Annotated in this window: 42 protein-coding genes and 1 tRNA gene; 27 read left to right on the top strand and 16 right to left on the bottom strand. The window is 42.7% G+C overall.

All coding sequences use genetic code 11. The annotated features are described in order from the left end of the window. The first annotated feature begins 141 nt into the window (after positions 1-141). From ACGHVY_RS24665 to ACGHVY_RS24630, 8 genes are all read left to right on the top strand, one after another. Positions 142-1,155, top strand: coding sequence for a fimbrillin family protein (locus tag ACGHVY_RS24665; protein ID WP_390602127.1), 1,014 nt, complete (start codon positions 142-144; stop codon positions 1,153-1,155). 55 nt (positions 1,156-1,210) lie between these two features. Then, the gene (locus ACGHVY_RS24660; protein WP_390602126.1) at positions 1,211-2,812 is read left to right on the top strand and encodes a fimbrillin family protein; all 1,602 of its coding nucleotides are present in this window, start codon (positions 1,211-1,213) and stop codon (positions 2,810-2,812) included. 60 nt (positions 2,813-2,872) lie between these two features. Then, positions 2,873-6,052 carry a SusC/RagA family TonB-linked outer membrane protein gene (locus ACGHVY_RS24655; protein ID WP_390602125.1) on the top strand — a complete coding sequence of 1,060 codons (3,180 nt, stop codon included), beginning with the start codon at positions 2,873-2,875 and terminating at the stop codon, positions 6,050-6,052. 21 nt (positions 6,053-6,073) lie between these two features. After that, positions 6,074-8,086 (top strand): RagB/SusD family nutrient uptake outer membrane protein, encoded by a 2,013-nt coding sequence (locus ACGHVY_RS24650; RefSeq protein WP_390602124.1) that lies wholly within the window; start codon positions 6,074-6,076, stop codon positions 8,084-8,086. Between the two features lie 47 nt (positions 8,087-8,133). After that, positions 8,134-11,184, top strand: coding sequence for a SusC/RagA family TonB-linked outer membrane protein (locus ACGHVY_RS24645; RefSeq protein ID WP_390602123.1), 3,051 nt, complete (start codon positions 8,134-8,136; stop codon positions 11,182-11,184). Positions 11,185-11,205: 21 nt separating this feature from the next. Then, complete coding sequence (locus ACGHVY_RS24640) at positions 11,206-12,927, top strand: RagB/SusD family nutrient uptake outer membrane protein (protein WP_390602122.1); 1,722 nt, start codon at positions 11,206-11,208, stop codon at positions 12,925-12,927. Between the two features lie 73 nt (positions 12,928-13,000). Then, positions 13,001-15,082 carry a hypothetical protein gene (locus ACGHVY_RS24635; RefSeq protein ID WP_390602121.1) on the top strand — a complete coding sequence of 694 codons (2,082 nt, stop codon included), beginning with the start codon at positions 13,001-13,003 and terminating at the stop codon, positions 15,080-15,082. A gap of 169 nt (positions 15,083-15,251) precedes the next feature. Then, positions 15,252-18,551, top strand: a complete 3,300-nt coding sequence (locus ACGHVY_RS24630; RefSeq protein WP_390602120.1) for a DUF6250 domain-containing protein — start codon at positions 15,252-15,254, stop codon at positions 18,549-18,551. Here ACGHVY_RS24630 and ACGHVY_RS24625 read toward each other — a convergent pair. The 3 genes from ACGHVY_RS24625 to ACGHVY_RS24615 all read right to left on the bottom strand — a co-directional run bounded on the left by ACGHVY_RS24625 (position 18,532) and on the right by ACGHVY_RS24615 (position 23,905). Beyond that, positions 18,532-20,292: an ATP-binding protein gene (locus ACGHVY_RS24625; protein ID WP_390602119.1), complete on the bottom strand. Its 1,761-nt coding sequence runs from the start codon at positions 20,290-20,292 to the stop codon at positions 18,532-18,534. The genes ACGHVY_RS24630 and ACGHVY_RS24625 overlap by 20 nt on opposite strands. Before the next feature lie 712 nt (positions 20,293-21,004). Beyond that, entirely contained in the window at positions 21,005-22,639 is a 1,635-nt protein-coding gene (locus ACGHVY_RS24620; protein ID WP_390602118.1) for a rhamnogalacturonan acetylesterase, read from the bottom strand. Between the two features lie 123 nt (positions 22,640-22,762). Continuing rightward, positions 22,763-23,905: a glycoside hydrolase family 88 protein gene (locus ACGHVY_RS24615; protein WP_390602117.1), complete on the bottom strand. Its 1,143-nt coding sequence runs from the start codon at positions 23,903-23,905 to the stop codon at positions 22,763-22,765. 244 nt (positions 23,906-24,149) lie between these two features. Between ACGHVY_RS24615 and ACGHVY_RS24610 the strand changes: the two genes are divergently transcribed. From ACGHVY_RS24610 to rhaM, 3 genes are read left to right on the top strand one after another with little or no spacing between them, the layout of a single operon-like run. Continuing rightward, positions 24,150-25,991 carry a rhamnogalacturonan lyase gene (locus ACGHVY_RS24610; RefSeq protein ID WP_390602116.1) on the top strand — a complete coding sequence of 614 codons (1,842 nt, stop codon included), beginning with the start codon at positions 24,150-24,152 and terminating at the stop codon, positions 25,989-25,991. Positions 25,992-25,994: 3 nt separating this feature from the next. Then, a complete protein-coding gene (locus tag ACGHVY_RS24605) occupies positions 25,995-27,401 on the top strand; it encodes a glycoside hydrolase family 105 protein (RefSeq protein WP_390602115.1) in 1,407 nt (468 codons plus the stop codon). A gap of 25 nt (positions 27,402-27,426) precedes the next feature. Further along, entirely contained in the window at positions 27,427-27,741 is a 315-nt protein-coding gene (rhaM, locus tag ACGHVY_RS24600; protein ID WP_390602114.1) for an L-rhamnose mutarotase, read from the top strand. 216 nt (positions 27,742-27,957) lie between these two features. On the opposite strand, the gene ACGHVY_RS24595 is transcribed toward rhaM, so the two are convergent. Then, positions 27,958-28,031, bottom strand: a tRNA-Thr gene (locus tag ACGHVY_RS24595). Between the two features lie 102 nt (positions 28,032-28,133). On the opposite strand from ACGHVY_RS24595, the gene ACGHVY_RS24590 reads away from it, so the two are divergent. Continuing rightward, positions 28,134-28,736 (top strand): TlpA family protein disulfide reductase, encoded by a 603-nt coding sequence (locus tag ACGHVY_RS24590; RefSeq protein ID WP_308745868.1) that lies wholly within the window; start codon positions 28,134-28,136, stop codon positions 28,734-28,736. A 132-nt stretch (positions 28,737-28,868) separates the two neighbouring features. Here ACGHVY_RS24590 and ACGHVY_RS24585 read toward each other — a convergent pair whose 3' ends face one another. After that, positions 28,869-29,600 (bottom strand): class I SAM-dependent methyltransferase, encoded by a 732-nt coding sequence (locus ACGHVY_RS24585; protein WP_390602113.1) that lies wholly within the window; start codon positions 29,598-29,600, stop codon positions 28,869-28,871. A gap of 98 nt (positions 29,601-29,698) precedes the next feature. Here ACGHVY_RS24585 and ACGHVY_RS24580 point away from each other — a divergent pair, with 98 nt between their 5' ends. After that, entirely contained in the window at positions 29,699-29,884 is a 186-nt protein-coding gene (locus ACGHVY_RS24580) for a hypothetical protein (RefSeq protein WP_022136515.1), read from the top strand. 5 nt (positions 29,885-29,889) lie between these two features. Continuing rightward, positions 29,890-30,369 carry a DUF3592 domain-containing protein gene (locus ACGHVY_RS24575; RefSeq protein ID WP_390602112.1) on the top strand — a complete coding sequence of 160 codons (480 nt, stop codon included), beginning with the start codon at positions 29,890-29,892 and terminating at the stop codon, positions 30,367-30,369. A gap of 101 nt (positions 30,370-30,470) precedes the next feature. On the opposite strand, the gene ACGHVY_RS24570 is transcribed toward ACGHVY_RS24575, so the two are convergent. The 6 genes from ACGHVY_RS24570 to ACGHVY_RS24545 all read right to left on the bottom strand — a co-directional run bounded on the left by ACGHVY_RS24570 (position 30,471) and on the right by ACGHVY_RS24545 (position 35,263). Continuing rightward, on the bottom strand, positions 30,471-30,848 hold the full coding sequence (locus ACGHVY_RS24570; RefSeq protein WP_390602111.1) for a VOC family protein: 378 nt from the start codon (positions 30,846-30,848) through the stop codon (positions 30,471-30,473). 14 nt (positions 30,849-30,862) lie between these two features. Beyond that, complete coding sequence (locus ACGHVY_RS24565) at positions 30,863-32,008, bottom strand: DUF4468 domain-containing protein (protein WP_308745864.1); 1,146 nt, start codon at positions 32,006-32,008, stop codon at positions 30,863-30,865. 13 nt (positions 32,009-32,021) lie between these two features. Continuing rightward, on the bottom strand, positions 32,022-32,753 hold the full coding sequence (locus ACGHVY_RS24560; RefSeq protein ID WP_308745863.1) for an MBL fold metallo-hydrolase: 732 nt from the start codon (positions 32,751-32,753) through the stop codon (positions 32,022-32,024). A 67-nt stretch (positions 32,754-32,820) separates the two neighbouring features. Further along, positions 32,821-33,465 carry a pyridoxamine 5'-phosphate oxidase gene (pdxH, locus tag ACGHVY_RS24555; protein ID WP_390602110.1) on the bottom strand — a complete coding sequence of 215 codons (645 nt, stop codon included), beginning with the start codon at positions 33,463-33,465 and terminating at the stop codon, positions 32,821-32,823. Between the two features lie 31 nt (positions 33,466-33,496). Beyond that, positions 33,497-34,201: a pirin family protein gene (locus tag ACGHVY_RS24550; RefSeq protein WP_390602109.1), complete on the bottom strand. Its 705-nt coding sequence runs from the start codon at positions 34,199-34,201 to the stop codon at positions 33,497-33,499. Between the two features lie 60 nt (positions 34,202-34,261). Continuing rightward, positions 34,262-35,263 carry a 2-hydroxyacid dehydrogenase gene (locus ACGHVY_RS24545; protein ID WP_390602108.1) on the bottom strand — a complete coding sequence of 334 codons (1,002 nt, stop codon included), beginning with the start codon at positions 35,261-35,263 and terminating at the stop codon, positions 34,262-34,264. 211 nt (positions 35,264-35,474) lie between these two features. On the opposite strand from ACGHVY_RS24545, the gene ACGHVY_RS24540 reads away from it, so the two are divergent. Next, entirely contained in the window at positions 35,475-36,812 is a 1,338-nt protein-coding gene (locus tag ACGHVY_RS24540; protein ID WP_308745859.1) for an outer membrane beta-barrel protein, read from the top strand. A gap of 85 nt (positions 36,813-36,897) precedes the next feature. On the opposite strand, the gene ACGHVY_RS24535 is transcribed toward ACGHVY_RS24540, so the two are convergent. Then, a complete protein-coding gene (locus ACGHVY_RS24535; protein ID WP_390602107.1) occupies positions 36,898-38,187 on the bottom strand; it encodes a DcaP family trimeric outer membrane transporter in 1,290 nt (429 codons plus the stop codon). Positions 38,188-38,350: 163 nt separating this feature from the next. Here ACGHVY_RS24535 and ACGHVY_RS24530 point away from each other — a divergent pair, with 163 nt between their 5' ends. From ACGHVY_RS24530 to ACGHVY_RS24510, 5 genes are all read left to right on the top strand, one after another. Next, a complete protein-coding gene (locus tag ACGHVY_RS24530) occupies positions 38,351-38,857 on the top strand; it encodes an RNA polymerase sigma factor (RefSeq protein ID WP_308745857.1) in 507 nt (168 codons plus the stop codon). A gap of 358 nt (positions 38,858-39,215) precedes the next feature. Then, positions 39,216-39,896: a queuosine precursor transporter gene (locus tag ACGHVY_RS24525; protein ID WP_308745856.1), complete on the top strand. Its 681-nt coding sequence runs from the start codon at positions 39,216-39,218 to the stop codon at positions 39,894-39,896. An 8-nt stretch (positions 39,897-39,904) separates the two neighbouring features. Then, on the top strand, positions 39,905-40,564 hold the full coding sequence (gene queC / locus ACGHVY_RS24520; RefSeq protein WP_390602106.1) for a 7-cyano-7-deazaguanine synthase QueC: 660 nt from the start codon (positions 39,905-39,907) through the stop codon (positions 40,562-40,564). A gap of 520 nt (positions 40,565-41,084) precedes the next feature. After that, positions 41,085-41,540: a preQ(1) synthase gene (gene queF / locus ACGHVY_RS24515; RefSeq protein ID WP_308745854.1), complete on the top strand. Its 456-nt coding sequence runs from the start codon at positions 41,085-41,087 to the stop codon at positions 41,538-41,540. A gap of 31 nt (positions 41,541-41,571) precedes the next feature. Further along, positions 41,572-42,213, top strand: a complete 642-nt coding sequence (locus tag ACGHVY_RS24510; protein ID WP_308745853.1) for an HD domain-containing protein — start codon at positions 41,572-41,574, stop codon at positions 42,211-42,213. A 33-nt stretch (positions 42,214-42,246) separates the two neighbouring features. Here the strand turns inward: ACGHVY_RS24510 and rlmH are convergent, their stop codons facing one another. Further along, positions 42,247-42,720: a 23S rRNA (pseudouridine(1915)-N(3))-methyltransferase RlmH gene (rlmH, locus tag ACGHVY_RS24505; protein ID WP_007765755.1), complete on the bottom strand. Its 474-nt coding sequence runs from the start codon at positions 42,718-42,720 to the stop codon at positions 42,247-42,249. Between the two features lie 127 nt (positions 42,721-42,847). Between rlmH and ACGHVY_RS24500 the strand changes: the two genes are divergently transcribed. From ACGHVY_RS24500 to ACGHVY_RS24470, 7 genes are all read left to right on the top strand, one after another. After that, positions 42,848-43,240 carry a DUF4783 domain-containing protein gene (locus ACGHVY_RS24500; RefSeq protein WP_390602105.1) on the top strand — a complete coding sequence of 131 codons (393 nt, stop codon included), beginning with the start codon at positions 42,848-42,850 and terminating at the stop codon, positions 43,238-43,240. Continuing rightward, entirely contained in the window at positions 43,233-44,081 is an 849-nt protein-coding gene (gene nadC / locus ACGHVY_RS24495) for a carboxylating nicotinate-nucleotide diphosphorylase (RefSeq protein ID WP_308745850.1), read from the top strand. The genes ACGHVY_RS24500 and nadC overlap by 8 nt, the downstream gene beginning before the upstream one ends. 256 nt (positions 44,082-44,337) lie before the next feature. Then, positions 44,338-44,889: an RNA polymerase sigma factor gene (locus ACGHVY_RS24490; protein ID WP_390602104.1), complete on the top strand. Its 552-nt coding sequence runs from the start codon at positions 44,338-44,340 to the stop codon at positions 44,887-44,889. Then, positions 44,873-45,922 carry a porin family protein gene (locus tag ACGHVY_RS24485; protein ID WP_390602103.1) on the top strand — a complete coding sequence of 350 codons (1,050 nt, stop codon included), beginning with the start codon at positions 44,873-44,875 and terminating at the stop codon, positions 45,920-45,922. Before ACGHVY_RS24490 ends, ACGHVY_RS24485 begins: the two co-directional genes overlap by 17 nt. 11 nt (positions 45,923-45,933) lie before the next feature. Then, positions 45,934-46,458, top strand: a complete 525-nt coding sequence (locus ACGHVY_RS24480; protein WP_308745847.1) for a DUF4943 family protein — start codon at positions 45,934-45,936, stop codon at positions 46,456-46,458. A gap of 184 nt (positions 46,459-46,642) precedes the next feature. Further along, positions 46,643-47,371: a DUF4858 domain-containing protein gene (locus tag ACGHVY_RS24475; RefSeq protein WP_390602102.1), complete on the top strand. Its 729-nt coding sequence runs from the start codon at positions 46,643-46,645 to the stop codon at positions 47,369-47,371. Between the two features lie 164 nt (positions 47,372-47,535). Continuing rightward, the gene (locus tag ACGHVY_RS24470) at positions 47,536-48,480 is read left to right on the top strand and encodes a nitronate monooxygenase (protein WP_308745845.1); all 945 of its coding nucleotides are present in this window, start codon (positions 47,536-47,538) and stop codon (positions 48,478-48,480) included. A gap of 154 nt (positions 48,481-48,634) precedes the next feature. Here the strand turns inward: ACGHVY_RS24470 and ald are convergent, their stop codons facing one another. The 3 genes from ald to ACGHVY_RS24455 all read right to left on the bottom strand — a co-directional run. After that, complete coding sequence (gene ald / locus ACGHVY_RS24465; protein WP_390602101.1) at positions 48,635-49,741, bottom strand: alanine dehydrogenase; 1,107 nt, start codon at positions 49,739-49,741, stop codon at positions 48,635-48,637. 126 nt (positions 49,742-49,867) lie between these two features. Next, on the bottom strand, positions 49,868-50,551 hold the full coding sequence (locus ACGHVY_RS24460) for a WG repeat-containing protein (protein WP_308745843.1): 684 nt from the start codon (positions 50,549-50,551) through the stop codon (positions 49,868-49,870). 1,101 nt (positions 50,552-51,652) lie between these two features. Further along, the coding region (locus ACGHVY_RS24455) for a transposase (protein ID WP_390602100.1) at positions 51,653-51,938 on the bottom strand (286 nt) is incomplete at its 5' end.

The raw sequence follows: 51,938 nt of genomic DNA, 5'->3' as shown, positions 1-51,938 counted from the left end.
GAGACTACTATATGAAAAACAACAAAAAAATAACTTCGCTTTCTTTACTTATTAGCTGGGAGAGGTCACAGCTATTACCTTTCTTTTTTTACGAAGATTTTACTAATCAACAAAAATATGTTTAACTTTAAAAAACATGGTATGAAAAAAAACTATGTCACAACTGCTGTTGCCTTACTACTTTTAGCAGGATGTAGCAACGATATTAAAGAAACTGATATTCAGTTTACCGGTGAATCGGGAGCAAAAGTTTCTTTTAGTGCAGTAATAAACGATCATGAAGCTAGCAATCTTGTTACAAGAGCTACAGAAACGAACTGGGAAGCCGGAGACTCGGTTGGAATCACTTGTGGTACTGAGCAAGTGAATGTTCATTACAAATATAAAGGTAATGGTCTTTTTGCTGCCAAAGGAGGAACTGCAGAGGAAATCTGGGTATTAGGCTCCGGAGAATATGATGTAGTGGCATATGCCCCATTTTCTGGTACATCAGGTGAAGAACAACCTATATTGGAAGTGACTACGGCCAGTGACAATCAAGCTACAGCAAAAGAACGTGCTAAGATAGACTTTCTTTTTGCTAAAGCGAAAGCGACTTCACAAAATCCGAATGTTACACTAGCATTCAATCATGTAATGAGCCGTATCAGATTGGAATTTCAAGCCGGCGAAGGGGTAGAACTTGCAGATATTACTTGTTATCTTATCGGACTTAAAAATAGTGGAACATTTAATCCGAAGACGGGAGAGACGACAGTTAGTGAAGCACCCGTTACGGAGGATGATGATATTTATTGGGATAAGGTAGGAGAGAAGGATAATTATACGGTACAAGCTATCTTACTGCCACAGAAGGTGCAAGGTAAAGTAACTATTCAAGCTAGGATGAATGGCTACCTATATGAAGCGGAGTTTGCAAACTTGACAGAATTGAAATCGGGATTTTCTTATAACTATATCATTAAAACAAATAAATACGAAGACAATAATTATGTACTGACAATTACGGAGCAAACGCAAATTATGGGATGGGAGGATGAGAACCACGATCCTATAACATCCGATCCGAGCATAGCTGAAACTGGAACAGAGATAACCAATCCTACTTGGAATATTACAGAAGAAACCGTAACTCCACAGCCTGTTGTAAAGTGATCTGTTTTCTTATATAATATAGACAAATAATGCTAAAAATATAAATATGAGATTTATGAAAGTATATAGTTATATATCAATGCTTTTTCTGGCTGGCGCAGCCATAGTTGCGTCTTGCTCGCAAAATGAAGAATTGGAAGGAGAAACCTCAGATTCTTTGCAGGGATTTCAGATTAGTGTGTCTGATGAAGGATTTATAGATGAAAGTGGTAAGACACGTGCTATAGAGAATGGATATACCACCCGATTTTCTAATGGAGATGCCATCGGTGTATTTGCGGTAAGAGGAGAAACGGTGGTAGAAGATATCAAGAATCGGAAATTCACACTGACAGATGGTTATTGGGAATTAACCGATGGAGGTGATCCTATTGAATATAAAGGTTCGCAATTCCAAAGAATGACTTTTTATGCTTATTATCCGTATAATGCAAATGTAACTTTTGATCCGACTAAGATAGATCCTTTTGAAACATATGTCAGCAATTGGAAGATTGGCGAGGAACAAAATGAGGGAAACTATACACAATATGATTTGATGACGAGTACAGGTAGTGTTCAAGGAGATCGTTTGAAAGGACAGATCGCTTTTACTATGCAACATCGGATGGCTCTTGCGGTAGTGAAAATGCCTAATTTGACATATAGCTTTACAAATGGCGGTATAGATGATTATTTTATACCATTAACAGCCGGTTCGTTTACAATGAACAATGTTCAAGCGACTCCTTATTATCAAGAAAGTACGGATACCTACCGTTTTTTGGTTAATCCGAATAAGGAGTTCTCAATTAAAGGTACTTATACAGGAGTAAGTGAAATGGAATATGAGGCCAAAGGTACTTTGGAAGGAGGAACTGCGAAAATGTATACAATCGAGGATAAAACTAAAATTAATCACACTTTGCAGGTAGGGGATTATTTCTGTGCAGATGGAAAAATTGTTTCTGTGGATGCGGAAACGGTGCCGGAAAATGTGATTGGTATTGTATGTTATGCAGGAAACCCACAACCTAGCGTAACACACTCTAGTCTTTATTCAGCAGAAGTTGATGCCTTGCGTCGTGACTTTCCTTCAAGTACGCATGGAGTAGTACTGTCTCTCAAGAATTCATTGGTAGAAGAGACTGCTCTACAAATGTTCCATACCAGTAAGTCCGGTTATTATTCAGACTGGTTCACTTCAGATGAGGATTGGGCTGATAAGTTTGTAGGTTGTAATACTGAGAGTGATGTCAATAAGAATGATGCTTCATTGGTTTTCCCTGCATTAATGGGATACAACAACACACAGCTACTTACTATGTGCTACGAAGGTAAGGGAAGTCCTTCTACTTGTGACTATGCTTATGAGTATATTAAAGCTTATCGTGAAACGGAAGCTGTTCCGGCAAATGTGACTCCTTGGTATCTGCCTTCTATCATGTGCTGGGATACAGTGTCTAAGAATTTGAGTGCTATTAATCGTAGTCTAAAGAATGTAAATGGTGATGAGATGACTTCTGTTGAGTCTGGAACTAATAGTGGGCATTATTGGAGTAGTACGCAACGTTCTGCTGCTAACCAATGGACGCATGGTATGGCTGGTGGAAGATATCACATTATTTGTGAACGTGGTTCACGTGCCGGCTATTTCCGTATGATGCTCGCATTCTAAAATAAACATGACGGTATATAAAGTCCGTCAACCATACTTATATCATGAACATATACATATATGAATAAGAAAAACTTTATAAAAGGGACAACCTTACCTGTCGCTCTGTTTTTCACTATAGCAACTTTTGCACCTGCATGGGGATTGCAAACAGCTTCGGCAGCCGTTGAGGTTGTACAGCAGCAAAGTACTATAAAAGGAACGGTAGTAGATAGCCAGGGTGAACCGATAATTGGGGCAAGTGTACTTGCAGAAGGAACCACTAACGGTACGATTACTGATATTGACGGTGTGTTTAGAATAAATGTGCGTCCCGGCACAAAACTGAAAATATCTTTTATAGGTTATACTGATAAAACCGTTGTAGCGAAGAATGACATGAAAGTCATTCTGGTAGAAGATGTGACTGCCCTTGAGGAGGTGGAAATTGTGGCTTATGGTACACAGAAGAAAGTGACCATGACGGGAGCTATCGCTAGTGTGAAAGGAGAAGAACTGACTCGTGTATCTGTAGGTTCTGTTTCTAATGTATTAGGAGGGCAGATGACAGGTTTGACTACCGTACAATATTCCGGTGAGCCGGGGGCGGACGCTGCTGAGATTTTGATTCGCGGTAAGGCTACCTGGGAAAATTCTTCACCATTGATTCAAGTAGATGGTGTAGATCGTGATAGTATGAATGATATCGACCCGAATGAAATTGAGTCCATTTCTATTTTGAAAGACGCTTCTGCAACAGCTGTATTTGGTATTCGTGGAGCTAATGGTGTTATATTGATTACAACCAAACGAGGTAAGGAAGGAAAAGCGAAGATTTCATTTACCACTTCTGCCTCTGTACTAATGCCTACAAAGATGGTGGAACAGGCTAATTCTTATGATTATGCTCGTTTTCATAACCAAATGATGACTGGTGATGGTAAATCACCTTTATTCAGTGAAACTGTAATTCAAAAATTTGCAGAGGGTTCTGATCCTATCCGTTTTCCTAATATACAATGGGCTGATTATATCATGAAGAGTGCGACACTTCAGAGCCAACACAATCTGAATATTTCGGGAGGAACAGATAAAGTGCGCTATTTTATTTCTGCAGGTGCTTATACACAAGGAGGGCTTTTTAGTGAATTTGATTTGCCGTATAATTTAAGCTACCAATATCGTCGATTTAATTATCGTACGAATTTGGATATGGATGTAACTAAGACTACTACCTTGTCATTTAACATCAGTGGTAACGTGAATAATTCAGATCAGCCGCGTACTAGTCAAGGGTCTTCCGGTTTGATTAAAAATATGTATTACGCTACCCCTTTCTCTAGTCCGGGAATTATAGACGGAAAATTGGTAAATGCAACTGATGAGACTTATTCCGACGGTTTGAAATTACCATTTACAGGAAGTACGGGTATGGGATATTACGGCAATGGATTCAGTCAAACTAATAATAATTCGCTGAATGTGGATGTTATTTTGGATCAGAAACTGGATTTTCTAACTAAAGGACTTTCTTTTAAAGTGAAAGGGTCTTACAATAGTTCGTTTACAGTCAATAAAGTAGGCTCAGGTGGCTCTGTTGCTACATATACTCCTGTATTGATGGAAGATGGCAGTATTGCTTATCGTAAGTTTGGCGAGAATACGGATGTGAAGTATTCATATACTACAGGCAAAGCACGTAATTGGTATATGGAAGCTAGTTTTAACTATAACCGTACTTTGGGAGACCATACAGTGACTGCTTTATTGTTGTATAATCAACAGAAAGAGTATTATCCAACGGAATATTCGGACATACCTCGTGGATATGTTGGGATAGTCGGACGTGTCACTTATGATTGGAAGAATCGTTATATGGCAGAACTTAATGTCGGTTATAATGGTTCGGAAAATTTTGCCTCCGATTTACGCTTTTCTTATTTTCCGGCAGGTTCTATCGGTTGGGTGGTGAGTGAAGAGAACTTTTTCCGCCCATTGAAGTCGGTTGTTAGTTTTTTGAAATTGCGTGCCAGTGTAGGTTTGGTAGGTAATGATAAGATTGGAGGTTCGCGGTTTATGTATATTGCAGACCCATATAATGTCGGGTTGGGTGATTTGGCAAACCGTGTGACGGCAAGCGGAGGAGCTACTAATGCTTGGGGTTACGGTTTTGGAATAGATAATGGCACTGTTAGTCTGGGTGCACGCGAAGTAGCCAAGAATAATGCCGCTGTGACATGGGAGAAAGCCCTGAAACGGAACTATGGTGTTGATATTAATTTCTTTGACGACCGTCTGAAAACAACTTTTGAATATTATAAAGAACGTCGTAATGATATCCTTTTGCGTGATGGTACAGCTCCGGGAATGTTAGGTTTTGTCACCCCATATTCTAATTTAGGAAGTGTAGACAGTTGGGGTTGGGAGCTTTCTTTAAAATGGAACGATAAGATTGGAGAAAACTTCCGTTATTGGGCGGGCATCAATTTATCTTATAACCAGAATAAGATTCTGGAAAAGAAGGAAGCCCCACAGAATAATGCATATCAATATCAGAAAGGTCACCGTATCGGTTCACGCAGCCAGTATGTGTTCTGGCGTTTTTATGATGAAAGTACTCCGGAATTATATGAACAGACATTTAACCGTCCGTTCCCGGCTCATGAAAGTATTCTTCAAAATGGAGATGCGGTATATGTCGATTTGAATGGTGACCGCAAGATTGATGCCAATGATGCAAGTTATGATTATGGCTTTACTGATGATCCGGAATATATGGCGGGTATTAATTTAGGATTCAGTTGGAAGAATCTGGAAGTAAGTACTCAATGGACAGGTGCATGGAATGTCAGTCGTATGATTTCAGACGTATTCCGTCAGCCGTTTTATTCATCTTCAAACAGTGAACAAGGAGGATTGTTAGCTTATCATCTAAACCATACATGGACACCGGAAAACCCGTCGCAAGCTTCGGAATACCCACGGGCTACCATTGATAATGCGAAGAATAACTATGCTACTTCTACTTTATACGAGAAAGATGCAAAATACTTGCGTTTGAAAACTCTTCAGGTGGCATATAATTTTCACTTCCCATTAATGAAGAAACTTGGATTGAATACATGCCAGTTAGCATTGGCGGGATATAATCTGTGGACTATTACTCCTTATTTGTGGGGAGATCCGGAAGCGAGAGCTACTAATGCACCTTCTTATCCATTGTCCAAGACTTATACGTTGAGCTTGAAATTAGGATTCTAAAATAGATAAAGGAAAGATACAATGAAATTACAAAATAAATGGTTCATCGGTGTGATGATGGGAGCAGCTGTTTGTATGGCTTCTACTTCATGTGTGGACGAAATTAAATTCGGAAATTCTTTTCTGGATAAGGCTCCGGGTGGAAACGCTACTATTGACACTGTGTTCAACAGCGCTGAATATGCACGCCAATTTTTAAATACCTGTTATAGTAGACAGTACTACGGATTACCTTATAATACAGATAGTAACGGTAATATTCCTGATTCTTCCAGTCCTTATTTGGGAAAGAAGGATGCGCTAACAGATTGCTGGTCACTTTATTTTAGTGATGCGACTGTATATCAGCAGTATTATTTGGGTTCTCTCAATGCCAACTATGGCACACGTGGTAATATTTTTCCATATACACGGGAAATGGTATGGGAAGTAGTGCGTTGGTGTTGGTTGTTAATGGAAAACATAGATAGAGTGCCGGGTATGGATAATGCTGAGAAAACTCAGTTGGTGGCAGAGGCTAAATGCCTGATTGCAGCGCGCTATTTTGATATGTTCCGTCATTATGGAGGTCTTCCGTTATTATACGCTTCATTCACCGGCACGGAATCAGGTTATGAAATACCTCGTGCTACGGTAGAGGAGACTGTTAATTATATGATAAAGATGCTGGATGATGCTATTAATTCCGGTGGATTGGTGTGGGCTTATACTGATGCCGATCTTGCCAGCAAGGCCGGACACTGGACAAAGGCCGGCGCTATGGCATTGAAATGTAAAATCTGGCAATTTGCCGCTTCTCCATTGTTTAATGATGTCAACGGGTATGCAGGAGGGAACTCTGAGGCTGAACAGCAACGCCTGGTATGGTACGGTGGCTATCATGCGGAACTTTGGGATAACTGTTTGAAGGCTTGTGAAGCATTCTTTAAAGAACTGGAGAATCAAGGCGGGTATAGCCTGAATAAGGCTTCGGAAGAAACACCGGAACAGTATCGTCAGGCATATCGTATGGGATATATTCGTCAGAACAGTAAGGAGATCTTGCATTCTGTCCGTACGAATATGTCCGATGCTTTCAACTCAAGTTCTTATATGTGGCATTCTTGGGCTGTTCCGTCACTTTGTCGTACTGAATATCCGCCTACACAGGAATATGTGGAGATGTTTCCATGGGCCGACGGTACTCCGTTTGACTGGGAAAAAACACAAACAGAAGGTAGGTTGGATGAAATGTTCTTGACCGGAACATTCAAAAACGGGGAACAGCTATTGTCGGAAATCGTATTAACCCGTGACCCTCGTCTGTATGAGCATTGCATGGTGAATGGACTACCGAAGATGTTAGACTGGAGTGCCGGAACAATGTCCGGTTTGCCTTATGAATTGTGGGTAGGAGGATACGATGAAGGACAAAATGCGGCACTTGAATCCGGTAACTATGCGACCGGTTATAAAAATATGAAATATTATTTGGGAACTGAATACCAACGTCAGTATACGCAGTGGGTTTATCTCCGCTTGTCTGATATTTATTTGACTTATGCGGAGGCCTTGCTTCAAGCTAAGAACGATCACCGGGGGGCTATTGACCAGATGAATATAGTACGTGCCCGCGTGGGAATGAAGAAAGATTTGGCAGAGTGTGTTACGGATAAGAATTTACTTTCCGATAAAGCTGCCTTATTGGAAGAATTGCTGTGTGAACGTGTTCGTGAATTGGGGCTTGAGGACAGTCGTTACTTTGATCTCATCCGCTACAAACGTGCCGATCGTTTCGAGAAGCGTTTGCATGGTTTGCTTGCTTATCGTTTGGATGATGCCGGTAACCGCATGACAGGTAATACAAAATGGAATGAAGGAGATAAGAATAAGGGAGCATTGCAACCTACTCGATTTGAATATGAAAGGTTTGAATTGTCTAAACCGGTTCGTCGTTGGTGGACATACGGATTTGATTCCAAATGGTATCTTTCTCCATTCCCACAAACGGAAATCAACAAAGGATATGGATTGATTCAGAATCCGGGTTGGTAATGTGAGACAACGAAACAGATTAAAACAATACTTGAATATTGATTTATATGAGAAAAAATAAGATTCTGATACTGGCTTTACTAGTTTGTTTGAGCATTCCGGTCAGAGCGCAGGATACAGACAACAACATTATAGGTATTGTTGTTGATAAATCGGGAAACCCAGTCTATGGAGCGTCCGTTAATGTGGAAGGTGGCGCAGTGGAGACCCGGGTTGAAACTGATAAAGATGGCAAATTTGAAATTGCGGTCGAGAAAGGACAACGCTTGAGTGTCGTTTCTGTTGACAAAGGTTCTACCACAGTTACGGTAAAGACTGGTGCTCCGATGACAATTGTGATGGGATATGCAGCACAGACAATTGATGTGGGAGCTAACCGGACATTCAATCGTCATGAATCGACGGCGGCTGTTTCTACCACATATAATGAAGAGTTTAATAAGCGGTCTTCCCAGAACATATCCAACTCTTTATATGGATATGGATTAGGTCTTACTACTTTGCAGAATGCGGCTAGTACTGGGCTGACGGCAGATCCTACGTTTTATGTGCGTGGTTTACAGAGCTTGTCAAGCAGCACGCCGCTTGTGCTGGTTGACGGTTTGGAACGAGACATGAGCCTGGTTAGTCCGGAAGAGGTGGAATCCGTGTCTATTTTGAAAGATGCCGCAGCCGTGGCATTGTACGGATACAAAGGAGTGAACGGTGCTATCCTGATTACGACGAAGCGGGGTAAATACAAAACCAAAGAGATAACGTTTACGTATGATCATATCATTAATACCCAGTCTCGTCGTCCGGAATTTGTAGATGCGGCTACGTATGCTTCTGCAGTGAATGAAGCGCGCGGATATGAAGGGTTGGGCAATCGGTATACTCCGGAAGAAATCGACGCTTTCCGTAATGGAGCAGGCAATGGTGGGGCTTCCCGTATGTACCCTTATCTATATCCTAATGTGAACTGGATTGATGAAACCTTTAAAGACAGAGGGGTTTCTAATAAATATACGATTGAGTTCCGTGGGGGAGGAACAAAGTTCCGCTACTATACTATGGCGAATTTATTAACAGATAAAGGGTTTATCAAAACCCCGAATGCAAATGACGGATATTCTACACAGAATATGTATTCACGTGCTAATTTGCGTACAAATCTGGATATTGATTTAACGGGAACTACCAAATTGAAGTTGAACCTTCTCGGTACATTATCCGAATCCCGGATTCCGGGGGCTTCGGCTAACTTATGGGATATGATTTATTCGATTCCTTCTGCCGCTTTCCCGGTTCGTACGGAAGATGGCAGTTGGGGAGGAAGTACTACTTGGGCAGGGACGTTGAATCCTGTCGCACAATCGCAGGGGGCTTCTTATTCAAAAGGACACTCTCGTAGTTTGTTTGCCGATCTTACTTTGTCACAAGATTTGTCTGGTTTACTGAAAGGATTGGGAGCTAATTTTCGTTTAGCTTATGACAACTATTCCAATATTTTGGAAGATCATAGCAAGACTTATACTTATGCCGGTTATGCAACAAGTTGGACAAATAACGGTCCGTTTTATACTGCCATTTCCGGTGGTGAATCCAGTGAAATGGGTTCGGGTGCGGGGATTGACAATTGGGCGCGTCAGTTTAACTTTGCAGGTAGTATTGATTACAATCGCTCGTTTCAGAAATGGGATGTGTATTCTCAATTGAAATGGGATTATGAATATCGTGATTCTTATGGCTTGAATACTACTATCTATCGACAAAATGTTTCTTGGTATAACCATGTAGGCTTTTCTAATCGCTATTATTTGGATTTGGCATTAGTGGGTTCGGCTTCCAGTTTATTGGCACCGGGGCATAAATGGGCTTTTTCTCCCACTGTTTCTGCTGCTTGGGTGCTTTCAGAAGAAAAATGGTTGAAAGACGTGTCTTGGGTGAACTTCCTGAAACTGCGGGCTTCGTTTGGTGTGATTAATGTTGATTATCTGCCTAAAGACGGAAGTACTACCGTATATGACTATTGGGACCAGATTTATACTACTACCGGTACACAATATAAGTTTAACAGTAGTTACGACTCTGAATTCGGAAGTACTATTATTGGTCGCTTGGCAACTGCTAATTCGACACATGAGAAAGCGTATAAATACAATGTTGGTATTGATGCTGTGTTGTTCAACGGATTGGACTTGACGGCAGAAGGCTATTATCAACGGAGAAAAGATATTTGGGTATCTTCCGAAGGTAAATATACTGATGTGTTGGGAGTAGACGCTCCATTCGAAAATGCCGGAATCGTTGATAGCTATGGTATGGAACTGGGACTTAACTATACGAAACGATTAGGAGATTTCGTGTTCAACCTTGGCGGTAATTTTGCTTGGAATAAGAATGAAATTAAGGAACAATTGGAAGAACCGCGTTTATATAATAATCTTGTGCAAACAGGAAATAGGTTGGGACAAGTGTATGGAATGATAGCTGAAGGTTTCTTCAAAGATAAAGAAGATATAGCAAACAGCCTTACACAAAACTTTAGTACGGTAGTGCCGGGAGACATAAAATATAAAGATGTGAATGGAGACAAAATCATTGATGCCAATGATAGAACTGCTATCGGTTATAGCACGATAGCTCCGGAGATTTATTATTCTTTCCATTTGGGAGCTGAATGGAAAGGGATTGGAGTGGATGTAATGTTCCAGGGAACAGGTAACTATTCTGCTGTACTGAATACGAAGAGTATGTTTTGGCCGTTGATAAATAACACGACACTTTCCACTCATTATTATGAGAATCGTTGGACACCGGAAAATCAAAATGCCAAATATCCTCGGTTGAGTTCACAGAGTAATGCTAATAATAACCAGACTAATACCGTTTGGTTGGCAGACCGGTCATTCTTGAAGTTACGTAATGCGGAGGTGTATTACAGATTTCCAAAAGAATTGATGAAGAAGACTAAGATACTGGGAAGTGCCAAGTTGTATGTCAGAGGAACGGACTTGTTCTGTTCAGATCATATTGATGTGGCAGATCCGGAATGTTATGGTGTAGCGACTCCGCTGAATAAGAGTGTGGTAGTCGGTGTTACGATTGGTTTTTAATCATAAAAACAAAGCGAAAGAATGAAACTGAAAAACATTATCTACGGAATGATGTGTGTAGCCACACTCGGTTCCTGCTCAGATAAGATGGAATATCATGAGTACAATAACTATGATGAGGATTTTGTAAAACTCAACTTCGGTAATGTAGGAGGGTTGATAACAAATATCTATTTGTCCATGGATGTGGACTTTGGAAATTATAGCGGGGCAATTCTTGGTTCTGCTACTGATGAGTCCGAATATGCTTATTCGGGAAATCAGATTGAAGACTTTTATAATGGTTCTTGGAGTCCGTCGAATGCTAAAAGTAGCATGTGGACGTCCTGTTATGAAGGGATAGCCAATTGTAATTTATATCTGGAGAAGTTTACCGGACTGACATTTCCCGAGTTGGCTTTGAACAGTGATTATGCACAACAGATGTTCCGTTATAATAATTATCAGTATGAAGTACGTTTCCTTCGGGCGTATTTTTACTTTAATTTGGTACGGCAATATGGGGATGTGCCTTTTAGCGACCATATGTTAACAGCCGAAGAATCGAACACGTTATCGCGCAGACCGGCACAGGAGATTTTTGATTATATCATAGCTGAATGTGATGATATAAAAGATAAGATTATTGTCGATTACAGTAAATTGGGAGATATGGCATTGCCCAGCAGTCCGGCGGAAACAGGACGTGCCAACCGTAAAACAGTATTAGCCTTGAAGGCTCGTGCAGCATTGTATGCGGCAAGTCCTTTGTTTAACCCGACTGATAATAAAGAGCTGTGGTATCGTGCAGCTAAAGCCAATAAGGAAATTTTGGATGACAGTAATGGATTTGCTGAAAAAGCTAAACTGTTGGTGGATGATTATTCATCACTTTGGAGTAAGGATAGTTATAATGATGCTACTAGTGAATTGATTTTTCTCCGTCGTGCCACTACTACCACTAATTCTTTTGAGGGATATAACTTCCCGGTAGGGTTGGAAAATTGTAAAGGTGGCAACTGTCCCACACAGACATTGGTAGATGCGTATGAGATGAAGGATACAGGGATGCGTCCGGATGAGTTGGATAACTACGATCCTGCTAATCCTTATTATACCAACCGCGACCCTCGTTTTTATCTGACTATTGCCAAGAATGGAGACGAAAAGTGGCCTAACTGGAATACTGTTCCTCTGCAAACCTATCAGGGTGGGTTAAATGCGGAACCTTTGAGTGGCGGTACTCCGACAGGCTATTATCTGAAAAAGTATTGTCAGACGGCAGTGGATTTACGTGCGGGCACAGCTTCAAAGACCTATCATTCATGGATTACGTTCCGTTTTGGAGAGTTCTACTTGAATTATGCAGAAGCTGTATATAAATATTTGGGTAGTCCGTATGCGACGGATAGTGAATTTACGACTTCGGCTGTGGATGCTATCAAAGTAGTTCGTACTCGTGCCGAAATGCCCGGATTCCCTACTAATATGAGTAATGACGCTTTTTGGAAAAAATACCAGAATGAGCGTATGGTAGAATTAGCCTTCGAAGGACATCGCTTTTGGGATGTACGGCGTTGGAAAGAAGGTGACAAGCATTTCAACAATATTGTTGAAATGAAAATTACAAAAAATGATGATGGTACTTACGCTTACGAACGTAAGACAAAGATGAGAATGTGGGATGATAAGATGTATTTCTTTCCCATTCCGCAGAGTGAACGTTCTAAGAATCCGAATTTGGAACAGAACCCGGGATGGTAAATCCCGGGTATCCGGAAAGAACGGAAACGGAAGAGGAGTTTTGAATTTATTATTAAAATAAAGATTTGGAAATATGAAAAAATATAATCTGTTATTATGGGTGTTTTGTCTGTTGATGGCAGGAGCTTGTTCAGATGATGAGGCGGTGGTTCCATCGGTGGGGGAAGAAGAAGAACTTCCGCCTTTGCCGCCGGTTGAGGTGGTTACAGGCAATCGTGCTATGTGGGTGAGTTATGATCCTATTTCAGGAGACGATGTAAATGCAACTACCGGCATATCATCTGCTTTGGTAAGCTGGCGGTTGCTAAAGACAGATCCGGCGAATGTAGCTTTTGATATATACAAGTCGGAAGATGGCGGAGCAGAACAAAAATTAAATGAGAGTCCTATTGTAAATGCAACTTGTTGGTCGGACGAGACGATTGACGTGAGCAAGAATAATACTTATCGTGTGACTTTGGCTGGAACTGCAGAAACACTTTGCGATTATCAGTTTACATCTGTTATGGCTGAAAAGTTTTATCATGAGATTCGGTTAAATATGAATGTGCCTGATGCTTCCTTGACTTATTCGCCGGATGATATTCAGGTGGGTGATTTGGATGGTGATGGTGAACTGGAGATTGTGGTAAAGAGAGAGCCTTATGATGGTGCGAACCAAGGTGAATGGAAGAATGGGACTACCTTGTTGGAGGCTTATAAAATGGATGGTTCGTTTTTATGGCAGATAGATATGGGTATTAATATCCGTTCTGGTTCTCACTATACCTCGTACGTTTTGTATGATTTTGATGGAGACGGCCGATGCGAGATTGCTTTCCGTTCGTCGGAAGGTACGAAGTTTGGTGATGGCAAAACGATTCTTGGGGCGAATGGATTTGTGAATGACTATCGTTGTCGTGAAGAAGGTGGTAAGGGATGGTTTTCCGGTGCTGCTTTACCTACTATTTGTGGGCTGGTGTTGGAAGGACCTGAATATATTTCTATTTGTAGGGGATTGGATGGGCGTGAAATAACCCGTGTAGATAATATTCCAAGAGGCGGTGAAGGTTCTAAAAAAAGTCGTGCTAAATATTGGTGCGATTATTGGGGGGATGATTATGGTAACCGTATGGACCGTTTCTTTATTGGTGTTGCCTATCTTGATGGTATTCCGGATGAAGCGACCGGAGTAAGAAAGAGTAATCCAAGTTTGATTATCAGTCGTGGTATTTATAAGAATTGGCAGGTATGGGCTCTCGACTTGAAAGGTAATAAATTGGAGACACGCTGGAAATTTGATACAGCCGAACATTCACCTAAATGGCTGGCAATGTGTTCACATGCTTTCCGTGTGGCAGATTTGGATGGGGATGGCAAGGATGAAATCTTATATGGTTCAGCGGCTATTGATGATGATGGTAGTGAATTATGGTGTTCAGGCAATGGCCATGGCGATATTCTGCATGTAGGCAAATTTATTCAAGACCGTCCGGGATTACAGATTGTAGCTTCGTTTGAAGAACAAGAAACGTATATGAATATAGGACATGGTTACGGATGTCAAGTGATTGATGCCAGAGACGGTTCATTAATAAATGGACATGCACCCGGAATGAGCGGGGATGTTGGACGTTGTATTGTGGCGGATGTTGATCCGGAAAATCCGGGTTTTGAGTACTGGTCGTCAGTACAATCCGGCATGTATTCTTGTAGCACAGGTCAGGTTGTTAACACAAATTATCCAACGGGCATAGGTGGCGGTGTGTGTTATAATGTAGCTATCTATTGGTCGGGAGAAGGGACGCGTGAAATGTTAGACCGTGCGTTGGTGTTGAGTTATAAGAATAATTCATTATTAAATCGTCAGCGTTTGGTGAATTTTAGTGTCGGCTATGGCAGTAGTCAAGGAAACCATGGTACAAAATACAATCCTTGTTACTATGGTGACTTCTTGGGAGATTATCGTGAAGAGGTGATTATGGGGTCGGAAGATGGCAAATCCATTTATATTTTCTCTACCAATCATCCCACTGCCCATCGTCTTCCGCATCTGATGACAGACCATACATACGATATGTCGCAAGCTATGCAAAATATGGGATATAATCAGGGTACTAATCTTGGTTATTATGTCGGTGCTGAAACTCTGAAAACATCTGAATCGAAAGAATAAGAGAAATCTTGTTTTATTTAATACCAGTTTATCAGGAAAGAACAATCCGATTATTGTATCGGGTTGTTTTTTTGTATCGTTGAACGAATAAACAGGAAAATGGATGATATTATATTTCTTAATTTGTCGGAGCTCTTTATTTTTGCAGTATAAGATAGCTGATTTACATATGAAAAAACTTTGTTCTCTTTTGTTCCTGTTTATAATTTGGGGAACGAATACAAAAGCCCAAGATAATCAAGTCTCCGGTCTTAACGCCCGCCAGTTTCATAAATATTGGAAGGTGGAATCGGAATCTCCTGATTATAAAGTCATATTCCTGGGTGATACTGCTGAAATTGTATCTCCCAAAGGACTGACTTTATGGCGGAAGGAAAAGATGAACGGACGGGTGACAATTGAATATGATGCGTGTGTAGTTGTAGAGAAAGAGGGAGACCGCCTGAGCGACCTGAATTGTTTTTGGATGGCTTCGGACCCGAAATCTCCTGATAATATTTGGAAACGTGAGAAATGGCGTAATGGAATCTTCTTGAATTGCTACTCTCTGAAACTCTATTATATGGGATACGGTGGAAATTATAACTCCACAACACGCTTTCGCCGTTACGATGGCAATGAGGCTGCGATTACAGAATCCGGACTTCGTCCGCCTATATTGAAAGAATATACGGATACCGGTCATTTGTTGAAAGCAAACCACTGGTATCATATCAAGATTACAAATGAAAATAATAGGGTTAGTTATTACATAGATGGTGAGCGACTAGTGGATTTCTGCGACGCCGAACCCTTGAAAGAAGGCTGGTTTGGTTTTCGCACCACCCTTTCACGTACCCGTATTACTAATTTCCGCTATGAATGTGTACCGCAGCAAACTTCCGTAGTGCCGTTACATTGGATTGGTGATGTTCCCGATCAGGATAAACCGGTAAGTTTCGGTGTACCTTTTGATGAAGGCGAAATCTTCCCGGAAACTTCATTGCAGTTAAAAACTGCTGATGACAAGGATATTCCGATTGATACCTGGACATTAGCTTATTGGGCTGACGGTTCTGTGAAATGGCAGGGAGTTGCCGGGGTAATCCCTGCCGGGACAGAAAAACTGATATTGGAGAAAGCTGTAAAAGCGAAAAAGGCAGAAAAAACAGCAAAGCCGAAGAGTTTGGATGACACCTGTCAGAGAACATCTTCTGTCTCAGTGACAGCAATGCCGGAAAATATCCGGATAGAAACAGGTGTACTTTCCGCATTTATTCCTCGAAGTGGAGAGTTCTTGATAGACAGCCTGCTATATAGAGGAATCAAAGTAGGTGAGAAAGCACGTCTTATATGTAGTACCCAAAACGAGCCGCTTCTTGATAACACATCTCAGTTATCTTTTGCTCATTATATAGGAGAAATTAAATCAGTCAGTGTCGAACGTCTCGGTTCTGTGCGTGCACTTGTCAAACTGGAAGGAGTACATAAAAGCCGGAATGGAGACAACCGGGAATGGCTGCCATTTGTAATCAGACTCTATTTTTATGGTGGAAGCGAGCAGATAAAAATGGTACACAGCTTTGTTTACGATGGAGAACAGAACAAGGACTTTATCCGTAGTCTGGGCATTCGTTTTGATATTCCCATGCGCGAAGCCCTATACAATCGGCATATTGCTTTTTCGTGTGCCGATGGGGGAGTGTGGAGTGAACCGATACAACCATTAATAGGTCGTCGTGTACTTACATCGGGGCTGCAACAGCAGCAAATGGAAGGTAAACGTGTTCCGCCTTATGAGTCTTTTGATGAAAGGGGACGTTCTCTGCTCGACAATTGGGCTTCATGGAATGATTACCGCCTGTCTCAACTTTCTGTTGACGCTTTCTCTATCCGCAAACGTGCCAACGACGATAATCCCTGGATAGGGACTTTTTCCGGCACACGCAGCAATGGATATACGTTTGTCGGAGATATTACCGGAGGATTAGGACTTTGTATGCACGATTTCTGGCAATCTTATCCTTCTTCCATTGAAATTTCAAATGCACGTACTCCGACAGCTACCCTTACTGCGTGGTTGTGGAGCCCGGATTCCGAACCTATGGATTTACGGCATTATGATAATGTAGCCCATGGCTTGAATGCCAGTTATGAAGATGTTCAGGAAGGTATGAGCACGCCATATGGCATTGCCCGTACAACTACCCTCACACTTATTCCACAAGGTGGCTATACCGGAAAAAGGACTTTTGCTGATTACGCCAAACAGTTTTCTAACCCTAGTCTACTAATGCCAACTCCCGATTATCTCCATGACCGCCAAGCTTTCGGTATATGGAGTCTTCCCGATCGTAGTACTCCATTCCGTACTCGCGTAGAAGACCGTTTGGATGCCTATATCGATTTCTATCGGAAAGCCATCGAACAAAATAAATGGTATGGTTTTTGGAATTACGGCGATGTGATGCATGCTTATGATCCCGTTCGGCATACTTGGCGTTATGATGTCGGTGGATTTGCTTGGGACAATACGGAACTGGCTTCTAATATGTGGCTATGGTATAATTTTCTGCGTACCGGACGTGCCGATATCTGGCGTATGGCAGAAGCCATGACCCGGCATACGGGTGAAGTGGATGTCTATCATATCGGTCCCAATGCCGGATTGGGTAGCCGTCATAACGTAAGTCATTGGGGATGCGGTGCAAAAGAAGCACGAATCAGTCAGGCTGCATGGAATCGTTTTTACTATTATCTTACTACGGATGAACGCTGCGGCGATTTAATGACCGAAGTAAAGGATGCCGACCATAAGCTTTATGAACTGGACCCCATGCGTCTGGCTCAACCTCGTAGTGAGTATCCTTGCACTTCCCCCGCCCGTCTGCGTATCGGTCCCGATTGGCTGGCTTATGCAGGTAACTGGATGACAGAATGGGAACGTACCGGCAATACAAAGTATCGTGATAAAATCATCGCAGGAATGAAAAGTATATCCGCTCTGCCCAATCGTCTTTTTACCGGACCGAAAGCACTCGGATTCGATCCGGCAACAGGTATTATCACTACCGAATGTGACCCTAAACTGGAAACGACCAATCATTTGATGACTATCATGGGCGGATTTGAAGTAATGAATGAAATGATGCGTATGATTGACTTGCCCGAATGGAAAGACGCATGGCTTGACCATGCGGTACGTTATAAGAAGAAGGCATGGGAATTGAGCCACAGCCGTTTTCGTGTATCCCGCCTGATGGCCTACGCTGCCTACTATACTCGCAATGTCCAAATGGCGGAAGAAGCATGGAAGGAGTTGTTCACCCGTTTGGAGCATACTCCTGCGCCGCCTTTCCGCATCACTACCATACTTCCACCGGAAGTTCCGGTTCCATTGGACGAATGTGACGGTATCAGTACGAATGATGCGGCTCTTTGGAGTCTCGACGCTATTTATATGCAGGAAGTTATTCCGAAGGATGAATAGCAGAAGCGTTTATTTCTTCACATTTCACCATATCCCAACCTTGGAACTGAATTAGCAAAAGGTGAAGTGTCGTTCCGGTTGCCAGTTTCTGTACAACTTTATCCTTACTGTATTGCAACAGTTGCAGCCTTCCTTCTTCTGCCTGAACTCCAAGTTCAGCATCGGTAGCCGTGCGTGTAGCGTATTTCAGTTCCAGAATATAGCTGTGTTCTATATCGGAATAACGTATTTTGTCCGGCAACAGGAAGAAGTCACAATAACCATAGTTCATTTCCAGTTCCGGCTGTACGAGATAATAGGAAGCAATGGCAAGATAGGCTTTCAGGAAACCTTGCAGGTTTCTTTCCCCTTCTATTGCGTCACGTATGGAAGAGTTCTCCCGATAGGCACGGGCGATGGTTTCGAAGAATGGTTTCCAATGACCGTCGAAGGCGAAATCATCTATCAAGTCTTTCAGATGTGAAAGATTCAAGGTATGAGCCTGTTGATAGTAGTCACGCAAGAATCCAAGGTACTGCTCGCGTACACAATTATTAGGTATGCACATTTTCAGACGGTCGCCACGAGTGCCGCACATGGTAAGTAAGCCATAATAATAGAGCAGGCTTCGGAAGTTCTCAATATCTGCTATTTTCTCTGACGGGAATGAGGTATGCAAGTCTACCAGTATTTCACCTTTTGCCGCTATTTCCTCGATAGTGCTCATGCGACTTCCCTCATGGGTGTTGTCGTGGTCAATGCGTGCCAGCATTTTCAGTTTACTGTAATCCGTACGGATATTCTTGTCTACCATGTTTTCGGGCGGACGGTGCTTTTGTACTTGGGAACTTAAGTAGTAGAGAGTCATATCACAGTTGAATATTCGGTCGTCGTTTAGACTCATTCGTGCAAAACAATAGTTATCGTACCATGGTTTCATCTCTGTTATCATTGCATCTATATTTCCTGTTAACATTTCGTGATTCTGATAATAACGGAACATTTCACGTACTTCAGATTCGCTGAATCCCATCATTGCATTAAATGTTTCGTCAGTCGATATATTCCAGTCAATATTATACCCGCTAGACAAATCGTCCAGTGTGATAGGGCTGACTCCCATTAGGAAAATTCGGTCAAACATACCTTTGAATTGCTTGAAGTATTCACGGTAGAAGCCGCTGGCATGAGTCAGGTCATGGAACATTTTCTGTCCGTGTTCACTCAATATGACGTTGGTAAAGTTGTCATATTCGTCGATTATCAGATAGAGTGGATATCCTTTTTCTTTAGCCTTTACTTCGATATACGATAATTTTGCTTTAGCGCTTTCAATGCTTTCTACTGTTAACTTGAAATCTTCATCATAATAAGATGCGTATTCATGGGCAAACTGGTTGATGATGATACTGCAATATTCATTAAAGCTACTCATCAAGTCTGCTCCCGGCAGTGAACAGCCTGCTTTTGAGAAGTCGAAGAAAAGGACCTGGAAACTGTTATGTCCTTTTGTTGGACGGCTTCCTATCCATAAGTCACCGAAATACTTGTCGAAGTTATCCTTCTGTATTATGTCGTAATAAGTACGCATCATGCTTATGAATAGGCTTTTTCCGAAACGTCTCGGACGAATGAGAAAAAGATAGCTGGGCATTTCCTCGATAAGAGGCAGATACATGGTCTTATCGACGAAATAGAAGTTTTCGTTCCGCATCCGGTTGAAGTCGGATATTCCGTATGGTATTCCTTTCACTTGACTCATATTGGCAGGCTTTTAATTTATACAGGCAAAGTTAATCTATTCCGTGGAATAAATCAATGATTTGCGATTGTATTATATCAGATACGGTCATTCATTTTCCCTTGAATAAAGGTGAATATATCCTATCCCGATGTTCCATTTTTAAGATTAGACCGTGAAATAGTCGTTGCGAAATTGACGAACTGGAAAGAAAAGTGCATAAATAAATGCAATAATATACGAGAATGTAGGCGAAAAGTGAATAATGTCAGGTAGAATATACATCTTTTCTAATGGAAAAAGGGTTCGTTGGGTTTAAACCAACGGGGTGTTCCTCACCGAGGAACGCTATCTTCCTCACCGAGGAACCTGTCCTTCATCGGTGAGGAACATAACGATGTGTTTTTTAAAGCTGATTTTCCCCTAATTGGCTCGGAAAAACAAAGTGATGACTGATGTTGTAATGAAAGATTTATTTTGAAATATATTCCAATTTGTAGCTATTATTAGACAAAATGAATCTTAATTGCTAGGTAAACTCCGTAAAGGATAGAAAGGTGAATTTGTACAAAGGCAAATGCCGGAGCTTTTGAGTTTTTCTTTATCAAGCATGTTGTTTTCTTCATTCAGCACTGTTTAAATATCCCTTTTTTAATATAGACTATCCGAAGCAGTCCGGATAGTCTATATTTCTCCTTTGTCCTTTGCTGTCTTTATTGGATTCTCTTTAGTATTATTTTAAATAGCTCTTTAGCGGACAATCGGTCTTTTTCAACCCTTCCGCAATACTTTTGGCATTCATATGCGCCCCTTTCAAAGAAGTATGCGTGTGGTCGTGATTGTAGTAAGCTGCCGCCTTCTTTACACCTTTCTTTTCAAGTTTATCAGCACTAATTTTGTTCAGGTCTATAAAGTAAGCTCCGGTGGCTTCGGCAGCTTCGCGTGTCCATTTGCCGAAAGATTCTGTGTTGCGTTCTATCTTTCCGTCTTTCCATTTGTTGCGTGGAGTATGGCTCAACACAATGGGAGTTGCCCCTTTTTCTTGAACGTCCCTGATAAACTTACGGAGATACCAGCCGAAAGTATAAACAACTTGGTATTTGCCTGTCTTTTCCATAAGGAAGACTTTACTTTCATCTCCCGATCCGGGTAATTCGGCACGGGCTTTTCCCGTATTTATAGCTCCAGCGTCGTTGTGACCGAACTGAATAAGTACGAAATCTCCCGGTTGCAGGGCATTATATACTTTATCCCAACGACCTTCATCCAGATAAGTACGTGCACTACGTCCTGCCATCGCACGATTTTCTACGGAAATCTTATCCAAGTTGAACTCGTCAGCTATTACGCTTCCCCAGCCCCACATACCGTTCTTGTCTTTATCTTCATTTCTGACCGTGCTGTCACCGATAGTGAACAATACCGGACGTCCTTCCTTGCGGCTGGAACCTGTCACGGTATCCTGTTCGACAGGTTTCAGATAATTGGCTAATTCCAGTCCTTTATACGTACGTATTCCTTCAGCAGCAGACTCGGCGTTTACTTTGGCGCCGAAAGCGCTGGTGTGAATTCGGTCGATATAGAACATATATTTCACCTTATCCTTGCCGAACTTCTCGAACTTGCGGGCAGTGATATCATTCAAATCTATGAAAGGGACATTCTGTTGTTCCGCCACCTGCTTCGCCCATAATCCGAAAGTCTTGTTGACACGTTTGACAATGGTGCTGTCCTTATCTTCCCAGGCATTGCGGGGAGTGAGAGAGAACAGGATAGGATGTGCGCCTTTCTCCTTTACGTCACGGATGAAACGGCGCATATATTCGCCGTAAGTATATACGGTTTCTTTGACTCCGGTTTCTTTGATTGTCACGTTCAGCGTATCGTTGCCGATTCCCGGAATAGAGGCACGGGCACGTCCGCTGTCATAAGGACCGTTGTCGTTGTGTCCCAGTTCGATGATTACCCAGTCACCGGGGCGCACACCCTTGATTACATCCGGCCAAAGACGGTTGTAGAAAGTGCGGCTGCTGGTTCCGCCCAACGCGTGATTCTCTACTGTAATCCGGTCGGAATCGAAAGATTCGCCTGCATAGTATCCCCAGCCCCATTGACCGTTGTTGCCGTTTCCCAAAGTTCCGGTGCGCATGGTGGAGTTTCCCACCAAGAACAATACAGGGTTATTGCCCTTACGGCTCGAACCCGCTTCCGGTCTTGACGTACGTGCTTTGTTCAGGCTATCCAGCGTATTGTCAATCACTTGGTTGACATCTTTCATAGGAGCAGCTACCTTATTCTGTGCCTGCATTTGCAGACTGCATGCGATGATTATCAGTCCGCATACATACTGAAACAACTTGTTTTTCATTTTCTGTTTTCTTTGAAATCCCTCACTGACCTGTCCGAAACCTGTCAGTGAGGGAGCTAACTACAAACTAACCTCTACTTAAACCTAATGGGTGATTATTCTTAACCTTATCGAAAACTATCTTTATTTTAATTTATAAATCTCCGTTCCGGCAAGCAGGAAGCAACCTACTCCGTAATCTTCAAAATCGGGAACACTCTTATAAGTAACCGGTTGGCCGTCTTTGGGCTCCTTACCCGTACCTTGTACATATCCCAGGAAACCGTTCGGATGAACAGCATCTTTCACCATTGCATTCCATGCCTTTAAAGCAATCGGGAGATATTCCTTGCGGTCGAGCAGTCCGTTGCGAACTCCCCAAACCATTCCGTACACAAACAGTGCCGTGCCGGAAGTCTCTTTCCCGCCAAAGTTCGTAGGGGCATGAAGGCTGACATTCCAGAAGCCGTCTTCGCGCTGGCACTTTTTCAATGCCTTGCTCATGGCCAGAAAGTCGTTGATATAGTCCTGACGGTGTTTCTCGTCAGCAGGAATTTCATCCAGTACACGTACTAAAGCGGCATATACCCAGCCGTTTCCACGGCTCCAGTAGCAATCTTCGCCGTTCGGTTCCTTATACGGCGGATTAAAATCCTGGTCGCGCCACCACAAACCGTCTTTCTGGTTGAACATACCCGTCTCGTCATGCTGGCTGCGTGTATAATAGTACATATCCCACATCTTGTCGTAGTACTTCTGCTCTCCGGTCATTTTGCCGAACTTGGCGAAGATAGGCATTGCCATTTGTACGGCGTCAATCCACCACCAGTCGTTTACTTGCGGAGTGTTCACCACCATGTCGATGCTCGCCTTGATATTCCGAATCATGTTCGGGTCGGACGGACATATATTATATAGGTCGATATAAGTTTGTCCGCAACAGTGGTCGTCGGCGTTGCGGGTGGTGTTGCCGTTGCGCATTCCCCATTTGTGGAAGTCCGCCCAGTCGTAGGCGTAGCGATAATAATCTTCGCGCGGGTAAATGCTATATAAAGACATCAGTCCTTCGTAATATACGCCGCGAGTCCATATGTTGCTGGGACGCACACGACCGTAAAAACTGGGAATGGTATAATCGGCGTACTTTTTCATAAAGTAGTCGTTTACCTTTATAATAGTCTCTAAAGTCTCCTTTTGTGCAGGCAGCTCTTGTGCTGCGGCTGGATTTACGGTCGTCAGGCAAAAAAGAAGTGTTACTGTAAAGAATGAGAATAGTGATTTCTTCATGGTGCAATAGTTCTGTTTTATTAGTTCACTGTTTATAATAATTTCTAATTGCAAAGGTAAGGGACGTGCTTCTTTTTTTCAATGGATTTTCGTGCATATGTCTTTAATTTTGTTCACAAGATAGGTAGAAATAGCCTCGAAAGTATACTTTATGATGATTTCTACATATTTCTGTACGATATTCTATTTTATCAATAGCCCGCTTCCCTTACATTTGTGGGGTAATTTGATAATCGATAAAACTATGAGGTACATAACCTGCTTTTTTTGCCTGTGTCTGACGGTTGCTTTTCTGGCAGCCCAGCCGGCCTACGACTTGACGAAGTTGAAACGTGAACATTTGGGACGTGGCGTCATTGCCATTCGTGAGAATCCTTCTACCGTAGCCGTTTCCTGGCGTTATCTCTCTTCCGACCCGATGAATGAATCATTTAATATATATAGAAATGGTGAAAAGATAAATAAACATCCGGTGAAGGAGGCTACTTTCTTCCAAGATACATATACAGGAACAGCCCCCGCCCTTTATACCGTCAAAGCTGTCAAAGGGAAGACTGAAAGCAGTTATCAACTGCCGGCGAGTGCTCCGGCAGGTTATCTGAATATCCCATTGAATCGCCCGGAAGGTGGGGCAACCCCGTCGGGACAAGGTTTCTTCTATGCCCCGAATGATGCAAGTATCGGTGATGTGGACGGTGACGGTGAATACGAGATTATTCTGAAATGGGATCCGAGCAATGCCCACGATAATTCGCATGACGGCTATACGGGAGCTGTGATTTTTGATTGTTATAAACTAAACGGGCAGCACTTGTGGCGTATCGACCTGGGAAAGAATGTACGTGCCGGAGCGCATTACACTCAATTTATGGTTTATGACTTGGATGGTGACGGTCGTGCGGAAGTCGTGATGAAAACCGCAGACGGAACTGTGGATGGAACAGGTAAAATGATTGGAGACGCCAATGCAGACTATCGGAACCCGCAGGGCCGTATCCTGACAGGACCTGAATATCTTACCGTCTTTAACGGACTGACTGGAGCAGCCATGAAAACGATTGATTATATTCCCGAACGCGGCAATTTAATGGACTGGGGGGATAACCGTGCAAACCGCAGTGACCGTTTTCTGGCTTGCGTGGCTTATCTTGACGGAGTTCATCCGAGTGTCGTGATGTGCCGCGGCTATTATACCCGTACTGTTCTGGCTGCTTTTGACTGGGACGGGAAAGAACTGAAACAGCGTTGGGTATTCGACAGTAATACCCTTGGATGCGAAGACTATGCCGGACAAGGAAACCATAACTTGCGGGTAGGCGACGTGGACGGTGACGGATGCGATGAGATAATTTATGGCTCATGTGCTATCGACCATGATGGTAAAGGGCTTTATTCTACCAAAATGGGACATGGAGACGCCATTCATCTGACTCATTTCGACCCTTCACGCAAAGGTCTGCAAGTATGGGATTGCCACGAGAACAAACGCGACGGAAGTACATACAGGGATGCGGCAACCGGAGAAGTCTTGTTTCAGATAAAGAGCAATACCGATGTCGGACGCTGCATGGCGGCTGATATCGACCCGACTTATCCGGGTGTTGAAATGTGGTCTTTAGCTTCCGGCGGAATTAGAAGCGTGAAAGGCGAAGTAGTGCAAGAACAGGTGAAAGGACTATCTTGCAATATGGCTGTCTGGTGGGACGGAGATTTGCTGCGTGAACTGCTGGACAAGAATATCGTGAGCAAATACAACTGGGAAAAAGGAATCTGCGAACGCATCGCCATTTTCGAGGGCGCTCTCTCCAATAACGGAACGAAAGCGACTCCTTGCCTGCAAGGCGACATTATCGGCGACTGGCGCGAAGAAGTGTTGATGCGCACAGCCGATAATACGGCTTTACGGCTTTACGTTTCTACCATTCCCACAGACTACCGCTTTCATACTTTCCTGGAAGATCCGGTGTACCGTATCAGCATTGTAACCCAAAATGTCGCTTATAACCAGCCTACGCAACCCGGATTCTACTTCGGTCCCGAATTAAAAGGTACCGTATTCAGAGGATGTAAAATACCTAAAAAATAAAAGATGAATATTCGTATCATAGCCATTGCTTCATTACTGATAGCCTTGCCTGTCAGTGCACAGAAAAAGAAAACAGTAGTAAATGATTCCAATACACCTTTACATTTGCTGCAGCCTGCTTATCAGGGTACTTACGGTGATTTGACTCCTGAACAAGTGAAGAAAGACGTAGACCGTGTGTTTGCCTATATAGATAAGGAAACTCCCGCCCGTGTAGTAGACAAGAACACAGGCAAACAGATTACCGATTACACCGCAATGGGAGAGGAAGCACAATTGGAACGCGGCGCGTTCCGTTTGGCAAGCTACGAATGGGGAGTGACCTATTCCGCCTTGATAGCGGCAACCGAAGCTACCGGTGACCAGCGTTATATGAACTATGTACAGAACCGTTTCCGGTTTCTGGCGGAAGTAGCTCCGCATTTCAAACGAGTGTACCGGGAGAAAGGGACAACTGACCCTCAACTGCTGCAAATACTGACTCCTCACGCGTTGGATGATGCAGGAGCGGTATGTGCTGCCATGATAAAAGTCCGCCTGAAAGACCAATCGCTTCCTGTGGACGGATTGATTGACAATTATTTCGATTTTATAATTAATAAAGAATACCGCCTGGCAGACGGAACCTTTGCCCGCAATCGCCCACAGCATAATACGCTCTGGCTGGATGATATGTTTATGGGAATCCCCGCAGTAGCGCAGATGAGTTGCTATGCTAAGGCTCAGAAGGAGAAATACCTTGCAGAAGCGGTAAGACAATTCCTGCAATTTGCCGACCGTATGTTTATTCCCGAAAAAGGACTGTATCGCCACGGTTGGGTGGAAAGCAGCACCGACCATCCTGCTTTCTGCTGGGCACGTGCCAATGGATGGGCGATGCTGACGGCCTGCGAACTGCTTGACGTATTGCCGGAAGATCATCCCCAACGTGCGAAAGTAATGGACTACTTCCGGGCTCACGTGCGTGGCGTGACAGCTTTGCAGAGCGGGGAAGGGCTTTGGCATCAACTGCTCGACCGTAACGACTCTTATCTTGAGACTTCCGCTACCGCGATTTATGTCTACTGCTTGGCGCACGCCATAAATAAAGGCTGGATTGATGCAATCGCTTATGGCCCTGTCGCTCATCTGGGCTGGCATGCCGTAGCCGGGAAAATCAATGCGGAAGGTCAGGTGGAAGGCACTTGTGTAGGTACGGGAATGGCTTTTGACCCTGCTTTTTATTATTACCGTCCGGTCAATGTATATGCAGCGCACGGATACGGCCCGGTGCTTTGGGCAGGTGCGGAAATGATTCGCCTGCTGAAGAACCAGTATCCGCAGATGAACGACAGTGCCGTTCAGTATTATCAAGTAAAACAAAAGACAACGGCTCCTATCTTCGCAGTCGATACGGAAGACACTAAGTAATTAACTTTAAATATAGATTAAAGCCATGAAACGAGAAGCATTTAAAATGTATTTGAAACCCGGCTGCGAAGCCGAATATGAAAAGAGACATGCCGCCATTTGGCCTGAACTGAAGGTATTGCTTTCCAAGAACGGTGTGTCGGATTACTCCATTTATTGGGACAAGGAGACGAATATCCTTTTCGCCTTCCAAAAGACGGAAGGGGACGCAGGTTCGCAGGACTTGGGCAATACGGAGATTGTACGGAAATGGTGGGATTATATGGCGGACATCATGGAAGTGAACCCGGACAATTCGCCGGTATCCATTCCTTTGCCGGAAGTGTTCCACATGGATTGAGCGTTTTGTAATAGGTTAAATTGATTTTAGGGAAATACTTGTTTTTATTAAACAATTGGAATTACAATTCCCTATGCCTGGACATTTCGCTATCTTTGCATCGAAATATATCGGAATTTAGTTGAATATATCGTATTCCGTAGGCAGAAGTCTTGAACATAAGGATTAAATAAAAAAGCTGTTTACCATATCGATAAACAGCTTTTTTTATTAGTGAGCCTCTTGTCGGATTCGAACCAACGACCCCGAGATTACAAATCACGTGCTCTGGCCAACTGAGCTAAAGAGGCGTTATTTTCTTTTGCGGGTGCAAAGGTATGAATTTATTCTAAAAATGCAAATACGTCGCGCACTTTTTTTATATTTGTAGTCTCATTAATGATTATAAGAAGATGAAAAAGAGAATTACGAATGTGTGTGGAATGGCATTTTTAGCCATAAGTATATTGGCATGTTCCGGTCAGAAGAAGGGAACGGCGAGCGTTGAAACAGTATCGGATAGCGTGGAAGTGACTTCGGAAACGGTGATTGCCGAAGCGGATAGTACAGGATATATTGTTCGGGTAGGAGAGACGGCTCCCGATTTCACGATTACCTTGACCGATGGTAAACAGGTAAGCTTGTCTTCTCTTCGGGGAAAAGTGGTGATGTTGCAGTTTACAGCGAGTTGGTGTGGCGTATGTAGGAAAGAAATGCCATTTATTGAAAAAGATATTTGGCTGAAACATAAAGACAATGCTGATTTTGCATTGATTGGCATTGACCGTGACGAACCGCTTGATAAAGTGCTTGCTTTTGCCAAATCTACAGGAGTCACTTATCCGTTAGGATTAGATCCGGGAGCTGATATTTTCGCAAAATATGCCTTGCGTGAATCCGGCATAACAAGAAATGTGCTGATAGATAAAGAAGGGAAAATCGTAAAATTGACTCGTTTGTATAATGAGGAAGAGTTTGCTTCCCTTGTGCAGATGATTGATGAAATGCTGAAGTAATATACAGCTATTCTTTAGTGATTTATACCATATAAAAATAGTGACGCTATCACATCAGGATGGCGTCACTATTTCTGTTATATAGCGTCACTATCTTTACTGCATACCGTCACTATATTCATCTTGGATTACTTAGGCGAGACTGAGCTTTGCCAAATAATCGTAGTGTTTGCCTTCTTTTACCAGTTCGGCTTTGAACCCACATTCGGACGCATATAAGCTAAGTGTCTGAAAATCGATATATAACCAATCGAATGTATCCCCTTTTACATCCTTATACTGCATCCGAAAATCAATTTCTCCGTAATAATCTCCGGCTAAATCAATGACTATGCTCCCGTCCTCTTCCTCGAAAAGATAACGAAGGTCGCTGGAGTCCATTAATATGCAACCGCCGGGGCGAAGGAGGCGTTTCATCCGTTGAAAGAAACCGGGCATATTACTTAACTTTCCGATAATTCCCGAACCATTCATCAGCATCAGGATAGAATCGAACGTTTCAGTAAATGTTTCATCAAAGAGATTGACGAGACGGGCGTCATTGACTCCCCGTTGTTTCATGACCTCGACAGATAGCGGAGAAATATCAATGGCACATACGTCTTTTCCCACTTCTTGAAGTGCCAATGCATGGCAACCGCTTCCTGCACCCACATCTAATATCCGTCCTGTAGCCATTTCTAGAGCGGTACGTTCTAGTACAGACATGGATTGGGTATTGCGGAACAGTTCCTTGACAGGGATTTCATCTTCTTCGAATTGAGAAGAAAATACTCGTAAGCGGTCAGCTCTGCGATGATTGAAATAATCAGAAATAGCGGCTCCCATCGGATCCTTTTCTGTAGAAAGAGTTATTGTTGCCATTGACGGTTATATATTGTTTTAGTCGGCAAAGATAAATAAATCCGTAGAAAAGGATTATCTTTGCCGTTGTAAATGTGGATATTAATAATTTATATTATATGAGTATTGAAGAAGCAATAATGGGTGGAATCGTTTTTAAAGGTAAGAAAGATAAACCCAAAGAAGAGGAAAAAGTGAAAACGAAAGCGAAAAAAGCAACCTATATTCGTGGACAACACGGTTCGGGGGCTGCAAAGATGAAAGCGGATATCCGTAAAAAAAGAGCAAATCGACATAAAAAGTAAATATCGTGGTAATCAATATTATTATTTGCGTAGCGTCAATTATACTACTATTTAAGGGAATTACCTTGGTGTTAAGGACGGTGATGGTCTGGATGATGTTTGTTTCTATAATGAAGAATAGCGGAACGAAGATGCATGGAAGAGTTGTGGAGGTAGAGACTAAGACTTATGGCAGCGATGATGGTGCTATTACAGCGAATTGTCCTATAGTGGAGTATAAATCGGATGAAGAGAAAGAAATGCATCGCCGAATAGCCACATATGATTTTATCGTGGAAACGGCTAATTATTCTCAGAAGTTATATTCTCAAAAGACACCTCACGTAGGAGATAAAGTAACAGTTATATGCAATCCGAAGACTCCGGATAATATTTTAGCATTTTCCACTATGCCTCTTACAAGATTATTATGTAAACTGTTTGTTCCCGGATGTATTTATGTAGCAGCAAGTGTTTTAGGCATCTGTTATGTATTTGTTAAATAACTGATAAGAGAGTGAAACACTTTCTTTTAAAATAAATTCCCCCTGTCATAGCTATATGGCAGGGGGAATATTGTAATTAGGGCATTTTAACGCGCCTCCAGTCACTTCTGTGGAAGTATCTCAATCCAATAATCGTCCGGGTCGTTAATGAAATAAAGCCCCATGGCAGTATTTTCAAAACATACGCAATTCATTTCCTTGTGATAAGCCCTGACTGCATCGTAATCACCGGCTACACGAAAGCAGAGATGGCTTTCATTCTCGCCCAGTTCATACGGAGCGGTATGATCTTTCAGCCAGGTCAATTCCAGAAGAAAGCCTGTCTCGCTGTCTGTCAGATAGACTAACGTGAACGAACCGTCGGAAGCTTTTTTCCGGTGATGTTCTTTCAAGCCGAGCGCTTTCTCATAGAAAGCAATGCTCCGCTCCAGGTTGGTTACATTGATATTGAAATGGTCAAATTTACTTTTTATTTCCATTGTTGCAATTTTCCTTATTGTTTCATTAAGAGTTTCACAATCTCTCCGACATATGTGCGCGGTTGTCCGGCTTGCGGGGCAGTTTGTGAAGGCAGTTTCTTACATTCGATAACAGCCGAAGGAGTTGTTTGGTTCGGAGCATAGAGTTTCAGAGTATAACTATCCGCTTTTTCTATGGCATCATAAGACTGCTCGGGTGAAAGCGTGCAGTAAGCCACAGCCTTGCCCGACTGATAACCCAGCGCACCACCGGCATTGGCAGTCATATTTGTCATGTTGAACTCATCCTTTCCGATACTGATAACTAATTTTCCGCTTCCCATTAACGCGTATACTTCGCCCGGAATCTGTTTCAAATTAACTTCTGTATAGCCCGGCATATCTGCTGAAGCCTTGCCTACGGGAGTAGCAGGAGTAAGAGTTGCGGCAGGAACAGTATTTTGGACAGGTTCTCCTGTCGTCACTTTAATGTCAGTCTTCGCATCTGCACCACCAATGACGATCGGGCCTGCGGCTGCAACGATTGACGGAGCCTTTTGCTCTTCTTCCTTCTTCTTTTTCTCTGCTCTTGGGCGAGTATCCGGTGCTCCGAAAGCTACGGCTACATCCATAAATATATCATCAGCGAAATCTACCGTTTTTCTACGCCATTTAGCCAATCCGCGCACCAATTTAGTCTTTGCTTTATTCAGCGCATATTTGTCGGTAATCCATTCTTCCGCTTTATATTTTTCAGTATCACGGTAGGTGAAGCGTATCTTTTCCAGTTCTACCAAGCAATTGCCGGGTTTGCAAGTAACCGTAATCTGGTAATTGATTAATGTACGGTCCAAAGACAATGCGCTGGAACTAAACACAATCCATTCTTCTCCCACGCCGGCAATCGTACCTTTGGCTTCGTCGGAAAAGACGATGCGGCTGTCGACGTTCTTATTTTCTTTCAGGCGTTCGTCCATCCACTTCATTATCGTATCGTAGATTTGTGCCTGGCTCATTCCGGGAATTTGGAATTCCTTGGAGAATACTACTTTACCATCTACTTCGGGAACAGCCCCTACAAGATATCTGGTATCGTCTTTTTTATCTTTTGCAGAATTTGCCTTCATTGCCATCGGCAATGCGAGGAACAGGGTAAGAAACAGAATCGTAAACTTATTCATAATTATAATGTGTTTATTTGGTAATCTCAAAACTTTCGCCCCGACGGGTGATGCTGATAAAACGGCATCCTGCATTTTCGGCAAAACTTTGAAGCGCGTTGCCGCCTTCATAATCTTCACTGAAGTGCATGGGCACAAATATAGTAGTTTTTATTTGTTCGATGAACTGTTTTGCCCCTTTCATGTAATCTTTTCCCATTCTCCGATCCACCGGAAATAGTACTAAATCAATGTTCGGCGCTTTTTCTTTTAAATATTTAACTTCTGCAAGGAAATCGCCGTTGGCTTTTCGTATCTCTGCTTCGGTGGATTCTTCACTCCAGTGCCAGTTGTTCAGGTCGCCGGCATGGAAGATACTCCAATCTTGCAGATGAATCAGGAACGAACTGCCGACATCCGTCGAGCCGAACGCGTCAATACGGATTGTATCATCTTCGTACGTTTCTCCTTTTTTAATATAGAAAGCGTCTTCAGCTTTGGCGCGGTGTGATTTCAGAATATCTTTGGAGAAAACATATTGAATGTCGGAACGTTGTTCTTTCCACGTCAATATATCACGGTTGAAGTGATCGGGGTGGAAGTGAGTAGCCAATACATACAGTTTACCCGGCCTTTGCAGCAGATAATCATGTACGATTCCCCGGTTATGTTCGGATTCGGAAGAATCTTTGTAGTAATCAATGATAACGGTCACACCTTCCGCTTCGATGGCGAAACCGCTGTGATAGATATAATCCAGTGTCATAAGCTGAATGTTTTATAGTTGCAATATTACGTATTCTAGTTGGACTTGCCAAGAAAAATCGATGAAATCAGGGAGCAAGGCGACTGATTTTCCATTCACCATCCGGTTGCAGGGTATATAGGAAGCGGTCGTGCAGACGGTTGGGGCGTCCCTGCCAAAACTCGATTCTTGTAGGTGTAACCGCATATCCGCCCCAGTTGGCAGGTCTTTCCACATTTTTCCCTATCCACCGGGCTGCTTCTCTGACGAAAGCACGCATCAACTGCATCCTGCTTTTGATGGGCTGGCTTTGCGGAGAGATTCGTGCGCCGATTCTGCTTTTATAAGGACGTACACGGAAATATTCATCCGATTCTTCCGGTTCAACTTTGGCTGCCGTCCCTTCTATGTGCACTTGTCTCTCGAGTGCGTGCCACACAAAAGAAAGGGAGATGTACGGATTCTGTGCCAACTGTCTTCCTTTGCGGCTTTCGTAATTCGTGTAAAAGACAAACTTTCCGTCATGGAGCCCTTTTAGTAACACAGTGCGTGTGGATGGCTTTCCTTCGGGAGAGACAGTGCTCACGATGACAGCGGTCGGTTCGTCTGCTTCTGCGTCAATCGCTTCCTGCAGCCAGCGGCTGAAAAGCGAAAGCGGGTCACCGGGAAGTTCATTTTCCCGCAACCCGCTTTTGGTATATTCCTGTCGAATATCAGCTAGATTTATTTTCATCTACAAACTGTAACTTCTAATTAATAATCTCTCACATCGGTACTTCTATCAACAGAATATGTGAGTCCTTCAATGTTTCCAGTTCAAAACTGTTGGTTTCGTAAATACCCATTCCGTCACGGCGTTTCATCACTTCGCCTTCTACTACAATTTCCCCTTCGATAAGGAATATATATACGCCTGCATGACTTTGGTGCATGTGGTATCCCAACTTCTTTCCGGCTTCTACCTTGCCGATAGAGAACCAAGTGTCTTGCAAGAGGGACGCAGGTGTACTGCCATCGGGCGATACGATTACCGCCAGCTCATTCGGACGTTCCAGTCCGCTGATATCGAAGTCCTGATAAACGGGACGTGTGTTCCGTTCTCTCGGCATAATCCATATTTGCAGAAATTCCACCGGTTCTACGGGACTTGCGTTCATTTCGCTATGGAAGATTCCTGTTCCGGCGCTCATTGTCTGAATTTCTCCGACAGTAATAATCCGGCTGTTCTTCTTGCTGTCTCCATGTTGCAGATGTCCTTTCAAGGGAATCGAAACGATTTCCATATTCTTGTGAGGATGCGTCTGGAATCCTTCTCCGGGTGCAACCTTGTCATCATTCAATACACGGAGAGCACCGAAATTGATACGGTTGGAATCGAAGTATTCATCGAAGCTGAAAGTGTGGTAACTATCCAGCCAATCGTATTGGGAGTGTCCCCTTGTATCTGCTTTATGTATAACTTTCTTCATAATTCTCTCTTTTTTCTTATTGTTTATATGTCTTGTAAACAAAGCGAGGGGATAAAAGTTTTATCTCTTCACTTCATTTAGCAAAGGCTTGCGATTGATAAAATCTTTTATATTCTGCAAAGTTGTCTGGGCGATATTCTCCAATGCTTCACGTGTGAAGAAGGCTTGGTGGGAGGTGACAATAACATTGTTGAATGAGAGCAGACGTGCCAGCACATCATCGTCGATAATGCGGTCGGACTGGTCTTCGTAGAAGTATTCGCTTTCTTCCTCATATACGTCCAGACCTGCGGAACCGATTTTCTTGTTTTTTAATCCTTCAATCAGTGCATTGGTATGAATCAACTGTCCGCGGCCGGTATTGATAATCATCACTCCGTCCTTCATCTTGCTGATGGAGTAGTCGTTGATAAGATACTTCGTCTCTTCGGTGAGCGGGCAGTGCAATGAAATAATGTCCGAATTATGATATAATTCATCTAATGAGGTATAGACAATCTGTTCTTCCCGTGCGAAGTTATGATCGGGGTAGAGGTCATATGCCAGCACATTCATGCCGAAACCTCTTAGGATATGAATAAGGATTTTCGCTATTTTTCCTGTGCCGATAATACCTGCTGTCTTTCCGTGCATATCGAATCCCATCAAGCCATGAAGGGAAAAATTGCCGTCCTTGGTACGCCAGGAAGCACGGGGAATCTTGCGGTTTAACGACAGCATAAGCGCCACCGTATATTCGGCGGTCGCATAGGGTGAGTAGGCCGGTACACGTACGACGGTAATTCCGGCAGCGGCAGCCGCATCCAAATCCACATTGTTGAATCCGGCACATCGGAGAGCCAGCAGTTTTACTCCGTTGGCAGCCATAATACGGATTACTTCTGCGTTGGCAGTATCATTTACGAAGATACATACGACATCTACGCCTTGCGTCAGTAGTGCATTGTTCTTGTTCAGATTTCCTTTGTAATAACGTATCTCAAATCCGAACTCTTTGTTTTTATCATTGAAAGAAGCCTCGTCATAAGGCTTTGTGCCAAAAAATGCAATAGTATAGGCCATAATATGATTATATAGTTTATTATACTATGAAAACGTAAAAACAGGTGTATTTGTTTGCTTTCTATCTGATGGTAAATATAGATTGTTTCATTAGAAACAGTTTGATTTTTCAATTAAAATGAGTGGGTAAATGAAAATAAGTGCACAAACGTGTGTCTCGTGTGCAATAATATTGTATCTTTGCGCCCGAAATAATTTAAAAAAGATTTAGATGAGAAAAATTTCCTTGATTGGATTTGTAATGCTAATCGTTTCAATTCCAACTTTTGCCGGAGGTCTTCTGACAAATACTAATCAACACGCTGCTTTTCTTCGTATGCTATCTCGTGGTGCTACTTTTGAAATTGATGGTGCTTTATCTAATCCTGCCGGTTTAGCTTTTTTGCCGAATGACGGTTTCCATATGGGATTGAGCATTCAGAGTGCTTTTCAGACGAGAAATATTGATGCTAGCTTTATGAGATATACTATGGATGGGGCGACACCATCCACTGAATCTTTTGCTAAGTATTATAAAGGAAAAGCGGCTGCACCGATTATTCCCAGCGTGTTTGCTGCATATAAAAAAGGTGACTGGACTATTTCCGGCTTTTTTGCCATCACTGGTGGAGGTGGAAAGGCTTCATTTGATGATGGACTACCTATGTTTGAGTCATTGGCTATGGCGGGTATATTTAAGGCAACTTCCAAAGAGGGTACTCCAGTGTCTCCTAATATGTTGGATATTAACAGTGCGATGGATGGTAAACAGTATATTTATTCCGTACAATTAGGCTTGTCTTACAAAATTAATGATTGGCTTTCTGTATTTGGTGGTGGCCGTATGAATTATTTTACGGGTGGTTATGAAGGTTATTTGGATGCCAAACTGAAAGAAAATTATGGTGGTAAGAATTTGATGAATTTAGCGCTGGATTGCGATCAAACCGGTTGGGGATTAACTCCGGTTGTCGGCGTGGATGCTAAGTTCGGTAAATTTAACTTCGGTGCAAAATATGAATTCAAGACTAATCTGAATATCGAAAATAATACGAAAAAAAATACCGATGAAAATGGTACATTAGCTGCTTTCAAGCACGGTGTGAATACTCCTAACGACATTCCTTCTATGCTTTCAGTTGCAGCTGCTTATGAGATTTTGCCAGTGTTGCGTGCTTCTGTAGAATACCATTTTTATGATGATAAGAAAGCGGGTATGGCTGGTGACAAGCAGAAGTTTCTGACAAAGGGAACAAACGAATATTTGATGGGTATTGAATGGGATATAGTCAAGCGGTTGACTTTGAGTTGTGGTGGCCAGATTACGGATTATGGATTATCCGACAACTTCCAAAGCGATACAAGTTTCTCTTGTGACTCTTATTCATTAGGGGTTGGTGCGAAAGTAATATTGAGTGATAGAGCAGCTTTGAATGTAGGATATATGTGGACTAACTACGACGATTATACGAAGACTTCGCAAAACTATAATAGTACGGGATTGTCTGGTACTAATGTGTATAGCCGTACTAATAAAGTGTTTGGTCTTAGCATTGATTACAGATTTTGATTACGCATAATCATTACAATTTTCTATAGCAGAAGCCGTCTCAAACAACTGTTTTGTGGCGGCTTCAACCTTTTTACCAATTAATTTAGAAAGAATACTGTACCAGCATATTCAACCTGTTTGCATGACTTGTTGAAGAATTGAAATCGCTGCGCCATCCTCTCAAATACTCGACACCCACTTGCAGATTACTACTTACATTCCAAAAAGCATTAGCTACAAGATACTGTCCTTTACGATAAGACTCCGGGTTTTCACTTGGATACCCATTTTCAGAATAAAGTCTGGACAAACTATACGTACCCGATACGAAGAAATTCGGGCAAATATTATACTGTAATCCGGCATACCATCCCAACATCGGGAGAACCTGCATCTTTCCTTCATCATCAGGATCGGGAACAATATCCACATTCAGATTACTTAAATCATTCAGATAAGAACCGATCCCCTTACCATAATTAAACTGCCCGTAAGCCTGTAACTTCTTTGTGATATTAAACGTTGTAGATGCTTGCAGACCGAATCCTGTAGTAGAATATGCTTTATCATATACATTGCTTGAATAAGTCATACTACGTACAATAGCACCTAATTTAATATGACTATTACTGTTCCAGTTATATTGTGCGGAAGCGGCGAAGTCCGGCATCCGTTGGGTGTTGATAGAAACATCACTGTTGGTCGTTCCGTCTACCGAAGGCATTTCCACAGCTACCCCGAATTTCCAGTTTTTCAACTTATCGCACATATAACTTAATTGTGTGGTACGGTAAAAGGCCGAACCGTTAGGGCCTGCAAAGTCGATAGTAGGCGGAAGAGCAGAAAGATCCATGAACGAACCATAGCTGTATCCGATGGTGAAACCGAGGAATTGCGCATAAGCATTTTGTAATTCAAAGGTCTTCCCGTCTCCGCGGAAGTTACCGGCAGTGTAAACAACAAAATCGCCGAGATGTTTCGTACGTCCTACCAGTTTAAGGAATAGGGTAGAAGTGGTGATGTCCATCTGGAATTGATTTTTGGCAAAATTTCCTTTTCCCGGTTGACCGATTAATGCCGGATAGAAATCCACGTTGTCAACAATCCCATTGAAGTCATACTCCGCTGTTGCGCGGACATATCCGCCGATGCCTAAAGCAAACTTACCCTTTTGGTCAGTGAGCAGAAAGCGGGGAGCGTTCGGGTCGTGGAAACGCATCTGCGAACGGTCGTTCATGATGCGGATAATTTCGTCTCCTGCCTTATCCCGGGAGACGAACATGATAGAATTGGGTTCCTCATCTTCGATGATTACTTTCTTTTGTGCATGAGCACAGAGGGGAAAGATTCCCATCCCCAGTAGCATAGCTACCATTTTGAAACTTGTTTTCATTATCAGTTAAGTTTTAGGTGAATGCCCAATGAACAACTAAAAAAAGAAATGGTTGAGAGGGCCAAAGGAAAAATTGCCAAACTAATCGGAAGAATTGCTATTTATAATGATTCTAAAAAAGTGGATCTTTGTATCGTACTAATTAGATAAAGGAAATACGACGATGGGAAAAGTAGAATTTACTCAAGGAATATTAGACATACAGCCGGATTTGCACCGCTTCGCCTATAAGTTGACGGCAAACCGTGATTCTGCCAATGATTTGGTTCAGGACTGTGTGCTGCATGCATTGGATAACCATGAAAAGTTTACGTATAGCAAGAATCTGAAAGGGTGGATGTACACCCTCATGCGTAATATTTTCGTCAATAATTACCGCCGCACAGTTCGCGAAATGAATATTATGGACGATACATATTCTGTCAATCAGCAATCTATGATTGAAGATGACGATGCCGACAGATTTGAGTTTACCTATGATATGAAGCATTTATACCGTGTGATACATTCGATACCGGAAGAAATGAAAGTACCCTTCCAGATGTTTGTAGCCGGATTCAAGTATAGAGAAATTGCCGAGAAGTTAGGACTGCCGATGGGGACGGTGAAGAGTCGTTTGTTTTTCATCCGTAAACGGTTGAAAGAGGAATTGAAAGATTTCTCATCCTGACGCATACTTCTGGTTGATTGAGTGATGTGTTTTAAGGTCAAAGTTGAAAGCTTTCCTGCCAGTGTCTATGGCAGGAAAGGTTCATTTCGCTTTATCCATGGCCTATCATACCAGAATCCATCAATAGAACTTCTCCCGTGGAAGACAGTATGGCATCCAGATGTTTGATGTAATTTCGCCATCTGTACTTCTATGTGTTTCTGCCCGTCTTCACTTTGATAGATGATGATATTGCTTTTATTTTCTTTTGCTTTTTCATAGTTTTCCTATACCTTTGCAGCACAAAAGAATAAAAAAGATATTTGATGCCGTGAATAGCGGTCGTGTATTCTAGAACACCACGTAAAAAACAGGAATTATGAAAGAGAAAGTATCCGTACCTTTTATGCTGCTCGGCATTCTTTTTAATGTGTGCCTTATTGCAGCCAATCTTCTTGAAACGAAAGTAATCCAAATCGGTAGCCTGACCGTAACCGCCGGATTATTGGTTTTTCCTATTTCTTATATTATCAATGATTGTATCGCCGAAGTTTGGGGGTTCAAGAAAGCGCGCCTTATCATTTGGAGCGGTTTTGCCATGAACTTCTTTGTTGTAGCCCTTGGACTGATAGCTGTTGCCATTCCGGCTGCTCCTTTTTGGGAAGGCGAAGAGCATTTTGATTTTGTATTCGGTATGGCACCCCGTATCGTGGCTGCCAGTCTGATGGCATTCTTGGTCGGTTCGTTTCTCAATGCATATGTGATGAGTAAGATGAAAGTAGCCAGTCAGGGACGTAACTTTTCCGCCCGTGCCATTTGGTCGACTGTTGTAGGAGAGACTGCCGATTCATTGATTTTCTTCCCGGTAGCTTTTGGAGGAATTATCGCCTGGAAAGAACTGCTCATTATGATGGGAATCCAAATCGTACTGAAATCCATGTACGAAGTGATGATTCTTCCGGTGACTATCCGCGTGGTGAAAGCCATCAAGAAAATAGACGGTAGTGATGTCTATGATACTGATATTTCTTACAACGTACTGAAAATCAAAGATATTTAAGATAGATTATGAATCGAGAAGCAGCATTGGTTGTGTTCAGTGGCGGACAGGATTCCACCACTTGCCTGTATTGGGCAAAACGCAACTTTAAAAAAGTATATGCCTTAAGTTTTCTGTATGGTCAGAAACATCAGAAAGAAGTGGAACTTGCCCGGGAGATAGCCCGTAAAGCGGAAGTGGAGTTTGATGTGATGGATGTATCTTTCATCGGGCAACTGGGACGTAACTCCCTGACCGACACTACGATGGTGATGGACCAAGAGAAACCGGCAGATAGCGCTCCCAATACATTTGTCCCGGGACGTAACCTGTTTTTTCTAAGTATTGCGGCAGTATATGCCCGCGAGCGTGGTATCAATCATTTGATAACGGGAGTTTCACAAACAGATTTCAGTGGTTATCCCGATTGCCGGGATGCATTTATCAAATCCCTCAACGTGACATTGAACCTGGCTATGGATGAACAATTCGTAATCCATACCCCTCTGATGTGGATTGATAAAGCAGAGACATGGGCTTTGGCAGACGAACTGGGAGTGTTGGAACTGATTCGCACCGAGACTTTGACATGCTATAATGGTATTCAGGGAGATGGTTGCGGGCATTGTCCGGCTTGTACATTGCGTCGGGAAGGACTGGAAAAGTATTTAAAAAGTAAAAATCAATAATCTCTCTACATAGAGATTAAAAATGCATTTTTTTGCTGTCATCTGTCACACTTTTGTTATTAAGCATTTGATTATAAGATAAATAATTTGTGACAGCAAGTGGTGACAGCAACTGAACCTGACATTTTGCCGTCACATCTACTGTCACCGGTAAGTTCTAATGAATAGAATGCTAGTAGCTTCTGTCCGGAATGTATCGGCTTAATCTAGTTTCAATAGCTTGAAACTGTTGTTTCATCGGTGAGAAACTAAAGTTTCTATTGCTTGAAACTATTTGTTCCAAGGCGTGAAACACTTTGTTTGACCACATGCAACATACCGTAACAAGCAAGGCGGGGACAAAGCAGCCGTGGGGGGAGGGAGAGTTGATGGTGATAGGTGATAGATACGGTGATAGGTTGTAAAATGAATCATTCACCACTCAAATGCTTATGAATAAGGTATTTGAGTCTAGTCGGTGATAGGTGAAAGAGGAAATGCGTTTTTTGTTTAGTGTAGAGGTTGTAGTAAACGAGTACAAATGACAGAATTAAAAGACCAACTTTCCTTATTAGGAAGAAAGACCGAGTATAAACAAGATTATGCTCCAGAAGTATTGGAAGCCTTTGATAACAAGCATCCTCAGAATGACTATTGGGTACGTTTCAACTGCCCTGAATTTACAAGTCTGTGTCCCATCACCGGGCAGCCGGACTTTGCGGAGATACGTATCAGCTATATTCCGGATATAAAAATGGTAGAAAGCAAGAGCTTGAAACTCTATCTTTTCAGCTTCCGTAATCATGGTGCTTTTCATGAGGACTGCGTGAATATCATCATGAAAGACCTCATTAAATTGATGAATCCCAAATACATCGAAGTAACAGGAATCTTTACCCCCCGTGGTGGTATCTCTATCTATCCGTATGCCAATTATGGTCGTCCGGGAACAAAATTCGAACAGATGGCGGAGCATCGGTTGATGAACCGGGAGTAGCACAAAGTATAAAATCTAAAAAATATCGAATATGGTTCATAATATCCCCGTTGAATTGCAAGATTATGTCTGCGAAAAGATTATTCCGCAATATGCCGGCTTTGACAAGGCACATCAGATAGACCATGTGGAAAAAGTGATTGAAGAAAGTCTGAAACTGGCAATGTATTATGAAGTCGATTATTCGATGGTTTATATCATTGCTGCTTATCATGACCTGGGACTCTGTGAGGGACGTGAGTTCCATCATATAGTCTCCGGCAGGATATTGCTGGCAGATGAAATCTTGCGACGTTGGTTTACGGATGAGCAATTGTTGCAGATGAAAGAAGCGATAGAAGATCATCGGGCTTCCAATAAACAGGCTCCGAGAAGTATTTATGGAAAAATAGTAGCCGAGGCCGACCGTATCATTGACCCTGAAATAACTTTGCGCCGTACCGTTCAATATGGATTATCTCATTATCCGGAAATGGATAAAGAACAGCAATATGTCCGCTTTCGTAAACATCTTAATGATAAGTATGCGGAAGGCGGGTATCTGAATTTATGGATACCTCAATCGGATAATGCCGGACGTTTGGCGGAACTTCGGGAGTTGATTATGGATGAAGAAGAACTCCAACGAGTATTTGATAAACTTTATAAAAATGAAAAGAATGGAGATGAGTAGTGCTCCATTCTTTCTTGATTTGTTCGGGAAGTATTACTCGTGATGATACGGTCCTCCATTCAATATCGTCATCGCCCGGTAAATCTGTTCCACGAATATCAGCCGGATCATTTGGTGCGAGAAAGTCATTTTCGACATTGAAATCTTTTCATGGGCAGCCTGATACACTTTCTCCGAGAATCCGTAAGGCCCCCCGATAATGAAAACCAGCCGTTTGTTGACTGTATTCATTTTCCGCTTCATGTAATCGGCAAATTCAAGGGAGCGCATCTCTTTTCCGTGTTCATCGAGCAGCACCACCACATCTCCCGGTTGGAGAGCTTTCAGTATTAACTCGCCTTCCTTTTCTTTCTGTACTTCCATCGAAAGGCTTTTCGTGTTTTTCAGTTCGGGAATCACTTCCATATCAAAAGTGATATAGCGTTTGGTACGCTGTATATAGTCGTTGATAGCTGTGATATAGTGTTGTTCTACGGTTCGTCCTACGACGAGCAAGGTTGTCTTCATGTCTCTATACTTCTGATTAATGCACAAAAATAGGCATTTTTTATGTTATTCTGCAATTAATGCTTACCTTTGCCTATCATTAGTTGAAAGTTTAATCCTTTAAACTTCAACTTAAAAGCTTGTAATTATGAAAAAACGAGTGCTCGTAGGAATGACCGCTTTGCTTCTTTCCCTCTCGTTGCTTATGGCGCAAGAGATACCGGCAGGAGTGGTTACGGCATTTAAAAGAGGAAGCTCACAAGAGCTGAGTAAGTATATGGGGAACAAGGTAAACCTGGTGCTCCAAGGTCGCTCGACAAGCGTTGACAAGCAAAAGGCAACGACTGTGATGCAAGAATTCTTCACGGAGAATAAAGTCAGCGGATTTAACGTGAACCATCAAGGGAAACGGGACGAATCAAGTTTCGTTATCGGAACGATGGCTACTACAAAGGGAAGTTTTCGTGTGAATTGCTTCTTGAAGAAAGTACAGGACAAATGTTTAATACACCAAATAAGAATTGACAAAATCAATGAATAAGGAAAAAGAACTGATCGACAAACTGATCGATCTTGCTTTTGCAGAAGATATAGGTGATGGCGACCATACCACCCTTTCATGTATTCCCGCTACGGCAATGGGAAAATCAAAATTGCTTATCAAAGAAGCCGGTGTGCTGGCAGGTATCGAGGTGGCTAAGGAAATCTTCAACCGTTTTGATCCGACCATGAAAGTCGAGGTGTTTATCAACGACGGAACGGAAGTGAAACCGGGGGATGTGGCAATGATAGTATCAGGAAAGATACAGTCGCTGCTTCAGACCGAGCGTCTGATGCTGAATGTGATGCAACGTATGAGCGGTATCGCGACGATGACCCGCAAATATGCGAAGAAACTGGAAGGCACAAATACCCGCGTTTTGGATACCCGCAAGACAACTCCGGGTATGCGTATTCTGGAAAAGATGGCAGTGAAAATCGGTGGCGGTGTAAACCATCGTATCGGCTTGTTCGACATGATTCTTTTGAAGGACAATCATGTAGACTTTGCCGGAGGGATTGACAAGGCTATCACCCGTGCCAAAGAGTATTGCAAAGAAAAAGGTAAAGACCTGAAAATAGAAATAGAAGTCCGCAGCTTCGACGAACTGCAACAGGTGCTCGATCTTGGTGGGGTAGACCGTATCATGTTTGATAACTTCACTCCCGAAATGACGAAAAAGGCAGTAGAGATGGTAGCTGGCAAATACGAAACCGAATCTTCGGGCGGCATCACCTTTGATACTCTTCGTGACTATGCCGAATGTGGCGTGGACTTCATCTCTGTGGGTGCTCTGACTCATTCAGTGAAAGGGCTGGATATGAGCTTCAAGGCATGTTGAGCGGAAGAGAGAAGTTTGCCATGAAAATATTTTAGGCGCGGATTACGCGGATTGCACGGACAAGAATAAAAACTGTGTAATCCGCGTAATCTGTGCTTAAAGGCTGTTTGCATTTCCTCATGTCTTTCGCAAATGCTTCAGAAAAATCATTCCATTTGTATTCTTTAACATTTTCTGTTGCAGCATTCCTCAAACTTTTGCGTCTAAAGGGTAAAACGGCGCAGACATACGTTCGATTTTAAAAAAGGTAATTGACTTGGAAAACGAAATAGAACTGGTAAAGGGCTGTCGGGCAGGAAAGGATTCAGCCCGAAAGGAACTTTACACCCTCTATTCCAAACAAATGCTGGCGGTTTGTTTCCGCTATACGGGCGATATGGATGCGGCGCATGATGTACTGCATGACGGTTTCATCAAGATTTTTACCAACTTCTCCTTCCGGGGCGAATCGTCGCTCTGCACATGGATAACCCGGGTGATGGTCACTCAGTCGCTCGATTATCTGAGACGGGAGAAACGAATCAGTCAGTTGGTAGTGCATGAAGAGCAACTTCCCGATATACCCGATATATCGGATTCGGGAGGAGGGGCTGGAATCTCCGAGGAGCGGTTAATGGCTTTTATAGCCGAATTGCCGGATGGTTGCCGAACCGTTTTCAACCTTTATGTGTTTGAAGAAAAGTCGCACAAGGAGATAGCTAAGATGCTCCATATCAAAGAGCATTCGTCTACTTCGCAGTTGCATCGCGCCAAGTATTTGTTAGCAAAAAGAATTAAAGAGTATAGGAACCATGAAGAAAGAAAATGATGAAATAACCGATTTGTTTCGCACACGTCTCGCTGATGCGGGAATGAGTGTCCGGGATGGCTTTTGGAAAGAGCTCTCGCAGGATATTCCTGTGGCTTGCCAACATCGCCGTCGGATACTGCTCTTCCGTGTGGCGGCTGCGGCATCTGTGTTGCTCGTCTTGGCGGCTTCATCGGCTACCTTCCTGTATTTCTCTCCCAAGGAAGAGATGGAAGAGGCATTTACGAAGATAGCCGTGACGAATGGCGGGCAGATGGATGGAGACGGGATACGTGTCAATCAGTTGCCGTTGCCGGTAGAACCGGTTTTGCCGAAGCCGGCTCCTAAATCATTCGGTATGTTGTCGCAATGTGTAGAGGAAGAGGATTCACTTTCCATTACTTTCTCTATGTCTTTCTCGTTTTCGTCGACTACCACCACAGGCAATGGCAACCGTTATGGCAATCCGGGTTACAATGGATTTTGGCAGGCTGCAAATGCCAATACGGAATCATCTGCCGTACAGGAAGAAACTGCAAGTTCGCCTGTTATTCCCGAAAAAACTGTGAAGAAACATCGTTGGGCGATGAAAGCCCGGGTCGGTATGGCGCTTCCGGCAGATAACGGTACTTATAAAATGCCAATTTCCGCAGGGGTGACAGTAGAGCGGAAACTGAACGATTTTCTGGGGATAGAAACCGGATTGCTTTACTCGAACCTTCGTTCGGCAGGACAGCATTTGCATTACTTGGGTATTCCTGTCCGGGTAAATGTGACGCTGATGGATACAAAGAAAGTTGACCTTTACGCTACCGTAGGCGGAATAGCGGATAAATGTGTCGCCGGTGCACCGGACAATAGTTTCAAGGAAGAACCTGTCCAACTGGCAGTGACTGCCGGCATTGGAATCAATTATAAGATTAACGACCGGCTTGCGCTTTTTGCCGAACCAGGTATTTCGCATCATTTCAGCACGGATTCGAAGCTGGCTACGGTGCGCACGAAACGGCCGACTAATTTAAATTTACTTTGCGGACTTCGCATGACGTATTAATCCTTATGAAAATGAAAAAAACACTTGTAATGCTGTGGATGGCGCTTTGCCTGATTGTATCTTTCAGTGGATGCAACAGCGAGGAAATGGATTACAACAATCCCGATGTTGCTCTTTTTGTGAAGCAATTGAAGTCGGGCACGTATAAGATGAAGAATGATAAAGGAGTGGTGGAGGTTCCTCATTTCATGGAAGAGGATATTCCCGAGCTTTTGAAATATGCGGAAGATTTGACTATTATCCCTTCTTTTCCGTCGGTTTATAATACGAACAACGGTAAGATCCGTTTGGGGGAATGTATGCTTTGGGTGATTGAATATATCCGTCAGGGCACACCGCCGTCAATGGGTTGCAAAATGGTGTTGGCGAATGCTGAAAATTATGAAGCAATCTATTTTCTGACTGACGAGGAAGTGCTTGATGCAGCCGCCTGCTATCGTAGCTGGTGGGAAGAACGGCAATATCCGAAAACCCGGTGGACGATTGACCCGTGTTATGACGAACCGCTTTGCGGATCGGGCTATCGTTGGTGGTGACACTAAAAAGGAATTGCGTTCGGAATAAAAAATAGGGAACATTCATGTGGGAACGTTTGTTTGTATCAGTAGTCTTTTTACTGCTGACAGGGGCTTGCTACGCTCAATGGACTGCTAAAATCGGGTTGTGTGCAGGTATGTATGAAGCGTTTGAAAGGTATTAGGTAATGAAAGAGTAAAGAGAATGAATAGATTGATGAAACGTTTTTGGGCAACTATGGTATTGTGTCTGATGACTTTATTTGCATATTCGCAAGTATGGACGGCGCAAGATTCATTGCATCTGAAGAAGTTGCTGGATAGCGACCAGGAGTTGCATTTAAATATGGATGCTGTGAAGTCGATTGATTTCGGTGGCGCGGTAGGAAGTCCCCGGATGTCGGAGGAGAAGAAGTGGATGCTGCCTGACGAATCGCTGCCCGAAGCATTACCTAAACCGAAAGTGGTGCTGAGCCTGATGCCGTATAAGGCAAATACCCGTTTTAATTGGGATCCTGTCTATCAGAAGAAGATTAGGGTGGATAAGAATACCTGGCGGGGAGATCCTTTCTATGAACTGCGGCATCAAAGATCATACTCCAACTGGGCGCGTAATCCGATGGCAAAGGGAATGCGCAAGTCTTTGGATGAGATACAGGCAAGCGGGGTACGTTTCCGGCAGTTGAGCGAACGCGCCAATGGGATGATGGTGAATTCGGTAGTGATGGATAGCCCTATTCCTTTGTTTGGTGGCAGCGGAGTATATATCAATGGTGGAACTATCGGCGGACTTGATCTGATGGCTGTCTTTACGAAAGAATTTTGGAATAAGACAGGGAGAGATAATCGTGCCCGTACCTTGGAGGTTCTGCGGACTTATGGAGACTCGACGACTGTATTGATAAATAAACCAATCGAACAGATTGCCCGTTAAGGGCGTTATATATATGTACTAATGTTGCGATACGACAATATACTGACTGGAGAGTGTTTGTAATTGAATAATTTATATATTTGTATATTGTTGTATTAGCGCATTAGTGATAACCCGGTTTCTTATGGGGATGAGATTATTAGCGCATTGATAAATTATTAATTATGAATAGAATAACTTCTCTGCTAGGAATACAGTATCCTATAATTCAAGGTGGAATGGTATGGTGTAGCGGTTGGCGGCTGGCTTCCGCAGTGAGTAATGCGGGTGGCTTAGGTCTGATTGGTGCGGGTTCCATGCATCCCGAAACTTTGCGCGAACATATTCGTAAATGCCGTGCGGCTACGGAACTTCCTTTTGGCGTGAATATTCCTTTGATGTATCCTCAGATAGAAGAGATAATGAATATTGTGGTGGAAGAAGGAGTGAAGGTTGTTTTTACTTCTGCCGGAAATCCGAAAACATGGACAGGATGGTTGAAAGAACGTGGAATAACGGTTGTTCATGTAGTTTCTTCCTCTCGTTTTGCAGTGAAATGTGAGGAGGCGGGAGTGGATGCCGTGGTGGCTGAGGGGGTTGAGGCCGGTGGTCACAATGGTCGTGAGGAAACAACTACTTTCTGTCTGATTCCTGCTGTGCGTGAGGCTACGACCTTGCCTTTGATAGCTGCTGGCGGTATTGGTACGGGAGAAGGGATATTGGCTGCTATGGTATTGGGGGCTGAGGGAGTGCAGATAGGTACTCGTTTCGCCTTGACCGAAGAGAGCTCTGCAAGTCCGGTGTTTAAGGATTATTGTCTGAGTCTTGGCGAGGGAGATACTAAGTTGTTATTGAAGAAACTGGCTCCGACACGTTTGGTGAAGAATGATTTCCGGTATGCTGTGGAAAAAGCGGAAGACAGTGGTGCCTCTGCTGAAGAATTACGAACTCTGCTGGGAAAAGGACGAGCAAAGAAAGGGATGTTTGAAGGTGACTTGGAGGAAGGTGAGCTGGAAATAGGGCAGGTTTCGGCAATAATATCCCGTCGGCAATCGGTGACGGAGGTGATGGGCGAATTGATTGAATCTTATCAGCAAGCGGCGGAGAAGAAATATTTCTTTGAAAGATAAATGATAATTTAGGGGCGTGGCGCCCCAGCAAAGTTTCCATGCGGGATGTTGTCATTTTAGGCACGGATTACACGGATTTCACGGCTTTTAGAAATATGATTGCATAAAGCAACAGCGTAATCCGTGTAATCCGTGCCTAAAAAATTCCCATTTATTATAGGCTGACAGGTTCGTATTTCAAGCCAAATACGTTGGCCACAGCTTTATAAACGATTTTTCCTTCTATTATATTTAATCCGAGTGCCAATGCCGGATCATCTTTGCAAGCTTTTTTCCAGCCCTTGTTTGCTAGAGCGATAACATAGGGCAGGGTAGCGTTGGTCAGTGCCAAGGTAGAAGTGTAAGGAACAGCTCCCGGAATATTAGCTACCGCATAGTGAACGATATTGTCTATAACATAAGTCGGTTCACTGTGGGTTGTCGGATGTGATGTCTCAAAACATCCTCCCTGATCGATTGCTACGTCCACCAATACCGTACCGGGTTGCATCATTGAAAGCATTTCTTTTGTAATCAGATGCGGTGCTTTATCGCCGGGTATCAGCACAGAACCGATAACCAGGTCGACATCCGGCAATTCTTTCTTTATTCTTAGTCCGGATGCATACAATGTCTTTACGTTCTTGGGCAATGTTTCACTCAGATAGCGCAGACGAGCCAGATTTATATCTGCGATAGTTACGTCTGCTCCCATCCCGGCAGCCATTTGTGCGGCATTGCTACCTACGATTCCACCACCTAAAATCAAGACCTTGGCAGGTTTCACTCCCGGAACACCGCCTAAAAGGATTCCCTTACCACCTTGTGGTTTCTCCAGGAAACGGGCTCCCTCTTGAATAGACATTCGTCCGGCTACTTCGCTCATAGGTATTAGCAGGGGTAATGAGTGGTCGGCTTTCTCTACAGTTTCGTAGGCCAGGCATATTGATTTGTTGGCAAGCATGGCAAGCGTCAGATCTCTGTCGGAAGCAAAGTGGAAGTAGGTAAACAGTAACTGTTCTTTCCTGATGAGTTTATATTCGGGAGCTATCGGCTCTTTCACCTTTACGATCATGTCGGCAATGGCATAAATATCTTCTATCGTTGGCAAAATCTGTGCACCGACAGCTTGATACGCTTCATCCGGAAAACCGCTGTTTACTCCTGCTGTATGCTGGATATATACTTGATGTCCTTGTTTCACCACTTCGGCTACTCCGGAAGGCGTCATCCCTACGCGGTTCTCATTGTTCTTGATTTCTTTGGGTACTCCGATGATCATAATGTTACTTTTTTAGGGTTTTACTGGCTCCAATGTACGAATAATCCCCTTACGTTGTTATTCGTAAGGGGATGTTTTAGAACAGAATGTCGTTTGTTGAGATGAATAAATGCGTAGAGTGGTTGTTTATAGACATTCACTGCCCTGTTTGTTGATTTTCATGCTTTTTCCATAGAGGCCCACTCGAGCTATATTGCTATAAAAGGGTTCTGCAATATCATATTTAAAAGGAAGTATTTCCTTGTTGTTCTTGTCTATATATCCCCATTTGGACGATTGGCTTTCGATGCAGACGGCAGCCAGTTCTTCTGAGAAAGGACAGCCGTTGTCATATTCCAAAGGAATAACGATTTCGCCTTTCATGTTTATAAAGCCCACCTTGTTATCTTGTGAGACGAGGGCTAGTCCTTCTGTAAACTGCTCCATCTGGTTGTATGTCGGAGGCAGAATGTAGTTTCCTTGTCTGTCAATCAATCCCCATAATCCATTGTTGCATACTCGTGCACATTCTTCTTCGAATGAGTGGGCTGCCGAGAAGTTTAGAGGAATCTTTATTTGTCCTGTACAATCAATATATCCATATTGTGAGTTGAGTACTACCATCGCCAATCCTCCCTTAAAGGAAAAAGCCCGTTCGTACTTTAGGGGAATGACAATGTCATATCCTTTGTTGATGTATCCCCACTGGATTTTTCCTTTGGCGGGAGCTAACCCTTCCGCGAAATGACCGACTGCCGAGAAACTTTTTTTCTTATTAGCTACACCATAAGCTAAAAAAGACGCAAAAAACTTTGTAAAAGTGTTGCCCATACTTGTTGATTGTTTGTGGCGGTAAGCGTCCCTGATACCGTGTATATACAGAAGAAGCGTGGACGTCGTTAGTTCATCCTATTCAAGGCTCTGGTAAGCCCAATGGGGAATGAACAACAGAGTCCACGCCCTTGCATATAACAAAGACGTGAACGCTTAGTTGCCATTACCTCCCCAATTTAAGAATTTACCAGATTCTTCACAACAGATAATAATGAAACACTATCTCTAGTAATTCAATAAACTGTATCTTACTTCGAAGACACACCACAAATATAAGTATATTTTTTCATTATAGATATTACTTTCTACTATTATTTAATGCAGATTATTTCATTCGGTTCTAGAATAAAAAAAACAAAATCATTTCTCATATTCTCATAGAAAAGTATATTCATTTGATTACTAACAACATAAAGCATGAGAATAAAAATACTTACATGCATTTCTCATACATATATAAAGAAAACGCACTTAAAACAATGCATTTCTCATACTATTATTGGCATTTCTCATACATCAAAAACATTATTCTCATAGTCTAATCATTAACGCTTAATGAACTGTAATAAAGCCACCGTTCATTTTCGTTATAACTAACTGACAATCAAAGATTATACTACTATAATCAATAGATTTTCAATAAGACATCTCTATCGTTGCACTCCAGTGAACAGACTCGTTCACTAGAGTGCAAAGGTCTATCTACCCGAGTGCGCAGCTCTGTTCACTAGAGTGGAATAATACGGATGAAAGCAGAAAAACACAATAATGCCAGTTACGAAAGATATGTTATCTATCGACTTAACATACAAACTACGGTTATATTGCCTTCTACATATTAGTTTCTTAAAACAAAGACAAGCATAATATGCAGCATGAGAAATACAAAATAAAGTATGAGAAATACCTTCTTTAAAGGCATTTTATAGCTATAAACTATGAGAAATGCATGTAAACATTTTAATTCTCATGCTTTATGTTGTTAGTAATCAAATGAATATACTTTTCTATGAGAATATGAGAAATGATTTTGCGAAATCGTTTCTAGTATTGGTTGCCTTCACTTCTTCACATACCAGGGCAACCGCTCAATAATCTCTACATGTTATCTTTTTGCTCTGTGGATGGTATAATTCTTTGAATACCTAGTATTTCATCTCTGTATTTCTCATCCCACCCGCATAGTTTTCTTTTCCCTGCTATCCCTATCTTCTTTTTACTTTGCTTTAATAAGATAAGAGCCATTTTACACATGAGTGAAAAGTTAACTGCTGCATTATCCGTTTTTCTAGTGTAATCTTCTCTAAAGGAAACATCTAATTGCCAATGCAAGTTATTTTCCACTTGCCAATGTGACCTGACCGATTCCAGAATCAATTTCGGA

This window comes from Bacteroides sp. f07, from assembly GCF_042854785.1.
Taxonomy (GTDB): domain Bacteria; phylum Bacteroidota; class Bacteroidia; order Bacteroidales; family Bacteroidaceae; genus Bacteroides.
This window is presented reverse-complemented; position numbering and strand designations above follow the sequence as displayed.

Bases quoted from the DNA above. Each gene is read 5' to 3' on its own strand.
- ACGHVY_RS24665 (WP_390602127.1), top strand. From the start codon at position 142: ATGAAAAAAAACTATGTCACAACTGCTGTTGCCTTACTACTTTTAGCA.
- ACGHVY_RS24660 (WP_390602126.1), top strand. From the start codon at position 1,211: ATGAAAGTATATAGTTATATATCAATGCTTTTTCTGGCTGGCGCAGCC.
- ACGHVY_RS24655 (WP_390602125.1), top strand. From the start codon at position 2,873: ATGAATAAGAAAAACTTTATAAAAGGGACAACCTTACCTGTCGCTCTG.
- ACGHVY_RS24650 (WP_390602124.1), top strand. From the start codon at position 6,074: ATGAAATTACAAAATAAATGGTTCATCGGTGTGATGATGGGAGCAGCT.
- ACGHVY_RS24645 (WP_390602123.1), top strand. From the start codon at position 8,134: ATGAGAAAAAATAAGATTCTGATACTGGCTTTACTAGTTTGTTTGAGC.
- ACGHVY_RS24640 (WP_390602122.1), top strand. From the start codon at position 11,206: ATGAAACTGAAAAACATTATCTACGGAATGATGTGTGTAGCCACACTC.
- ACGHVY_RS24635 (WP_390602121.1), top strand. From the start codon at position 13,001: ATGAAAAAATATAATCTGTTATTATGGGTGTTTTGTCTGTTGATGGCA.
- ACGHVY_RS24630 (WP_390602120.1), top strand. From the start codon at position 15,252: ATGAAAAAACTTTGTTCTCTTTTGTTCCTGTTTATAATTTGGGGAACG.
- ACGHVY_RS24625 (WP_390602119.1), bottom strand. From the start codon at position 20,292: ATGAGTCAAGTGAAAGGAATACCATACGGAATATCCGACTTCAACCGG.
- ACGHVY_RS24620 (WP_390602118.1), bottom strand. From the start codon at position 22,639: ATGAAAAACAAGTTGTTTCAGTATGTATGCGGACTGATAATCATCGCA.
- ACGHVY_RS24615 (WP_390602117.1), bottom strand. From the start codon at position 23,905: ATGAAGAAATCACTATTCTCATTCTTTACAGTAACACTTCTTTTTTGC.
- ACGHVY_RS24610 (WP_390602116.1), top strand. From the start codon at position 24,150: ATGAGGTACATAACCTGCTTTTTTTGCCTGTGTCTGACGGTTGCTTTT.
- ACGHVY_RS24605 (WP_390602115.1), top strand. From the start codon at position 25,995: ATGAATATTCGTATCATAGCCATTGCTTCATTACTGATAGCCTTGCCT.
- rhaM (WP_390602114.1), top strand. From the start codon at position 27,427: ATGAAACGAGAAGCATTTAAAATGTATTTGAAACCCGGCTGCGAAGCC.
- ACGHVY_RS24590 (WP_308745868.1), top strand. From the start codon at position 28,134: ATGAAAAAGAGAATTACGAATGTGTGTGGAATGGCATTTTTAGCCATA.
- ACGHVY_RS24585 (WP_390602113.1), bottom strand. From the start codon at position 29,600: ATGGCAACAATAACTCTTTCTACAGAAAAGGATCCGATGGGAGCCGCT.
- ACGHVY_RS24580 (WP_022136515.1), top strand. From the start codon at position 29,699: ATGAGTATTGAAGAAGCAATAATGGGTGGAATCGTTTTTAAAGGTAAG.
- ACGHVY_RS24570 (WP_390602111.1), bottom strand. From the start codon at position 30,848: ATGGAAATAAAAAGTAAATTTGACCATTTCAATATCAATGTAACCAAC.
- ACGHVY_RS24565 (WP_308745864.1), bottom strand. From the start codon at position 32,008: ATGAATAAGTTTACGATTCTGTTTCTTACCCTGTTCCTCGCATTGCCG.
- ACGHVY_RS24560 (WP_308745863.1), bottom strand. From the start codon at position 32,753: ATGACACTGGATTATATCTATCACAGCGGTTTCGCCATCGAAGCGGAA.
- pdxH (WP_390602110.1), bottom strand. From the start codon at position 33,465: ATGAAAATAAATCTAGCTGATATTCGACAGGAATATACCAAAAGCGGG.
- ACGHVY_RS24550 (WP_390602109.1), bottom strand. From the start codon at position 34,201: ATGAAGAAAGTTATACATAAAGCAGATACAAGGGGACACTCCCAATAC.
- ACGHVY_RS24545 (WP_390602108.1), bottom strand. From the start codon at position 35,263: ATGGCCTATACTATTGCATTTTTTGGCACAAAGCCTTATGACGAGGCT.
- ACGHVY_RS24540 (WP_308745859.1), top strand. From the start codon at position 35,475: ATGAGAAAAATTTCCTTGATTGGATTTGTAATGCTAATCGTTTCAATT.
- ACGHVY_RS24535 (WP_390602107.1), bottom strand. From the start codon at position 38,187: ATGAAAACAAGTTTCAAAATGGTAGCTATGCTACTGGGGATGGGAATC.
- ACGHVY_RS24530 (WP_308745857.1), top strand. From the start codon at position 38,351: ATGGGAAAAGTAGAATTTACTCAAGGAATATTAGACATACAGCCGGAT.
- ACGHVY_RS24525 (WP_308745856.1), top strand. From the start codon at position 39,216: ATGAAAGAGAAAGTATCCGTACCTTTTATGCTGCTCGGCATTCTTTTT.
- queC (WP_390602106.1), top strand. From the start codon at position 39,905: ATGAATCGAGAAGCAGCATTGGTTGTGTTCAGTGGCGGACAGGATTCC.
- queF (WP_308745854.1), top strand. From the start codon at position 41,085: ATGACAGAATTAAAAGACCAACTTTCCTTATTAGGAAGAAAGACCGAG.
- ACGHVY_RS24510 (WP_308745853.1), top strand. From the start codon at position 41,572: ATGGTTCATAATATCCCCGTTGAATTGCAAGATTATGTCTGCGAAAAG.
- rlmH (WP_007765755.1), bottom strand. From the start codon at position 42,720: ATGAAGACAACCTTGCTCGTCGTAGGACGAACCGTAGAACAACACTAT.
- ACGHVY_RS24500 (WP_390602105.1), top strand. From the start codon at position 42,848: ATGAAAAAACGAGTGCTCGTAGGAATGACCGCTTTGCTTCTTTCCCTC.
- nadC (WP_308745850.1), top strand. From the start codon at position 43,233: ATGAATAAGGAAAAAGAACTGATCGACAAACTGATCGATCTTGCTTTT.
- ACGHVY_RS24485 (WP_390602103.1), top strand. From the start codon at position 44,873: ATGAAGAAAGAAAATGATGAAATAACCGATTTGTTTCGCACACGTCTC.
- ACGHVY_RS24480 (WP_308745847.1), top strand. From the start codon at position 45,934: ATGAAAAAAACACTTGTAATGCTGTGGATGGCGCTTTGCCTGATTGTA.
- ACGHVY_RS24475 (WP_390602102.1), top strand. From the start codon at position 46,643: ATGAATAGATTGATGAAACGTTTTTGGGCAACTATGGTATTGTGTCTG.
- ACGHVY_RS24470 (WP_308745845.1), top strand. From the start codon at position 47,536: ATGAATAGAATAACTTCTCTGCTAGGAATACAGTATCCTATAATTCAA.
- ald (WP_390602101.1), bottom strand. From the start codon at position 49,741: ATGATCATCGGAGTACCCAAAGAAATCAAGAACAATGAGAACCGCGTA.
- ACGHVY_RS24460 (WP_308745843.1), bottom strand. From the start codon at position 50,551: ATGGGCAACACTTTTACAAAGTTTTTTGCGTCTTTTTTAGCTTATGGT.